Origin of the sequence: Pseudomonas agarici (assembly GCF_001543125.1) — a bacterium.
Classification (GTDB): Bacteria; Pseudomonadota; Gammaproteobacteria; order Pseudomonadales; family Pseudomonadaceae; genus Aquipseudomonas; species Aquipseudomonas agarici.
In genome coordinates this window covers 2,896,583-2,954,253 of sequence record NZ_CP014135.1, presented here as the reverse complement: position 1 = coordinate 2,954,253, position 57,671 = coordinate 2,896,583, and the positions used below count along the sequence as shown (strand labels likewise).

36 protein-coding genes and 1 pseudogene (2 of these 37 running past the window's edge) are annotated in these 57,671 nt (G+C 61.2%); 15 read left to right on the top strand and 22 right to left on the bottom strand.

The window, feature by feature from the left end; genetic code table 11:
* The 3 genes in view from AWM79_RS12915 to AWM79_RS12905 are tightly spaced (at most 57 nt apart) and all read left to right on the top strand, a layout consistent with a single transcriptional unit that may run on beyond the window.
* Window positions 1-2,325: the final stretch of a non-ribosomal peptide synthetase gene (locus tag AWM79_RS12915; RefSeq protein WP_060783019.1), read on the top strand. 5,583 nt of this gene lie to the left of the window's left edge; only the last 2,325 of its 7,908 coding nucleotides appear in the window; its start codon lies beyond the left edge, outside the window; its stop codon occupies window positions 2,323-2,325.
* Entirely contained in the window at window positions 2,322-16,064 is a 13,743-nt protein-coding gene (locus AWM79_RS12910) for a non-ribosomal peptide synthase/polyketide synthase (RefSeq protein ID WP_482211623.1), read from the top strand. The genes AWM79_RS12915 and AWM79_RS12910 overlap by 4 nt, the downstream gene beginning before the upstream one ends.
* Before the next feature lie 57 nt (window positions 16,065-16,121).
* Window positions 16,122-17,099, top strand: a complete 978-nt coding sequence (locus AWM79_RS12905) for an alpha/beta hydrolase (RefSeq protein WP_017132097.1) — start codon at window positions 16,122-16,124, stop codon at window positions 17,097-17,099.
* Window positions 17,100-17,186: 87 nt separating this feature from the next.
* Here AWM79_RS12905 and AWM79_RS12900 read toward each other — a convergent pair whose 3' ends face one another.
* The 4 genes from AWM79_RS12900 to pvdM form a co-directional block, all read right to left on the bottom strand.
* Complete coding sequence (locus AWM79_RS12900) at window positions 17,187-19,688, bottom strand: TonB-dependent siderophore receptor (protein WP_082712618.1); 2,502 nt, start codon at window positions 19,686-19,688, stop codon at window positions 17,187-17,189.
* Between the two features lie 104 nt (window positions 19,689-19,792).
* Window positions 19,793-21,442: a cyclic peptide export ABC transporter gene (locus AWM79_RS12895; protein WP_060783016.1), complete on the bottom strand. Its 1,650-nt coding sequence runs from the start codon at window positions 21,440-21,442 to the stop codon at window positions 19,793-19,795.
* Between the two features lie 107 nt (window positions 21,443-21,549).
* Window positions 21,550-22,455, bottom strand: a complete 906-nt coding sequence (pvdO, locus tag AWM79_RS12890) for a dihydropyoverdine dehydrogenase (protein ID WP_017132093.1) — start codon at window positions 22,453-22,455, stop codon at window positions 21,550-21,552.
* Window positions 22,456-22,575: 120 nt separating this feature from the next.
* Window positions 22,576-23,925: a pyoverdine-tailoring dipeptidase-like protein PvdM gene (pvdM, locus tag AWM79_RS12885; RefSeq protein WP_017132092.1), complete on the bottom strand. Its 1,350-nt coding sequence runs from the start codon at window positions 23,923-23,925 to the stop codon at window positions 22,576-22,578.
* 203 nt (window positions 23,926-24,128) lie between these two features.
* On the opposite strand from pvdM, the gene pvdP reads away from it, so the two are divergent.
* Window positions 24,129-25,748, top strand: a complete 1,620-nt coding sequence (gene pvdP, locus AWM79_RS12880; protein ID WP_060783015.1) for a pyoverdine maturation tyrosinase PvdP — start codon at window positions 24,129-24,131, stop codon at window positions 25,746-25,748.
* Window positions 25,749-25,790: 42 nt separating this feature from the next.
* On the opposite strand, the gene AWM79_RS12875 is transcribed toward pvdP, so the two are convergent.
* The 3 genes from AWM79_RS12875 to AWM79_RS12865 are packed head-to-tail and all read right to left on the bottom strand — an operon-like array spanning window position 25,791 to window position 30,333.
* Window positions 25,791-27,182, bottom strand: coding sequence for an efflux transporter outer membrane subunit (locus AWM79_RS12875; protein ID WP_017132090.1), 1,392 nt, complete (start codon window positions 27,180-27,182; stop codon window positions 25,791-25,793).
* A gap of 7 nt (window positions 27,183-27,189) precedes the next feature.
* Window positions 27,190-29,160 carry a MacB family efflux pump subunit gene (locus AWM79_RS12870; protein ID WP_060783014.1) on the bottom strand — a complete coding sequence of 657 codons (1,971 nt, stop codon included), beginning with the start codon at window positions 29,158-29,160 and terminating at the stop codon, window positions 27,190-27,192.
* Window positions 29,161-30,333, bottom strand: coding sequence for an efflux RND transporter periplasmic adaptor subunit (locus AWM79_RS12865; RefSeq protein ID WP_060783013.1), 1,173 nt, complete (start codon window positions 30,331-30,333; stop codon window positions 29,161-29,163).
* A 299-nt stretch (window positions 30,334-30,632) separates the two neighbouring features.
* Here AWM79_RS12865 and AWM79_RS12860 point away from each other — a divergent pair, with 299 nt between their 5' ends.
* From AWM79_RS12860 to AWM79_RS12850, 3 genes are all read left to right on the top strand, one after another.
* The gene (locus AWM79_RS12860; RefSeq protein ID WP_017132087.1) at window positions 30,633-31,121 is read left to right on the top strand and encodes a sigma-70 family RNA polymerase sigma factor; all 489 of its coding nucleotides are present in this window, start codon (window positions 30,633-30,635) and stop codon (window positions 31,119-31,121) included.
* Between the two features lie 113 nt (window positions 31,122-31,234).
* Entirely contained in the window at window positions 31,235-32,572 is a 1,338-nt protein-coding gene (locus AWM79_RS12855; protein WP_060783012.1) for a lysine N(6)-hydroxylase/L-ornithine N(5)-oxygenase family protein, read from the top strand.
* A gap of 308 nt (window positions 32,573-32,880) precedes the next feature.
* The gene (locus AWM79_RS12850) at window positions 32,881-33,507 is read left to right on the top strand and encodes a response regulator transcription factor (protein WP_017132085.1); all 627 of its coding nucleotides are present in this window, start codon (window positions 32,881-32,883) and stop codon (window positions 33,505-33,507) included.
* Window positions 33,508-33,531: 24 nt separating this feature from the next.
* On the opposite strand, the gene dkgB is transcribed toward AWM79_RS12850, so the two are convergent.
* The 4 genes from dkgB to pdxR (AWM79_RS12830) all read right to left on the bottom strand — a co-directional run bounded on the left by dkgB (window position 33,532) and on the right by pdxR (AWM79_RS12830) (window position 36,850).
* Window positions 33,532-34,335, bottom strand: a complete 804-nt coding sequence (dkgB, locus tag AWM79_RS12845; RefSeq protein WP_017132084.1) for a 2,5-didehydrogluconate reductase DkgB — start codon at window positions 34,333-34,335, stop codon at window positions 33,532-33,534.
* 92 nt (window positions 34,336-34,427) lie between these two features.
* A complete protein-coding gene (locus AWM79_RS12840; protein ID WP_017132083.1) occupies window positions 34,428-34,667 on the bottom strand; it encodes a helix-turn-helix domain-containing protein in 240 nt (79 codons plus the stop codon).
* A 9-nt stretch (window positions 34,668-34,676) separates the two neighbouring features.
* Complete coding sequence (locus tag AWM79_RS12835; RefSeq protein WP_017132082.1) at window positions 34,677-35,228, bottom strand: DUF2975 domain-containing protein; 552 nt, start codon at window positions 35,226-35,228, stop codon at window positions 34,677-34,679.
* Window positions 35,229-35,407: 179 nt separating this feature from the next.
* Entirely contained in the window at window positions 35,408-36,850 is a 1,443-nt protein-coding gene (gene pdxR / locus AWM79_RS12830; protein ID WP_017132081.1) for a MocR-like pyridoxine biosynthesis transcription factor PdxR, read from the bottom strand.
* A gap of 187 nt (window positions 36,851-37,037) precedes the next feature.
* Here pdxR (AWM79_RS12830) and AWM79_RS12825 point away from each other — a divergent pair, with 187 nt between their 5' ends.
* Window positions 37,038-37,478 (top strand): carboxymuconolactone decarboxylase family protein, encoded by a 441-nt coding sequence (locus AWM79_RS12825; protein WP_017132080.1) that lies wholly within the window; start codon window positions 37,038-37,040, stop codon window positions 37,476-37,478.
* A gap of 123 nt (window positions 37,479-37,601) precedes the next feature.
* On the opposite strand, the gene AWM79_RS12820 is transcribed toward AWM79_RS12825, so the two are convergent.
* Window positions 37,602-38,375: an AraC family transcriptional regulator gene (locus AWM79_RS12820; protein ID WP_017132079.1), complete on the bottom strand. Its 774-nt coding sequence runs from the start codon at window positions 38,373-38,375 to the stop codon at window positions 37,602-37,604.
* A 97-nt stretch (window positions 38,376-38,472) separates the two neighbouring features.
* On the opposite strand from AWM79_RS12820, the gene AWM79_RS12815 reads away from it, so the two are divergent.
* On the top strand, window positions 38,473-39,618 hold the full coding sequence (locus AWM79_RS12815; protein ID WP_017132078.1) for an MFS transporter: 1,146 nt from the start codon (window positions 38,473-38,475) through the stop codon (window positions 39,616-39,618).
* 52 nt (window positions 39,619-39,670) lie between these two features.
* Here the strand turns inward: AWM79_RS12815 and AWM79_RS25615 are convergent.
* Window positions 39,671-39,798: pseudogene (locus AWM79_RS25615) on the bottom strand (IS5-like element ISCARN85 family transposase); the annotation flags it as partial.
* Window positions 39,799-39,849: 51 nt separating this feature from the next.
* Window positions 39,850-41,256, bottom strand: a complete 1,407-nt coding sequence (gene pdxR / locus AWM79_RS12810; RefSeq protein WP_060783011.1) for a MocR-like pyridoxine biosynthesis transcription factor PdxR — start codon at window positions 41,254-41,256, stop codon at window positions 39,850-39,852.
* Between the two features lie 148 nt (window positions 41,257-41,404).
* Between pdxR (AWM79_RS12810) and AWM79_RS12805 the strand changes: the two genes are divergently transcribed.
* The 4 genes from AWM79_RS12805 to AWM79_RS12790 all read left to right on the top strand — a co-directional run bounded on the left by AWM79_RS12805 (window position 41,405) and on the right by AWM79_RS12790 (window position 46,821).
* Complete coding sequence (locus AWM79_RS12805) at window positions 41,405-42,508, top strand: hypothetical protein (protein WP_244159556.1); 1,104 nt, start codon at window positions 41,405-41,407, stop codon at window positions 42,506-42,508.
* 246 nt (window positions 42,509-42,754) lie between these two features.
* Window positions 42,755-43,255: an RNA polymerase sigma factor gene (locus tag AWM79_RS12800; RefSeq protein ID WP_017132074.1), complete on the top strand. Its 501-nt coding sequence runs from the start codon at window positions 42,755-42,757 to the stop codon at window positions 43,253-43,255.
* 40 nt (window positions 43,256-43,295) lie between these two features.
* A complete protein-coding gene (locus AWM79_RS12795) occupies window positions 43,296-44,276 on the top strand; it encodes a FecR family protein (RefSeq protein WP_017132073.1) in 981 nt (326 codons plus the stop codon).
* A gap of 130 nt (window positions 44,277-44,406) precedes the next feature.
* Entirely contained in the window at window positions 44,407-46,821 is a 2,415-nt protein-coding gene (locus AWM79_RS12790; RefSeq protein ID WP_060783984.1) for a TonB-dependent siderophore receptor, read from the top strand.
* Between the two features lie 124 nt (window positions 46,822-46,945).
* On the opposite strand, the gene AWM79_RS12785 is transcribed toward AWM79_RS12790, so the two are convergent.
* Window positions 46,946-48,097: an MFS transporter gene (locus AWM79_RS12785; protein WP_017132071.1), complete on the bottom strand. Its 1,152-nt coding sequence runs from the start codon at window positions 48,095-48,097 to the stop codon at window positions 46,946-46,948.
* A 109-nt stretch (window positions 48,098-48,206) separates the two neighbouring features.
* The gene (locus tag AWM79_RS12780) at window positions 48,207-48,647 is read right to left on the bottom strand and encodes a DoxX family protein (protein WP_017132070.1); all 441 of its coding nucleotides are present in this window, start codon (window positions 48,645-48,647) and stop codon (window positions 48,207-48,209) included.
* 158 nt (window positions 48,648-48,805) lie between these two features.
* Here AWM79_RS12780 and AWM79_RS12775 point away from each other — a divergent pair, with 158 nt between their 5' ends.
* Window positions 48,806-49,726: a LysR family transcriptional regulator gene (locus AWM79_RS12775; protein WP_060783010.1), complete on the top strand. Its 921-nt coding sequence runs from the start codon at window positions 48,806-48,808 to the stop codon at window positions 49,724-49,726.
* Window positions 49,727-49,732: 6 nt separating this feature from the next.
* Here the strand turns inward: AWM79_RS12775 and AWM79_RS12770 are convergent, their stop codons facing one another.
* Complete coding sequence (locus AWM79_RS12770; protein WP_060783009.1) at window positions 49,733-50,884, bottom strand: M14 family metallopeptidase; 1,152 nt, start codon at window positions 50,882-50,884, stop codon at window positions 49,733-49,735.
* 538 nt (window positions 50,885-51,422) lie between these two features.
* Window positions 51,423-51,791 (bottom strand): DUF6124 family protein, encoded by a 369-nt coding sequence (locus AWM79_RS12765; protein WP_017132067.1) that lies wholly within the window; start codon window positions 51,789-51,791, stop codon window positions 51,423-51,425.
* Window positions 51,792-51,920: 129 nt separating this feature from the next.
* On the opposite strand from AWM79_RS12765, the gene AWM79_RS12760 reads away from it, so the two are divergent.
* On the top strand, window positions 51,921-52,577 hold the full coding sequence (locus AWM79_RS12760; protein WP_026013188.1) for a LexA family protein: 657 nt from the start codon (window positions 51,921-51,923) through the stop codon (window positions 52,575-52,577).
* A gap of 122 nt (window positions 52,578-52,699) precedes the next feature.
* Here the strand turns inward: AWM79_RS12760 and AWM79_RS12755 are convergent, their stop codons facing one another.
* The 4 genes in view from AWM79_RS12755 to AWM79_RS12740 are tightly spaced (at most 50 nt apart) and all read right to left on the bottom strand, a layout consistent with a single transcriptional unit that may run on beyond the window.
* Window positions 52,700-54,649 (bottom strand): acetyl/propionyl/methylcrotonyl-CoA carboxylase subunit alpha, encoded by a 1,950-nt coding sequence (locus tag AWM79_RS12755; RefSeq protein WP_017132066.1) that lies wholly within the window; start codon window positions 54,647-54,649, stop codon window positions 52,700-52,702.
* Window positions 54,649-55,464: a gamma-carboxygeranoyl-CoA hydratase gene (locus AWM79_RS12750; RefSeq protein WP_017132065.1), complete on the bottom strand. Its 816-nt coding sequence runs from the start codon at window positions 55,462-55,464 to the stop codon at window positions 54,649-54,651. Before AWM79_RS12750 ends, AWM79_RS12755 begins: the two co-directional genes overlap by 1 nt.
* A 50-nt stretch (window positions 55,465-55,514) precedes the next feature.
* Window positions 55,515-57,122 carry a carboxyl transferase domain-containing protein gene (locus AWM79_RS12745; RefSeq protein ID WP_060783008.1) on the bottom strand — a complete coding sequence of 536 codons (1,608 nt, stop codon included), beginning with the start codon at window positions 57,120-57,122 and terminating at the stop codon, window positions 55,515-55,517.
* A gap of 11 nt (window positions 57,123-57,133) precedes the next feature.
* Window positions 57,134-57,671, bottom strand: the 3' end of a protein-coding gene (locus AWM79_RS12740) for an isovaleryl-CoA dehydrogenase (protein ID WP_060783007.1). 626 nt of this gene lie beyond the right edge of the window; only the last 538 of its 1,164 coding nucleotides appear in the window; its start codon lies off the right edge, out of view — the gene reads right to left on this strand; its stop codon occupies window positions 57,134-57,136.

The window sequence follows — 57,671 nt, the reverse complement described above, 5'->3', positions numbered from 1 at the left end:
ACCCCGCGGGCGCAATACAGTGTGGCGCAATGGCTGCAAACCGTGCAGGCGCAAAACCTGGCCTTGCGCGAGCAGGAACACACGCCGTTGTTCGAGATCCAACGCTGGGCTGGCCAAGGGGGCGAGGCGCTGTTTGACACTAACCTGGTGTTCGAGAACTACCCGGTGTCGCAGGCGCTGCAGCAGGACAGCCCAGGCGAACTGCAATTCGCCAACCTGAGCAACCACGAGCAAAGCAATTATCCGCTGACCCTGGTGGTGGGGCTCAGCGAATGCCTGTCGCTGCATTACAACTATGCCCGAGCGTCTTTTGACGAGCAGGCCGTTGCACAGCTCAACGCCCATCTGTGTCTGCTGCTCAGGCAAATGAGCGAGGATGCCGGCCTGATGCTGGATGACTGCCAGTTGCATGACCAGGCGCAACGGCAAGCGATCATTACCGAGCTCAATCCACGGGTAGCGGCGTATCCGAGCGAGCGATGCCTGCATGAAATCATCGCTGCCCGTGCGGCGAGCGCACCGCAAGCCATCGCCTTGAGCCTTGATGCCCAATCGCTGTCTTATGGCGATCTCAACCGCCGCGCCAACCAGTGGGCGCATCGGCTCAGGGAACAGGGCGTGGGTCCGGAGGTGCGGGTCGGGCTGGTGGCCGAACGTGGGTTCGCGATGATCGTCGGTCTGTTGGCGATCCTCAAGGCGGGCGGTGCCTATGTGCCGCTCGACCCACATGCCCCGCGTGAGCGCCTGGCCTATATCGTCGAGGACAGCGCCATGGCCTTGCTGCTTGGCGAGCAGCCACTGCTCGAGAGCTTGCCGACCCCAGTGGGACTGGTGAAGCTGAACCTCGATGACAGTGTGACGGGCTACGACGAGGGCGAGCCGCAGGTGCCGATGAGCAGCGATCATCTGGCCTACGTGATCTATACCTCCGGCTCGACGGGTAAGCCCAAGGGCACGCTGTTGCCCCACCATAACGTGTTGCGTCTGTTCGCCGCCACCGAGTGCTGGTTCGGCTTTGGCGCGCAGGATGTCTGGACGTTGTTCCACTCCTACGCCTTCGACTTCTCGGTCTGGGAGATCTTCGGCGCGCTGCTGTATGGTGGCCGGTTGGTGATCGTGCCGCACGAAACCAGCCGTTCTCCCGAAGAGTTCCATGCCTTGCTCTGTCGCGAACAGGTCACGGTACTGAACCAGACACCGTCGGCGTTCAAGCAACTGATGCAGGTGGCGTGCGCGGATTCGGTGCGCTCGACCAGCGCCTTGCGGTATGTGGTATTCGGCGGCGAAGCCCTGGACGTCAAGACGCTGCGTCCGTGGTTCGAGCGTTATGGCGATCATTCGCCACAATTGGTCAACATGTACGGCATCACCGAAACCACCGTGCATGTGACCTGGCGACCGCTGTCGCTGGCCGACCTCGACAGCACGGCCAGCAGCCCCATCGGGGCACCGATCGCGGACCTGTCGTGGTACCTCCTCGATGGCGACCTGAACCTGGTGCCCCAGGGCTGCACGGGGGAGTTGTACATTGGTCAGGCTGGCCTGGCACGCGGCTACCTGAATCGCGGTGGATTGAGCGCGCAGCGTTTTGTCCCCGATCCGTTTGCCACCGCGGGTGGACGCCTGTACCGGACCGGCGACCTGGTGACTTATTGCCCCGACGGTACCTTGGAATATGTGGGACGCATCGATCACCAGGTGAAGATTCGTGGGTTTCGCATCGAGCTGGGCGAGATCGAAGCGCGCCTGCAAGCGTTGTCAGCGGTGCGTGAGGTTGCGGTGCTGGCGGTCGGAAGCCATGACAACCAGCAACTGGCGGCCTATGTGGTGCCAGCCATGGCGCTGGATGACGAGAGCGGGCAGCACCACTTGCGGCAAAACCTGCGGGCGGCACTCAAGCAGGATCTGCCTGACTACATGGTGCCGGCGCATCTGCTGTTCATCGATCACCTGCCCTTGACCCTCAACGGTAAGCTCGACCGCCAGGCACTGCCGGCGCCGACGTCGGGGCAATGGCAACGCCGTTATGTTGCCCCCGAGAGCGAACAGCAGATCAGGATCGCCGAGATCTGGCAGCACGTCCTGAAGCTGGAAAGGGTCGGGCTCGATGACCACTTCTTCGAACTGGGTGGGCATTCCCTGCTGGCGGTCAACGTGGTTTCGCGCATCCAGTTGGAGTTGGGCATGAGCCTGACGCCGCAACTGCTTTTTCAATACCCGGTCCTGGTTGATTTCGTCGCCCAGTTGCAAGCCGGTGGCGAGCAAATCAATACGTCGAAGCTGAACCGGCTGGAAAGCCTGCTCGACGAAATGGAGGAGGTGTGATGGACAAGCAAGTAGCCGCACGAATCGCCAAGCGGTTTATCACGCTTACTTTGGACAAACGCACGCTGTATCTGCAAAAAATGCTGGAGGAGGGAGTTTCTCCCGCCCACCTGCCCATTCCCGAGGTCAAGTCGTCTTTCGAGGCGTTGCCGTTGTCCTTTGCCCAGCAGCGTCAATGGTTTCTCTGGAAACTCGATCCGCAGAGCAGTGCCTATCACATTCCCACGGCCTTGCGCCTGCGCGGCGCATTGGACGTTGCCAGTCTGGAGCGCAGCTTCAACGCCCTGATAGCCCGGCATGAAAGCTTGCGCACGCGTTTTGTCGAGGACCAGGGGCGCACGCTTCAGGTTATCGAGCCCGAACTCAAGCTGAGCCTTTCGGTGCGGCAGTGGTCCGGTGCGACCGCATGCGACGAGGCAATCGCGGCCTTCGTCGGCGAACAAAGCCAAGAAGTCTTCGATCTGACCCAGGCTCCGCTGTTGCGGGTGACGTTGTTGCGCCTGGCGGTCGACGACCATGTCTTGGTGTTGACCCAGCACCACATCGTCTCCGATGGCTGGTCGATGCAGGTCATGGTCCAGGAGTTGGTCGAGCTCTATGGTGCTTTCAGCCAGGGCCGCCAGGTCGAGCTGCCGGTGCTGTCGATCCAGTATGCCGATTACGCGATCTGGCAGCGGCACTGGATGGAAGCGGGGGAGCAGGCTCGCCAGTTGGAGTACTGGAAAGCCACGCTGGGGGCGGCGCAAACGGTCCTGGAGCTGCCGACCGACCACCCGCGTCCGGCGGTGCAGAGTTTGCGCGGCGCCACCCTGGCCCTGACCCTGGAGGCGCGGTTGGTCAATGGCATCCGCCAGTTGGCCCAGCAGGAAAACGTCACGCTGTTCATGGTGTTGCTGGCGTCTTTCCAGGTCCTTATGCATCGTTACAGCGGCCAGCGCGAGATTCTCATCGGGGTGCCTTCGGCGAACCGCAACCGGGTGGAAACCGAGCGCCTGATCGGTTTCTTCGTCAATACCCAGGTGTTCAAGGCCGAGGTCGACGGCACTGCGCCTTTTCGCCAATTGCTGGCCGCGTGCAAGCAGTCGGCGCTGGGAGCCCAGGCGCATCAGGATCTGCCTTTCGAGCAACTGGTCGAGGCCCTGCAACTTGAGCGCTCCTTGAGCCACAACCCCTTGTTCCAGGTGATGTACAACCATCAGAGCGCCGCTCGACAGGTGCCTCGCGCCGCCGCCGGACCCGCCTCGCTGCTGGACGTCGAGGTGCTGGCTTGGGAAAACCATACGGCCCAACTGGACCTGACCCTCGATACTTTCGAATCGGCTGATGGGCTGTCTGCCAGCCTGACCTATGCGACCGATCTGTTCAGCGCGGCAACCGTCGAGCGCATGGCCCGGCACTGGCAGAACCTGCTGCGTGCGGTGACCGCCGATCCCGCCGGGCGCATTGGCGAGCTGCCGATGCTGGATGACAGTGAACGCCTGCAGCGGCTCGAACAGTGGAATGCGACCCGCACCGCGTACCCGCTGGAGCGCACCGTCCATTCACTGATCGAACAACAGGCGAGCGCGACACCAGACGCGGTGGCCCTGGTCTTCGCCGGGGAGTCGTTGAGCTATCGACAACTGGATGGCCGGGCCAACCACCTGGCCCACCAGTTGATCGCCCAGGGCGTAGGCCCGGATGTACTGGTGGGTATCGCTGTCGAGCGCAGCCTGGAAATGGTTGTTGGCCTGCTGGCCATCCTCAAGGCGGGCGGTGCCTATGTGCCGTTGGACCCGGAGTATCCCGAAGACCGCCTGGCCTACATGATCGCAGACAGCTCCATCAGTCTGCTGCTGACCCAGCGCCGCCTGCTTGCCCGCTTGCCACTGCCTGACACGGTGGCGACGTTATGCCTGGATGAGCTGGAAGCGGACTGCGTTTGTGCGACGCCGCCGCCCGTCGCCTTGCATCCGGAAAACCTCGCCTACGTCATCTATACCTCGGGCTCCACCGGAAAACCCAAGGGCGCCGCTAACCGCCACAGCGCGCTGACCAACCGTCTGTGCTGGATGCAACAGGCGTATGGCCTGGGCAGCGACGATGCGGTGCTGCAAAAGACCCCGTTCAGCTTCGATGTCTCGGTCTGGGAGTTTTTCTGGCCACTGCTGACCGGCGCCCGCCTGGTGATCGCCGAACCTGGCGATCATCGCGATCCGGCGCGGCTGGTGGGGCTGATCAACCAGCAGCGTGTCACCACGCTGCACTTCGTGCCGTCGATGTTGCAGGTCTTCTTGCAGGATGAGAACGTCGCGCTCTGTACCGGACTCAAACGCATCGTCTGCAGTGGCGAAGCGTTACAGGTGGATACTCAACAGCAGGTATTCGCCAAATTGCCGGATACCGCTCTCTACAATCTGTATGGCCCCACCGAAGCGGCCATCGACGTGACCCACTGGACTTGCCGTGAAGAGGGCCGCGACAGCGTGCCCATCGGCGAGCCAATCGCCAACCTGCAAACCTATGTACTGAGTCATGAGCTGGCATTGGTACCCAATGGGGTGATGGGTGAACTCTACTTGGGGGGAGAGGGCCTGGCCCGTGGTTACCATCGCCGTGCCGGACTGACAGCCGAGCGTTTTGTCGTCAGCCCGCTGGGCGACGGCCAGCGCCTCTATCGTACCGGCGACCTGGTACGCCAGCGGGCGAATGGGATCATCGAGTACGTGGGGCGGATCGACCACCAGGTAAAAGTGCGTGGGTTGCGCATCGAGCTGGGTGAAATCGAAGCCCGGCTGCTGGAACAAGCCAGCGTGCGCGAGGCGGTGGTGCTGGCGATCGAAGGCAGCGGCGGCCTGCAACTGGTCGGCTATGTGGTACCTGCCGACGACTCGCTGGCCGGAGCCGATCCCCAGGCCCAAGGCGCGCTGCGCGATGCCCTCAAACTGGCGCTCAAGGGCAGCCTGCCGGACTATATGGTCCCGGCACACTGGCTGTTTCTGGCGCAATTGCCGCTGAGCCCGAATGGCAAGTTGGAGCGCAAGGCCCTGCCCAAACCGGATGTCAGCCAACTGCAGCAGACCTATGTGGCACCGCGCAATGAACTGCAGCGGCGTATCGCAACGGTCTGGCAGGAAGTGCTCAAGGTCGAGCGGGTGGGATTGAGCGATAACTTCTTCGAGTTGGGCGGTGACTCGATCATTTCCATCCAGGTGGTCAGTCGTGCCCGGCAGGCGGGGATCCGTTTCACGCCCAAGGATCTCTTCCAACACCAGACTGTGCAGGGCCTGGCCACGGTGGCCCAAGTGGGCGATGGCGGTCTTGTCATCGAGCAGGGACCGACCGTTGGCGCGACCCCCTTGCTGCCGTTCCAGCGACTGTTCTTCGCAACCGTGACGGTCGAGCGCCATCACTGGAACCAGTCGGTGCTGCTCAAACCGTCCCGTCCCCTTGATCCCGCGCAACTGGAACAGGTATTGCGTGCGCTGATCGTGCAGCATGACGTGCTACGCCTGCGCTTCAGCCAGGAGGTTGACCGCACGGTGTCGGCCTGGACAGCCACTTACCGCACCCTACGGGAGCAGGAGGCGATCTGGCAGCAATCTCCGGTGCTGCATCAGGCCGATGCAGCCGATGTGGCAGCACTCGAGCAGCTCGGCGAAGAGGCCCAGCGTAGCCTTGATCTGGGCAATGGCCCCTTGTTGCGTGCCGTCTTGGTGACGATGGCGGATGGCTCACAGCGTCTGTTGCTGGTGATCCACCATCTGGTGGTCGATGGGGTTTCCTGGCGGATTCTGTTCGAGGACCTGCAGACGGCCTATCAGCAACTGCAGGCCGGTGAGGCGCTGGCCCTGCCAGCCAAGAGCAGCGCCTTCAAACGCTGGGCCGAGCGGCTGCAGGCCTATGCGCGCGATAAAGCGCAACAGCAGGTATTGCCCTACTGGCTGGAGCAGTTCCAGGGTGTCGTGGCCGACTTGCCTTGTGATCGTCCTGGGGCCGCCTTGCAGAACCGCTACGCTGACAGTGTACAGAGCCGACTGGACACGACCTTCACCCAGCAATTGTTGCAGCAGGCACCGGCAGCCTATCGCACCCAGATCAACGACCTGTTGCTGACGGCCCTGGCTCGGGTGATCGGGCGATGGACGCGGCAGGCGTCGGTGCTGGTGCAGTTGGAAGGACACGGTCGGGAAGACCTGTTCAACGATATCGACCTGACGCGGACGTTGGGCTGGTTTACCAGCCTGTATCCGCTCAAGCTCACGGCCCAAGGGACTCCAGGCAGCGCGATCAAGGCGATCAAGGAGCAGGTGCGGGCGATTCCCGACAAAGGGCTGAGCTTTGGCGCCTTGCGTTACCTTGGGGATGAAGCGGCGCGCGAGGCACTGGCCGGCTTGCCGCTGCCGCGTATCACCTTCAACTACCTGGGGCAGTTCGATGGCAGCTTCAGCGAGGCGCAGGGGGCGCTGTTCGTGCCATCCGGCGAAAGCCGCGGCGCCGAGCAGAGCCCCGAGGCGCCGCTGGGCAACTGGCTGACCGTCAATAGCCAGGTGTATGCGGGCGAGTTGAGCGTCAGTTGGTCCTTCAGTCGCGAAATGTTCGATGTGCAGACTCTGCAGGTTCTGGCCGACGAGTACGTGCAGGAACTCAAGGAGCTGATCGCCCATTGCTGTGAGTCGCCAGCACAAGGTGTCACGCCTTCGGACTTCCCGTTGGCGCGCCTTGAACAGGCGCAGTTGGACAATCTCGACGTACCCGCCGGGCAGATCGAAAACATCTATCCGTTGTCGCCCATGCAGCATGGCCTGTTGTTTCACAGCCTGTATGAGCCGCACAGCAGCCACTACATCAACCAGATGCGCCTGGATGTCGAAGGTCTCGATGCATCGCGTTTCCAGCAGGCCTGGCAAGCGGCGATGGATGCCCACGATATCCTGCGTAGCCGTTTCGTCTGGCAGGGTGAGTTCGCCGAGCCGATGCAACTGGTGCACAAGCACCTGGCGGTTCCGTTTACCGTGCGGGACTGGCGCGCTCATGCGCAATTGGACCTGGACCTGGAGGCTCTGGCGCAGTCCGAGCAGCAGGACTTCGACCTCAGCCGGGCGCCATTGCTGCGTTTGCAACTGGTGCGCACCGGTGAGAATCGTCATCACCTGATCTACACCCACCACCACATCCTGATGGATGGCTGGAGTCACTCGCAGTTGATGGGCGAGGTGCTGCAGCGTTATCACGGCCAGACACCGATTGCCCACCCCGGTCACTACCGGGACTATATCGCCTGGTTGCAACGCCAGGACGTTGCTGTCAGCGAGTCGTTCTGGAAGGCACAATTGGCGCCGTTGCAGGAACCGACGCGGCTGGCCGGCGCTTTTGTGCCCGCAGGGGCTGGCGGGCAAGGCGATCTGCGGCAACTGGTGGATGTCGATACCACCCGCCAACTGAGCGAGTTCGCCCGCCAGCAAAAAATTACCGTGAACACGCTGTTGCAGGCCTCGTGGCTGTTGCTACTGCAACGTTACACGGGGCTCGGGACGGTGTGCTTCGGCGCTACCGTATCGGGCCGGCCAGCGGACCTCAAGGGGGTTGAGCAGCAGATCGGTCTGTTCATCAACACCTTGCCGGTCATCGCCAGCCCGTGTGCGCAGCAAAGTGTCGGGGAGTGGTTACAGGCGGTCCAGGCGGGCAACGTTGCCCTGCGTGAGCATGAGCACACGCCCTTGTTCGACGTCCAGCGCTGGGCCGGGCTGGGTAACGATGCGTTGTTCGACAGCCTGCTGGTCTTCGAGAACTACCCGGTTGCCGAGGCCTTGCAGCAGGAGGCCGCGGATGATCTGCTGTTTGGCCGCATCGACAACCATGAGCAGACCAACTATCCGCTGACACTGTCTGTGACGCTGAGCGAGACCCTGTCGTTGCATTACAACTATGCGCAGACGCATTTCAGCGATGCCGCCGTCGAACAGATCAGCCGGCATTTGCTTATTTTGCTGGTTGCCCTGTCCCGGAGCGCCCAGACGCCTATCGGCGAACTTGGCCTGCTGTCGGCGGACGAGCGCCGGTTGCAGCTTGAGGCATGGAACGCCAACGAGCTGGCTTATCCGCGTGAGTTGTGCATTCACCAGCAGATCGATGCCCAGGCGAGCAGCCAGCCGCAGGCCATCGCCCTGACGGTCGGCGCGCAGCACTGGAGCTACGAACAACTGAACCGGCAGGCCAACCAGTTGGCCCATCGCCTGATCGAGTCGGGCGTCGGCCCGGAGGTCCGGGTCGGCGTGGCGATGAGCCGTTCGGCGCAGATGGTGGTGGCCTTGCTGGCCGTGCTCAAGGCCGGCGGCACCTATGTGCCGCTGGACCCGGACTATCCGGCTGAGCGCGTGGCCTACATGCTTAAAGATAGCGGCGCCAAGGTGCTGTTGACCGAGCGCGAGCTGCTGGCGGGGCTGACGGTCCCGCAGGCTGAGATACTGGTGCTGGAGGCCACGGGCACGGCGTTCGCGGAGTACCCGGCGCAGACGCCAGACAGTGCCGTGACGGCGCAGAACCTGGCGTATGTGATCTACACCTCCGGGTCCACCGGCCAACCCAAGGGCGTGGCGATTACACATCGCAACGTGGCGGCGCTGATCCAGTGGTCGCGGCAGGTGTATAGCCAGGACGACCTGCAAGGTGTCCTGGCCTCGACCTCGATCTGTTTCGACCTGTCGGTCTGGGAGTTGTTCGTGACCCTGGCCAGGGGCGGTTCGATCATCCTTGCGCGTAATGCCCTGGAACTGCCGGATCTACCGGCTCGCGACCAGGTGCGGCTGATCAACACGGTACCCTCGGCCATAGCCGCGCTGCAGCGTGCGGGACAGATTCCGGCAAGCGTGCGGATCATCAACCTGGCCGGCGAACCGCTTAAGCAAGCGCTGGTGGATTCGTTGTACGGGCTGGCGTCGGTCGAGCATGTCTACGACCTGTACGGCCCCTCGGAAGACACCACCTACTCGACCTGGACCCGACGTGAAGCCGGTGGCCTGGCGAACATTGGCCGCCCCCTGGCCAATACGCAAAGCTACCTGCTCGACAGCCAGTTGCAACCGGTGCCGCCAGGTGTGGCGGCGGAGCTGTACCTGGCGGGCGCGGGGATTACCCGTGGCTACCTGTTCCGCCCAGGGCTGACGGCGGAGAAGTTCGTGCCCAATCCTTTCGGCGAGAGCGGCGAGCGCTTGTATCGCACGGGCGATCTGTGCCGTTACCGGCGCGACGGTGTGCTGGAGTACGTAGGGCGGCTCGACCATCAGGTGAAGGTTCGTGGTTTTCGTATTGAGTTGGGAGAGATCGAGGCGCGGTTGCTGGCGCAGGGGCAGTTGCAGGAAGTGGCGGTGCTGGCGGTAGAAGGTGGGGCGGGTTCGCAGTTGGTGGCTTATGCGGTGCCGCTGGGGGGGCGGGTGGATGGCGAGTCGGCGCAGGTGTTGCGCGAAACGCTCAAGGAGGCCCTGAGCGCGAGTCTGCCGGATTACATGGTGCCGGCGCACTGGCTGTTTCTTGAGGCCTTGCCGTTGACGCCCAATGGCAAGCTGGACCGCAAGGCCCTGCCTGCTCCCGATGTCACACAGGCGCAGAAAGCCTATGTGCAACCGCAAGGCGAGTTGGAGCAGCGACTGGCGGCGGTCTGGGAAGATGTCCTGCAGGTTGGACGGATTGGTCTGAGCGACAACTTCTTCGAGCTGGGCGGCGATTCGATCCTCTCTATCCAAGTGGTCAGCCGGGCGCGCCGTGCCGGTATCTTCTTCACGCCCAAGGATCTGTTCCAGCACCAGACGGTCAGGGATCTGGCCCGCATCGCGACACTCGATGGCGGTGCCCTGGCCATCGATCAGGGGCCGATGGAAGGCGTCATGCCGCTGTTGCCGATCCATCAGATGTTCTTCGAAGAGGATATTCCCCAGCGGCATCACTGGAACCAGTCGGTGATGCTGACCTCGGCCTTGGCGCTCGATCCGCTGCGGCTGGAGCAGGCGCTTCGGGCGCTGATCCTGCATCACGATACCTTACGTCTTGGTTTCGTTCAGCAAGTCGACGGCTGGGTGGCGACCTATCGCTCGGTGGCCGAACAGCAGTCGTTCTGGCAACGGTCCGCCGTCATGACGCAGGCCACGGCACAGGACGGCGAGCAGTTGCAACAGTTGGCCAATGCGCTGCAAGCCAGTCTCGATCTGCAAAAGGGGCCGTTGCTGCGAGCGTTGCTGGTGAACATGGCGGATGGCGGCCAACGCCTGCTGCTGGTGATTCACCATCTGGCGGTGGACGGCGTATCCTGGCGTATCCTGTTCGAAGACCTGCAAACGGCTTACCAGCAGCTCGTGGCCGAGCAAGCCGTTGCTCTGCCCCTCAAGAGCAGTTCGCTCAAGAGCTGGGCGCAACACCTGCAAGCCCGTGCCCGCAGTACGGCCCAGGAACCGGAACTGATCTATTGGCACACGCAGTTGCAGGGCGTTTCCAGCGATTTGCCGGCGCGTAACCCTCAAGGCCGATTGCAGCGCCGGCATGCCACGACCGTTCACTCTGCGCTGGACGCGTCCCTGACCCGGCAATTGCTTCAGCAGGCGCCGGCAGCCTATCGCACCCAGATCAACGACCTGTTGCTCACGGCGCTGGCCAGGGTGATCGGGCGCTGGACCGGGCAGACCGATAGCCTGATCCAGCTTGAGGGCCATGGTCGCGAGGATCTGTTCGGAACACTGGACCTGACCCGCAGCGTCGGTTGGTTCACCAGTATCTTCCCGGTCAGGTTGTCGAGCGATGCAGACCTGGCGCGCTCGATCAAGCAGGTCAAGGAGCAACTGCGCGCCATCCCGGACAAGGGGATCGGCTTCGGTGCCTTGCGGTATCTGGGGGATGAGCGTGCCCAGTCGCTACTCAAGGCGCTACCGGTGCCCCGTATCACGTTCAATTACCTGGGGCAGTTCGATGGCAGCTTCGACGGCGCCCAAGGCGCTCTGTTCAGTCCTTGCGGCGATCATCGGGGGGCCGAGCAGAGCGCCGAGGCGCCCTTGGCCAACTGGTTGACGCTTAACGGTCAGGTGTTTGCCGGTGAGTTCGGCATGAGCTGGACGTTCAGCCGGGAAATGTTCGACGAAGCGACTATCCAGCATCTGGCGCGGGCCTATGAAAACGAACTGGCGCTGCTGATCGAGCATTGCTGTGCGCCGGACCATCAGGGTTGCACGCCTTCGGACTTCCCGCTGTCACCCCTGACCCAGCAGCAACTGGATGAATTGGTCGTCGATTGCCAAGGCGTGGTGGATATCTACCCATTGTCGCCAATGCAGGAGGGCATGCTGTTCCATGCTGTGGCCGACAGCGAGTCTTCGTTCTATGTGAATCAGCTCAGCTTGCCGGTGCAAGGGTTGGATCCACAGCGTTTCTGCGAGGCCTGGCAGGCAGCCGTTGCCCGCCACGATATCCTGCGGACCAGCTTCCATTGGCAAGGCGGCGCGAGCAAACCGTACCAGATCGTTCACGCCTCGGTGCCTTTTGACCTGAGCGAACTCGACTGGCGTGGGATCGCGGTCGATGACAGCAAGTTGCAAGAGCAAGCCACGGTCGAACGCGACAAGGGCTTCGATCTCGCCTGCGCACCTTTGCAACGGTTGCTGCTGATTCGGCTGGATGACCATTGCTACCAGGTGATCTGGACCAGCCACCACATCCTCATGGACGGTTGGAGCAGTTCGCGGCTGTTCGGCGAGGTCTTGCAGCACTATGCCAAGGGTGAGGTGGCTCAGCCGCCAGCACGTTACCGCGACTTCATCCACTGGTTGCAACGCCAGGACCAGTCTGCCCTGCAAGCGTTCTGGCAGGCTCGCCTGCAACCGGTCGATACGCCGACCTCCCTGGCCCAGGCGGTGCATCCTCGGCATGTGGCGGACCTGGCGGGGCACCAGGCGCTGTATTCGAACTGGGACCCACGGCAAACCTCGCGTTTGCAAGCCTACTGCCGTGAATTGCGGATCACGCTCAACACGCTGATCCAGGGCGCCTGGCTGTTGGTCTTGCAGCGTTATACCGGTCAACGCACGGTGTCCTTCGGTGCAACGGTGGCCGGTCGGCCGGAAAGCCTGCCCGGCGCCGAGCACATGCTCGGGCTGTTCATCAACACCTTGCCGGTGATCCAGACCCTTGAGCCGGCGACTCCGTTGGCCGACTGGTTGCGCCAATTGCAGGGCTACAACGTGGATATCCGTGACTACGCGCACGTTCCGTTGGCGGACATCCAGCGTTGGTCCGGCCTTGGCGGCCAGGCGTTGTTCGATAGCATCATCGTATTCGAGAACTACCCGATCGATGAGCGTTTGCATGAGGACGCCACCCAGGAGCTGGCTTTCGGCAAGACCCAGAGCCATGACGTCACCAACTTCCCGATGGACCTGGCGGTCCATCTGACCGATCGGCTGTCGATCGAGTATCTGTTCCTGCGCAACTGTTTCGCCCCTTCGGCGGTGGAGCGGATTCGCCAGACCCTTGAGGACACCGTGGAGGCCATGCTGCGGCAACCCGGCGTGGCACTCGGCCAATTGCAGCGCCTGCCGACGGCGCAGAGGCAGGAACTGCTCGCCTGGAGCCATCAGTGCGCGCCAGACACCCGCCCGCAGTTGTTGCCGGCCCTGATCGCCCGCCACGCGCTCGAACGCCCGCTGGCTATCGCCGTGCAGTGCGGCGGGCAAACCCTGACGCATGCCCAACTGGACCGGCGCAGCAATCAGTTGGCCCACGCCCTGATCGCGCGTGGGGCAGGCCCGGAGGGGGTGATCGGCGTCGGGCTTGAGCGCAGTGTCGACACCATCGTGGCATTGTTGGCCGTGCTCAAGAGCGGGGCGGCCTATGTGCCGCTGGATATCGACTATCCGGCGGATCGGCTGGCCTACATGATTGAGGATTCGGGCATGCTGCTGCTGATCAGTCGGAGCGAGCTGCTCGAGCGGTTTGCCAATGTGGATCGATTGCCGTGCCTGGAACTCGACGGTTTCGACGGCGAACTCTGGAGCGAGCAGACCCCGCTGAGCGGCGCCACGGCGCAGAGTCTGGCTTACTTGGTCTACACCTCGGGGTCCACCGGGCGTCCCAAGGGCGTCGCGGTGCCCCAGGGACCGTTGAGTATGCATTGCCAGGCGATTGCCCGTTTGTATGAGATGGACAGTTCGACCCGTGAGCTGCATTTTATGTCGTTTGCTTTCGACGGTGCCCACGAACGCTGGCTCAGCACCTTGTTCAGCGGCGGGCGGCTGGTCCTTCGGGATGGCAACCTGTGGACGCCAGAAGAGACGTTCGCGGCGTTGATCCGCCATGAGGTCACTATCGCCTGCTTCCCGCCGGCCTATCTCAAGCAGCTTGCCGACTATGCCCAGGCCAGCGGCCTGCAGCCGCCTGCGGTGCGTATCTATTGCTTCGGCGGGGATGCGGTGCCGGAGCAGACCTTCGAGCAGGTCAAGCGCAGCTTGCGGCCACAGTACATCACCAACGGTTACGGGCCGACTGAAACGGTCGTCACGCCGATGCTGTGGAAGGCCGCCTCGACCGATGATTGCGAGGCGGCGTATGCACCGATCGGCAGGGTGGTCGGCGAGCGTTCGCTGTACTTGCTCGATGATGTGCTGGAGCCGCTGCCGATGGGTTTCGCCGGTGAGCTGTATATCGGTGGCCAGGGTGTTGCGCGTGGTTATCATCAGCGCCCCGCGCTGACCGCCGAACGTTTCGTGCCCAACCCATTCGACCCCTCGGGCGAACGGCTCTACCGTACCGGCGACCTGGTGCGGCTGCGTACCGATGGCGTACTGGACTATGTTGGCCGTATCGACCAGCAGGTCAAGGTGCGCGGATTCCGCATCGAACTCGGTGAGATCGAGGCTTGCCTGCGGCAGCAGGCCGGGGTCAACGATGCCCTGGTCGTTGCCCGCGACAGTGCCTCTGGCAAACAACTGATCGGCTATGTGGTGTGCGCCTCGGCGAGTGCCGTTTCCCCGTCCCTCAAGCAGGCGCTGCGAGAGGTACTGCCGGAATATATGGTGCCGGCGCAGATCATCGGCCTGAGTGAGTTCCCGGTGACTCCCAACGGCAAGATCGATCGCAAGGCCCTGCCCGAGCCGAGGTTCGACAGTGACGGTTATCTGGCCCCGCGAAGCGACGCGCAGCGCTGGTTGGCACAGATCTGGGCCGAAGTACTGCACGTCGAGCGGGTGGGTATTCAGGACAATTTCTTTGAGCTGGGAGGCGACTCGATTCTCAGTCTCCAGGTGGTGTCCAGAGTCCGTAACCATCCTGATTTGCAGATGGACCTGAAACTGCGCGACCTGATGCGTTGCCAGACCATCGAACGATTGTTCGACGGGCGGGACGAACCGGTGGCGGTTGCTCGCGATGACCGGTCCCATCTGATCAGCGAGGGACTGTTCAACCTGATTCCGATTCAGGAGTGGTTCTTCGCACAGGATATGGCCGAACCGCATCACTTCAACCAGGCATTGCTGCTCCGGCCCCGCCAGTCGCTGGACAGCGCGGCCCTGGAAGCGGCGTTGAATCGCCTGATATTGCAGCACGATGCTTTGCGGTTGCGCTTTCGTCGGGAAAATGGCCGTTGGTACCAGTACTACGCGCCAGCGCAACAGTGCATTCCGGCGCAAGGTTTGCTCTGGCGGTGCGAGGCGGCCGATGGCGAGGCCTTGAAAGAGCTGGCCAACCGCGTCCAGCGTAGTTTGCATCTAGAGGATGGTCCGCTGTTCCGAGCGGTGCAGATCGACATGGCCGACGGTCAAAGCCGTCTGTTACTGGTCATTCACCACCTGGTGATCGACACGGTTTCCTGGCGCATCCTGCTGCAGGATATGCAGAGTAGCTACGAGTCCCTGCTACAGGGCCTGGAGCCTGAGCTGGCGATGCGTACCAGCAGTTACCAGGCCTGGAGTGAGCGGCTCAGGAGCTATGGACAGTCGTTGGTGGACAGCGAACAGGCGTATTGGCTTGAGCAACTGGATCGTCCTGGTCATGACCTGCCGTGCGACAACCCGCGTGGCAAGAACCAGGTGCGTCATGTTGCTACGGCGCATCTGGAATTGTCCGCGCAGGCCACGACCGACCTGCTGAAGAAGGTCCCGCTGGTCTATCAGACGCAGATCAACGATGTGCTGCTGGCAGCCTTGAGCCGGGTGTTGTGCCGCTGGAGCGAGCAGTCTTCGGTGCTGGTCCAGTTCGAAGGGCACGGTCGCGAGGATCTCTTCGACGAGATCGAGCTGAGCCGCACCGTGGGCTGGTTCACCAGTATGTTTCCGGTGCGGTTGGCGCCGGGTGTCGAAGCCGGATTCGCTGATTCGATCCGCGCGGTCCAGGCACAATTGGCGGCGTTGCCCAACAAGGGCATGGGCTATGGCGCGCTACGTTACTTGAGTGATGCCAGCGTCGTGGAGCGCCTGAGTCGTCTGCCGCAGGCGCGCGTGACATTCAACTACCTGGGGCAGTTCGACCAGAGTTTTGACGACAACGCGCTGTTTGTCCCCGCCGATGAAAGCAGCGGTGACAGCTACAGCCTGCAAGCGGAGTTGGGTAACTGGCTGGAAATAGTCGGGCAGGTGTTCGATGGCAAGCTGGCATTGCGTTGTCTCTACAGCCGGCGTCGTTACCGGCCCGAAACGGTCGAGACGTTGATGGCCAATTTCCAGGCGGAACTTGAGGCCTTGATCGCTCATTGCCTGGAACAGGCTCCGGCGTTGTCGCTGGCCTGAGTGCGGCTTGCATCGATTGTGTGGTCAATTGTTTAGAGAATGAAGGAAATCATCTGCATGCTGCATCCCGACATTAGCGCTTTTATCGACCTGGCCGAAGGCGGTCCGGGGGGCCGGGCGGTGCCATTCCATGAGCAGACCCCGGAGCAGGCACGAGAGCTGTTCGAGCAGACCACACGGCAGTTGCAGTGGCCTGCGCCACAGACGCCGGAGTGTGTCGATCTGGAGCTGCCCTTGCGCGATGGACAGATCACCACGATGCGCCTGTATCGTCCACGCGGCGCTTTGCAGGAGACTGGCGCTGGGCAGCAGAGCAGTCCTGTACTGGTGTTCCTGCACGGCGGTGGCTATGTGGTGGGCAGCCTCGATTCCCATGATGGGGTCTGTCGTGAGTTGTGCGCAGGCACTCCCTGTACGGTGCTGTCGGTAGGTTATCGGCGCGCACCGGAGCATAAATTCCCGACGGCCCTGCAAGACTGTGCCGATGCGCTGGCCTGGCTGGCGCGCAATGGTGCGCGGCACGGTCTGGATGTGGATCGGGTGGTGTTTGCCGGGGACAGCGTCGGGGCCAGCCTGGCCACGGTGCTGGCGACCCAGGCGGCCAGGCAGCCGTCCGGGGCTGGCGCGATCACGCCCAGGCTGCAACTGCTGTGCTATCCCATGACGGATGCATCACGGCGCAGCACGTCGATGGAGCTGTTTGCCGAAGGCTACTTCCTGGAAAGCGATACTCTCGAGTGGTTCTACGAACACTATGCCCGCGATGAGCGGGATCGTCATGACTGGCGCTTTTCGCCTTTGCTCACCGAGGATTTGTCGGGGGTGGCGCCGGCTTTCATTGTCCTGGCGGGATTCGATCCGCTGCTCGACGAGGGGCGGGCTTATGGCCATAAGCTGCGGCAACAGGGCGTTCGGGTTGAAATGCGTGAGTATGGCGGACTGCCCCATGACCTGTTGCGCATGGGCAGTGTTGCCGATGTGTCGGGTATCTATGAGGAGTTGTGTGCCGTTCTGCAACAGGCGTTTGCCGGTTAGGCAGCCAGTTTCGAAAGAGGCGAGGGCGGCTAGGGCAGGTCGCGTGAAGAAAGATGGACCGGGTGATCGGTCCATCTTTTTTGGCGATCAGAAGGTTCCGCGCAGGCTCAGCATGAAGTTGCGTGGTTCACCGTACCAGTTGCCGTAGGAACTGGTGGACACGGTCTGATAGTAGGTCTTGTCGAACAGGTTGTTGCCATTGAGCGCCGCTGTCCAGTGGTCATCGATGCGATATTCAAGCAGGCTGTTCCAGACCGCATAGCCGGCCTGAGTGTAGCTGAACGGATCGACACTCGGGCTCAGAGAGCCGTCGCCAAGCCGCCGTTGTACCGTGCCGCTGACATAGTTGGCGCTCTGGAGCGTAGCGCCCACCCCCACTTTCCAGCGCTCCAGCTCCCCTGGCAATTGATAGGTGGTGAAGAACTTGAACAGGTGCTTGGGCGTCTGGGTGCTGATCGGCTTGCCGTTGCTCTGACCATCGGTCGCCTTGGACTGTTCGTTGAGGTTGAAGGTATAGCCGGCGCTCAGTTGCCAGCCAGGCAGCAGTTCACCGGAAATTTCGCTGTCGATACCCTTGCTGACAATCTCGCCCGCTGCCACGTAGCAGCAGTTGTTGCCGCTGCCCGGTATCGCGGCGTTACCCACCGACACCGCTTCGTTCTCACGTTTGACATAGTACAGGGCCGAAGAGACGTTCAGGCGGCCGTTGAACAGCTCGCCCTTGGTACCGAATTCGTAGGTATTGCCGGTGATGGCTTTCAATGGCGCGAACGAAGCGTCCATGTAGGCTGTTTGTGGCTTGTAAATTTGCGCGTAGCTGGTGTACAGCGACCATTGGTTAGTCAGGTCGTAGACCAGGCCGCCGTAGGGGGTGATGATGCCGCTTTCCTTGCCGCCTTTAGTGGTATCGGCGTTGAAGGACGGCGCGACCACTCGGTTGAAGCCGTTGTAATCGGTATAACGAGCACCGACGATAAGTTTCAGCGGGTCGGCAAGCTGCGCTTTCAAGGTCGAATAGAGACCGGTCTTGCGCACGACCCAGGATGGCGTGTCGTAGTACAACGGAGGCCTGGCCGGTTCCGGGAACGAACCGACGTTATCGTTGATCGGGTCCACGGCAATGGCGCTGCTGAAATCACTGTGGTCCGAATAGGTGCGGCGACTCTGGGTATAGTCAGCGCCGAACAGCAGTTCATGCTGACGGCCAAAGGCGTTGAATTTGCCCTGGAAGTTCAGGTCGAGCAGGTCCTGGTTGTTGGTGTAGTTCCTGATGAAGCGCTGATACGTACCGCCCTTGGCCATTGTCGGATCGATCGGACCCTCGACCTGGCCCTGGTTCTGCACGGTGTCAAACTTAGTCTTGGTATAGCTGGTGTCGAACTTCCAGTTGTCGTTGATCTGGTGCTGCAACTTGAAGAAACTTTCGGTCTTCTTGTAGTTGTTGGTGGACCAGTCCGCCGCCAGGGAAGTCCTGCGGGACAGGCCCAGCGGTTCGCCGGAAATGTAGCGTGGCAGGCCTTCGTCCCAGTAACCGTCCATATCGCGCCATTCGTAGATACCGCCGGCGGTAACCAGGGTGTCGGGCGTCACGTCAGCCTCCAGGACGCCATAAAATACGTGTTTCTCGCTGTCGGCCCGCTCGTAGAAGTACTTCTTGTCTTCATAGGAGGCGGCGACCCGGCCCCGCAGTTTGCCATCGAAGCCCAGCGGGCCGGTGGCATCGACCATGGTGCGATAGTTGTCCCAGCTACCGGCGGAGGTTTCGATCTTCAACTGGTTGTAGTCCAGTGCGCGCTTGCGCACCAGGTTGATGCTGCCCGCCGGCTCACCGATACCGCCGTACAAGCCGTCGGAACCACGCAATACTTCAACGTGGTCGTAGGGCGTCATGTCTGGCAGGGTTTCATAGCTTTCTTCGCGCATTGCCGGTGCGCCGCCATCGGTCTGGATATTGCTCAGGCTGAAACCGCGAGAGAGGATCCTGGTGTTGGCGTCATTGCCGCCTACCAGGGTGATCCCGCTGGTCTGGTTCAGGGTCTGGGCCAGATCGGTCAAGTGCTGGTCCTTCATGCGCTGGGCGGTGATGACGGAGACCGTTTGTGGGGTTTCACGCAGCGCCTGCTGGGTCTTGCCGCCGATCGAGGCGGTGCCGAGGGTATAGGAGTCACTGTTCTCGGTGATGTTGCCCGGCGCCTGCGCAGTCACCTGCGTTTCGCTCAGCTCCAGCCCGGTACTGGTGGGGTGTCCCGGAGCGGCAAGGGTGATGGTGTTACCTTCGATACGATAGGTGATGCCGGTGCCTTCGATCAGTTTATCCAGGGCCTGGGTGCTTTCGATGGAACCTTTGACCGCTTTGCTTTTGAGGTTTCGGATGGCATCCGGACTGTAGAGAATCTGTAGGTTGGTCTGGCTGCCCAACTGCTGCAGCGCGTTGCCCAGTGGCTGGGCCGGAACGTCGACGTCGATGACTTGTGCACTGGCCGCAGTCGCATAGGCGAGCATGATTGCCGTGCTCAGGCCGAGCCTGGAGAAGCATCTGGATTTCGAGTCTCGTGTGTGCGGTGTTGCCGGCGAGTGTTTGCTGCTCATTGTCCCCGTCCTCAAAAGTGTGGTTTTGTAATTAAGAATTATTCTTATTATTGTTGAGACGAACCACCCGTGAAAAACCGGAAAGAATTTTCAGGGCAGGTACTTCACGTCATTGCGCGGTCGGTCAGGACGCGGCCGCACTCCATGCGCACCAACTGATCGGCGACATCGAAGTAACGGTCGTCGTGGGAAATCACGATGATGGTTTTGCCCCGGCGTTTGAGGTCCGGTAGAAGCTCGGTATAAAAAATGCGCCGGAAAGTCGGGTCCTGGTCCGCGGCCCATTCGTCGAAGACCAGAACAGGCCGTTCCTCGATCCAGGCATTGACCAGCGCCAGGCGCTTGCGCTGTCCGGTGGACAGGTCGGTGGTGGTGAAGTTGCCGTCGCGCACGCTGACCTTGTGCGCGATTTCCAGGCGCCGCAGGTACTGGTTGGCATCCTCGGGAATAGGCTGATCGCCCTGGACGATATCGTCGAACAGGTAGTAGTCGGCAAAGATGGTGGTGAATAACTGGCGGTAGTCGTCCCGATTGCGAGCATCGACAACCGCGCCGTTGAGTAGGATCTCACCCACCTGAGGGGTGTATAGGCCCAGCAGCAGTTTGATCAGGGTCGTCTTGCCGCAGCCGTTTTCACCCACGATAAAGGTAATTTCACCTTGTTCGATCCGCAGGTTGACAGGCCCGAGCTGGAAGGCTTCGCTGCCTGTAACGGCGGGGAAGGCATAGCTGACGTTGTTCAGTTCCAGGCTGCTGACCGCCGGCGTCTTACGGCCCTGCTCGCTGAGCAGCAGGTGGGGTTCGGGCGAGGAAAATTGTTCCGAGAGTTCGGCGATACGGCGAAAGGCGATCTGTGCGCGGCTGACAATGGGCAACGTGCCCACCAGATGTTCAAGCGGGCCTTTCATGTAAAGCAGCACCAGCACGAAGCCGCTGATGACCGCCTGGTCGTTGTTGGGCCAGACCGCCTGCAAGGCGAGGGCCAGGCCGATCACCACGAAGAACAGCATTGAGCCGAACGTCTTGGCAATCACGAAGATGTTCACTGAACGGATCTGAGTGTTACAAATGTGGTCGGCGGTGGCCTGGATGCCGGAAGTGAACATGCGGTGGCGACGGGGGCGGTGAATACGCAGTTCCTTGGCGCCCTCGGCAATGGCGTTGTAGTGTTTCTGCAATTCGTCCTCGGCATCCCGTGCGGCGAGAAACCCCTTGATCCCATGAGCGCGGGCGATGTACTGGATGGTGGTACCGATCGCGATGGCCACCAGCATCATCAGGAACATCGGCCAGGACAGCATGGCCAGGTAGCCCAGGCAGCCCAGGGTGACTGTCAGAGAGATCGCCAGCGGAGCGAAGGCGAAGGCGAAGTCACTGATGGTATCGACGTCATGGGTCAGTACCGGAATCAGTCGATGGCTGCGATAGCGTTCAATCTGTTCGATTGGCGCGCACAGGACCTTTTCCCCCAACTCCTTACGCAGCTTGGCAATGATGTGCTGGCCGACGTAATTGGTGCCGATGTCCGAACAGATCGAGCTGAGCAGGGCCAATAGGCAGAGGCCGGCAAACACCGCGACCACGGTACTGGTCAGGCCGTTGACCGAGTGCAGGGCGGCGTTGATGGTGGCCAGCAGGACGGTGACGCTCAGACCTCCGATCATGCCCAGCAGCGTTGAAAGAGCGACGATGAGCCGGAAGGGTTTAAGCAGTGTGAACAGTTCGTTGATCACTCCGCGCTTTGGCTGAGTCATGGAGGGCGGTTCCTTGCAGCTGGAGGTGGCAGGTATCCTTTTAGAACGACTGGTCGGGGGCTTAATTTAAACGGCCGCCGCTTGTCGGCGACCGTGATGCGAGAGGGTCAGAGATCGCGCATGACACGGAAACCGATCCAGTCGCCGCGCTCATTCGGATAGAGATCGTTACGGTTGCCGGAACGGGAGAAAATCGGTGCTTCGGTCCAGTCGTTGCCGCGGATCTGCTGGAAGCGGCACTCCTTCTCCAGCCATGGGCTGCCATCGGTAGGGGCACCGACGTAATCGTCATGCGCGCAGTCGGCGACCCACTCGTAGACGTTGCCGTGCATGTCGTACACACCAAAGGCGTTGGGCGGGAAACTGCCTGCTGGCGAGGTGTAGCTGAAGCCGTCCTCCGGACCGTAGGTATTGGCGTGTTTGGCGATGCTGTATTGCTTGCCTTCGTCAAACGGGAAGGGGAAGGGGCCGGTGCTACCGGCGCGGGCCGCATATTCGCGAACCGATTCGCTGACCATGCGATAGTGCTGGCCGGTCTTTTTCGACAGCCAGGCGATATAGGCATTGGCTTCGGCAAAGTCCATGCAAACGGCGGGCTGCCTGGGCGAGAGTGGGTAGCGTGGTTTGCCGGCCAGGCACTCGCGTCCTGGGCGGGTATCGCCATCGGGCATCTTGTAGCCGGTTTCACGAATATAGGTTTGCCACTCGCCTGCCAGGACCTGGAAGCGACTGATGGCAAAAGGTTTGGTAAAGGTCACCTGGTGCATCGGGCCTTCGTCCGGTTGACGGCCAAGTTCATCGTCCGGTGTTCCCATGATGAAGCTGCCAGTGGGCAGCACGACCATTTCCGGGCAGTCCTTGCAGTCCTTGAACACCTTGCCCGGTGCTGGCAGCGACGCGGCCTGGGCGTTGGCGCCCAGCAGCAGGCCGACGGCGGCGCTGCATGCCAGGACAGCCAGGCCCTTGAAGGAGCGGCACAAGAATCGGCGGGAGTTTGGCGGGACACTGTTCATAGCGGGTCTCGAGCAAGTGGGCAGGGAGGTGTCAAGCATCAGCGTGTGGCGCTCAACAAGGTCATGCAGCGGTCGATCTGCCGGTCGGGCAGGACGAATCACCGGGCCGTACAACAGCTATTAACGGGTGGCGACGGGGTGTGCGGCGTTCTGCACCTGATCCCAGACGCGCAGGAAATTGCCGCCCCAGAGTTTGGCGATCTGGTCTTGCGAATAGCCGCGCTGGAGCAGTTCGGCGGTGACGTTGCGGATCTCGCTGACATCTTTCCAGCCTTCGACGCCGCCACCTTCGTTGAAATCGGAACTGATACCCACGTGGTCGATGCCGATCTTGCGCACCGTGTAGTCGATGGCATCACCCAGGTCCTTGAGGGTGGCCTTGGGTTCTTCGTCGAGGATGGCGTAGAGCGCATTGGCATATTGGCCGAACTTCTGTTCCGGCCATGCGGCGATGATCGGGTCGCCGGGCATCAAGGCCATGGCCAGGTTCGGCAGCGGCGGCAGATCGAAGCGGGCGCGCAACGCATTGAGCTTGTCCTGGGTCGGCTGACTCAGGGGCTTGAGGTAGCCGCCAAAAGCCACCACCTGGACCACGCCACCACTGTTCTTGATCAGTTGCAGTTCCTTATCGCTGAGGTTACGCGCAATATCGACCATCGCCCGTGGCGCTGAATGGGAGGCGACCAGGGGCGCGCGACTCAGTTGCGCCACCTGTTCCAGCGCCTTGGTCGACATCTGCGAGACATCGATGATCACCCCCAGGTCGTTAAGGCGCCGCACTGCCTGCTTGCCAAGCTCCGACAAGCCGTCGAGGGCGTCCGGCGAGTCATTGAAAAATGGCAATGGCCGCGACGAGTCGGCCCAGTCGTTGTTGCCGATATAGCTGAAACCGAACATCCGCATGCCGCGTGCGGCCCAGGTGTCGAGCTGGTTCAGGTCATGCCCGAGGGGGTAGGCGTTGAGCATGCTGATGAAGATCGCGAACTTGCCTTCGCCGTGCAGGCGACGGTAGTCGTCCGGGGTATAAGCGATAGCGACCTGGTTGGGAAAGTCGCGTACCAGGCCGGTGATGATCTTGTAGCGGACTTCCTGCTGGTGGCGGGCCTCGTCGACGAAGCCGGCAGTGGGGCGGTGCGGGGCGTTGGGGCCGTTCCAGATTTCGGGCCAGCCGAATACCGTCAGCGCCGCGCCCGACAGTCGCCCGCGAGCGGCCTTGACCAGGTCGAACTGGCCGCTGCCGTCTTTGTCGGCTTCGTGGCCTTCGGTGCCGAAATCCAGGGGGACGGTAATGTGGCTGTCGAAGGACAGCAGGCGCTCGTGCAGCTCCTCGGCTTGCTTCATCACCTTCAGCGGATAGCCAGGGTTGTGCCTGAATCCATAATGCCAGACCACGAGAGCCGCGCCGATGGAAATGGCCAGGGCCAGGGGAAGCCCGATGCAGAGGGCTTTTGTCGAGCGCGGTTGAGTCATTGCCATCTCAGTGAAGTTCGCCATGGAGGTGCGGCGCAAAGGCGCCTTTGCTATCTGGGGAGAACGAAGACGGCCTGGGGAAATTTAGCGTCGGGGTGTTGGCCGTCAGTCTCGCGCAAACCCGTGATACCGTTAAATTTGCCCCTGCGCAAAACGTTCTAGCTGGGATAAAGCCTGCTTCCATGGCTGACACAGGTAGGGCAATGACGATTTCTCGACGGGGCTTCATCGCGGGTTTGGCGCTCACCGGCGCAGGCGTGGCTGCGGCTTATTACGCGCATCGTCAATGGCGCCGGGTGGATGAGCCGATCACTCCGGGCGAGGCTTCGGTGGCTCTGCCTGACCTCGCCGGCCGTCAGCGCGCGGATAGCCTGCGTGGGGTCTGGGACCTGCGCCTGGAAGGGCGCGACGCCAGTCTCGAAGGGTTGCCCGGCGCGTCGCTTGGGTTATTGCTCGATATCGCCCCACGCGGGCGAGGTTTGTGTGGCTACCTGGATACCACGCAAGGCCTGCGCGGTGCGGATGTTCCTCGTTACCAAGTGCTGGGTGATCTTCTGTCCGACGGGCCGACTGAAGTGCGTTGGCGCCTGCTCGATGGGCGTGCTCCGAGGGCTGCTCCTCTTTATGAGTTCGTCGGGGTGTTCGACGAAGTTTGGGCGGAGTTTGCTAATGCCGGTGTGGTTTCGCTGAGTGGGCGGGTTTTGCGCCTTGATCGACCGTTGGCGGCGCCAGAGGCGGATTGTCGCTTTGTCGCGGTCAAACGGCGCTTTCCCGAAGCGCGCGAGCGTATCGGGCTCAACCCGACATTGCTGGCCTGGCTGGTATCGGCCGAGCATCGGCTGTTCCACCAGTTGTGGCATGCCTCCCGCGATAAGTGGCACACCTTGTCCAAGGACAAGCAGAACGCCTTGCGGGGCATCGGCTGGCAACCCGGTCCCCGTGATCGGGAGCGCGATGCCCGTGGCCCGCGCAAGGATCGTAATGGCTCGGGCGTCGATTTCTTTTTCATGCATCGGCACATGCTGGCGACAGCCCGTTCGATGCAGGACCTGCCATCCTGGCAGCGCTTCCCGTTGCCGCAGCCCGAGTTGCTGCGTGATCGCCAGGGTTTCGTCCGCTATTTCGATAATCATGACGGTTATTCGATTCCGCCGACCTGGCTGGCTGACGGTGATGCGGAGTACACGCAATGGGTCAGCGATATCAAAAATACCGAGACTTTTCACAGCAACTTTCTGGTGTGGGAGTCGCAATACCGCGACCCACGTTACCTGTCGCGATTGACGCTGGGGCAGTTCGGCTCGGAAATCGAACTGGGTCTGCATGACTGGTTGCATATGCGCTGGGCATCGGTTCCACGGGATCCGTCCAATGGTGCGCCGGTGCCAATGGCCCGCGATAGCGCCGACTTTGCCGCCCGTTGGTACGAGCCGGAAAACGACTTTCTTGGCGATCCGTTCTCATCTCATGTCAATCCGGTATTCTGGCATTTTCATGGCTGGATCGACGACCGGATCGAGGACTGGTTTGGCGCCCATGAGCGCTTTCACCCCGGCGAAGTTAAGCGCTTACAGGTCAATGGCATTCCCTGGTTCGCTCCCGGGCGTTGGGTCGAGGTGGATGACCCGTGGCTGGGGCCGAGCACTCATGGTTGCAGCACGACCCCCGGCCTGATGACCGGCAAGAGCGTGGAGATGGACCCGGAAACCATGAAATTGGCGTTACGTATCACCTTCGGTGACGAGAAGAAGATGGCCGACCTGTTTCGCCGGGTGCCTCGGCGACCCTGGTATGCCCGACACCAGGTGGCCGGGAACGCCTGACCGTGCGGCAGCGCAGGGGCCAATTCCCTCGCTCGCCTGTCTTTACATGACCTGCCAGCCACCGCCCAGCGCTTTGTACAAGGCCACGCTGGCCTGCAATCGGGACAGTCGCAACTGCACGTTCTGATCCTGAGCCTGGTACAACGTGCGCTGGGTGTCCAGGACCGTCAGCAAGCCTTCCGCGCCTGCCTTGTAGCGGCTTTGGGCAACCTCGAAGGCCCGTTGCGCCTGGCTGAGCTCCTCGTCCTGCCATTGCCGTTGCCGGTCCAGGCCATCGATGGCATTCAAGGCTTGCTCCACATCGGCGAAGGCCGCGATGATGCTCCCGCGATAGATCTCCAGCAATTCCTCCTGGCGTGCCGTGGCCTGGTCCCGCTCGGCGCCCAGGCGGCCATTGTTGAAGACTGGGGCGATCAGGCCCGCGCTCAACATATAGAACGGGCTGCGCAGGAGGTCGGGGGCAGTGGCGGTGCCCGAGCCGACTGTTGCGCCGAGGGTCAGGGAGGGGAGCATCGCGGCCCGGGCCACCTGCACATCGGCCTGGGCGGCTGCCAGGCGCGCCTCGGCACCGGCGATGTCCGGGCGGCGGCTGAGCAGCTCACTGGGCAGGCCGCTGCCGATAGCGGGCCATTTCAGTTGTTCCAGATCCTGGCCGGCAATGCGCACATTTTGTACCGGCTGGCCCAGCAGGACGGCCAGGCCGATCAGGGCCTCACGGGCTTGCTGGTGAATCAGCGGAACCTGCCGCTCTTGGGCCGCCACCAGGCTGGCTTGTTGTGCGACTTCCAGCGCGGTTGCCGAGCCCGACCGATAGTGGGTCTGTACCAGTTGTAGGACGTTGCGCGCATTCTCCAGGTTGAGTCCGGCGATACGACCCTGTTCGCGCAAGGCGAGAATACGCAGGTAATTATCAGCGACGCTGCTCAGAAGTGTCAGCTCGACAGTGGCCTGGTCGAATTCGGAGGCTTTCAGCGTCTGCCACGCACTGGCACGGGTTGCCGCTTTACGGCCCCAGAAATCTATTTCGTAGCTGGCGCTGAGGTTGGCGTCGAAGTAGTTGATTGCCGATTTGTCGCCACTGGCATCCAGTTGGCTGTAGCCGTTGCCGTGGAGCAGCTTCTGGCGGTTGGCGTTCACGTTCGCCGTCAGTTCCGGTAACTGTGAGGCGTTGGCAACGACTGACGCCGCGCGGGCCTGGCGCACTCGGGCAATGGCGGCAGCCAGATCGTAGCTGCCCAGCCGGGCCTGGGCGACCAGCCGGTCCAGTTCAGGGCTGGCGAAGTGTTGCCACCATTGCCGATCGATGTGCCGCGCGCTGGGGGAGGTCGCTGTCCACTGGGAGGGTGGTTTGACGCCACTGTCGATGGGTGCGGGCGGTGTGGCGCAAGCGCCGAGCAACAAACAGAGGGGCAATACGCTCAAATGCGACTTCATGGAGAGATCATTCACTGGTGAGTGCCGTGACCGGGTCGAGTCGGGCAGCTTTGCGGGCCGGCATGAAACCGAAGATGACGCCGGTGATCAGGGCGCAGGCAAATGCGCCGGACACGGCCGCCAGCGAGAAGGCCACGGCGACTTCGCTCAATACCAGCACCGTGCCGACGAGCAGGGCCAGGGCAATGCCGGTCAGGCCGCCGACCACCGAGAGCATGATCGCTTCGGTGAGGAACTGACGCATGATGTCGCGCTGACGAGCGCCGGTAGCCATGCGTATGCCGATTTCGCGGGTGCGCTCACGCACGGTCATCAACATGATATTCATCACGCCGATGCCGCCGACCAGTAGCGAGATGGCGGCGATGGCGCCAAGCATCAGCGAGAGGGTGTTTTGAGTCTTGGCCTCTGCCTGGATCATGGCGGCATTGTTGGTCAGTTCGTAGTCGCGCTTGCCGTTATGCAGCTTGAACAGCAGTTCGTCGATGGCCCGTTCGGCTTCCTTGACCTTGCGGGCATCCTTGGCGGCGATCACCACATATTCAGGGTCGCGGGTGCCGAAGAGGCGGATGCTGGCGGCCGAGTAGGGGATCATAATCCGTACATCGCTGTCTTTTTCGCCGGAACTGGCACCCTTGCCGGTGAGTACGCCGATGACCTGGAACGGTACGTTCTCGATCAGGATGTACTGCCCCAGCGGATTGCTGGCGGTGAACAGTTTTTCCAGGACTTTCTCGCCAATCACCGCTACCGGTGCCGCGTTGGCTTCGTCGGCTTCGGTGAAATAGCTGCCGCTGGCCATCGGCCAGTTGAATATGGCGGGAAAGGCGGTGTTGCTGCCGCCGACGTAGACCTTGTAGTCGATGCTGGCGAAACGCACGCTGGCATCGTCGCCGTTGACCGGCATGATCATCTTGACCTGGGGCAGGGTTGCCAGCGCCGCCACGTCGTCCAGGCTGATGATGCCGTGCGGCGCTCGCGGGGTGGCGGAGGTGCCGTTGAGATAAATGATGTTGGAGCCAAAGGCGCCCATCTGGGCCATGACCTGGCGCTTGCTGCCTTCGCCCACGGCGAGCATGACCACGACTGAGGCCACGCCAATGATGATGCCGAGCAATGTCAGCGCGGTGCGAAAACGATTGATCCACATAACACGCCAGGCGGCCTGGATGGCATCGACCAGTTCGGCTTTCCAGGCACCGGTGTGCTCGCTGCCGGCGGTAAGGCGCCGGCGTATGTCGACGGCCTGCAAGGCACCTGGGGCTGTTGGGATCTGGGTATCGGCAAGTGCTTGGGCGCTGTCACTGACAATCAGGCCGTCGCGGATCTCGATGATGCGCTTGGCCCGCGCCGCGACTTCACGATCATGAGTGATCAGAATCACCACGTGGCCCTGGCTGGCCAGCTCATCGAGCAAGGTCATCACCTCGGCGCCGCTATGGCTGTCGAGGGCACCCGTGGGTTCGTCGGCGAGGATGATGTGGCCGCCGTTCATCAACGCTCGCGCAATGGATACCCGCTGCTGTTGACCGCCGGACAGTTGGTGGGGGCGATTGTCTGTACGTTCCGCCAGTCCCAGGCGAGCCAGCAGGGCGGCGGCTCGGCTGTGTCGCTCGGTGGCCGGGGTACCGGCATAGATCGCCGGCATCTCGACGTTCTCCTGGGCCGATCCGGATGGAATCAGGTGGTAACCCTGGAATACAAAGCCGAATGCCTCGCGGCGGAGCCAGGCCAGCTCGTCGCTGTCCAGTCCGGCCACGTCTTCGCCAGCGAAGCGGTAGCGACCCGAGGTGGGGCGATCCAGGCAACCGAGAATGTTCATCAGTGTCGACTTGCCGGAGCCGGAAGCCCCCACGATCGCCACGAACTCCCCTGCATGGATCGACAGGCTGATACCGCGCAGTACCTCCACCAGCGGCTTGTCGGCGCCGCCATAGGCTTTGCGAATGTCTTGCAGGTCAATCAGTGGCGTTTGCATTCAACCTCCATGGCCGACGGCGGGGCCAATCAGCAGGTGATCGCCTTCGTCGAGTCCATCGAGGATCTGCACGCGCAAACGGTCGCTGATACCGGTGCGGACCTGACGTTGTTCAATCGCGCCATTGCGGGCCACGACCTGCACGGTCTGCTCGCCGCCCGGTGCGTCGCGATGCAGGGCGGCCACCGGCGCGGTCAATACGTTCTGCTGGTGGTTTGCGACAAAGAATACCTGGGTGGTCATCTCGGCCATCAGGGCCTGGTCGTTGTTGTCCACGTCGAGCAGGACGGTGTAGAGCACCACCCGGCCACTCCCGCTTTTGCCCGTGCTGGCGGGGCCGCCGCCGGCCTGGTTGGACTGGTCCAGGGGTTTGGGCGGCACCGGCAGAATCTGTCGGACCGTGCTGGTCCAGCGCCTGCTGCCACCGCTGAGGGTGGTGAAGTAGGCGTTCATACCGGGTTTGACATGGCCGATATCGGCTTCGGAGACCTCGGCCCATACCGTCATGGGTGATAGTTTGGCGATCCGCAGGATCAGCGGTGTCTGTTGCTGGGCGTTGAGGGTCTGGCCTTCACGGGCGTCCACAGCGACGACCGTACCCGCCATCGGGGCAAAAATACGCGTGTAACCCAGCTCGGCTTCATCGCTGCGCAGGCTCGCTTGGGCCTGGAGGATCTGAGCCTGGAACATGTCGATCCGAGCCTGGGTGGTGCGCAGTTGTGCTTCGGCGCTCTGCACGTCTTCATCACGGGTTGCGCCTCCCGCGGCGAGATGCTTCTGGCGTTGATATTGCTGGCGGGCCAGGTCATGTTGGGCACGTTGCTCCTGGAGCTGAGCCTTGAGATTTTCGATGGAGTAGCGCCCGGCATCCAGCCTGGCTTTCTGCGTTGAGGGATCTATTTCCACCAGCAACTGGCCTTCCCGGACCTGATCGCCGACGTCCACATGAATTTTCTGAATCTGCCCGGAGGCCTGGGCACCGACGTCAACGTAACGGCGCGGCTGCAAGGTGCCCAGGGCGGTGACGCTGCTTTCTATGTCGCCGCGAGTGACCTGGACCGTGGAGAGTTTATCGCGCCCTGCAGGCATGAACTGCCAGGTTGCGATCGCGACCACGGGAATCAGGCAAAGGGTGGCGAGCAGCGCGCATCGGGCGTTTCGGCGATGTTTCATGCAGGGTTCCGGCCAGTGGAAGTCGGCCCGTTACCCCTTGCCGGATAGCGGTTTCCAGCGGGGCAGGCTGTCGGGCGAGCGACAGGTACGGGTAGCTGTTCAATAGACGAGGGTATGAAAGAGGAATTTAAGCCTTTCCTGGGCCCTGTTTATCAGGGTATTTCCCGTTTGTTCTGCGCCGCCACTTTAAATCTATATGAGAATTACTATAATTACGTGTTTTCAAGCTGCCATTATCGACCCCTTTGTCGTTGATAGGCCTCAAGGACAAATGCTGGCGGGTATCGCGGCTGGGAATCATGGTGGAAAACTACTATCGCGAGCTGGTGTGTTTCCTGAACGCCAGGCTGGGCAACCGCCAGGCTGCCGAAGATGTGGTGCATGACGCTTATCTGCGGGTCCTGGAGCGCTCCAGCCAGACTCCGATCCAGCAGCCGCGGGCGTTTCTGTATCGCACTGCGCTGAACCTGGCGATCGACGATCATCGGCGTAACGTCATGCGCCGGGTCGAGTCTCTGGATGCCCTCGACCAGGAGGAGCGTTTTTTCATGCCTTCGCCCCAGGCCTCGATGGATCATGGCCAGCGCCTGGACATGTTGCAGCGGGCCATGGCCGAATTGCCGGCACTGTGTCGCCAGAGCTTCACGCTGCGCAAGCTCGAAGGCCTCTCGCATCAGGAAATTGCCGAGCGCCTGGGCATTTCCCGCAGCCTGGTGGAGAAACACATCGTCAATGCCATGAAGCATTGCCGGGTACGCCTGCGTCAGTGGGACAGCAGCGGTCGCTAAATTTTTTTTCATGGTCCTCGTTCCTACTCAACAGACGACCTGTGCAGGCGCCGCAGGTCACTTGGGTTTTCCCTTTCCCCCATGCACCGGGGCTTATCCAGAGGACACTGGAAATGACACAGGCAATCGCATCGGCCATCGTTCACGATCTGATCGGCGTTGGTTTTGGCCCCTCCAACCTGGCCCTGGCTATTGCCCTGCAGGAACACGGGCAGGTCCACGGTGAGCTGGAGGTGTTGTTCCTGGACAAGCAGGCCGACTATCGCTGGCATGGCAACACCCTGGTAACCCAGAGCGAATTGCAGATTTCCTTCCTCAAGGACCTGGTGACCCTGCGCAATCCCACCAGCCCCTATTCGTTCGTCAACTATCTGAAGGCCCACGGTCGCCTGGTGGACTTCATCAACCTGGGCACCTTCTACCCCTGCCGCATGGAGTTCAACGACTACCTGCGCTGGGTCGCCGGGCATTTCCAGGCGCAGAGCCGCTATGGTGAAGAGGTGCTGGCCATCGAGCCGATCTTGCATCAGCAGCAGGTCGACGCGTTGCGGGTGATTTCCCGCAACAGTCAGGGCGAGCAGTTTGTCCGTAGCGCCCGTTCGGTGGTGGTCAGCGCCGGTGGCACACCACGCATTCCCCAGGCGTTCAAGGCGCTGAAGGATGATGATCGGGTGTTCCACCACTCGCAGTACCTGGAGCGCATGGCCAAACAGGCTTGCGTGAGCGGCGCGCCGATGCGCATCGCGATCATCGGTGGCGGGCAGAGCGCGGCGGAAGCCTTTATCGACCTCAACGACAGCTACCCCTCGGTGCAGGTGGATTGGATCCTGCGCGGTTCGGCGCTGAAACCGGCCGACGACAGCCCATTCGTCAACGAAGTGTTCTCACCGGAGTTCACTGACCTGATCTACCAGCAGAACACCGCTGAGCGCGAGCGCCTGATCAACGAGTACCAGAGCACCAACTATTCGGTCGTGGACATCGACTTGATCGAGCGCATCTACGGGATCTTCTATCGCCAGAAAGTCGCGGGCATGCAACGTCACACTTTTCGTAGCCTGACCACCGTCGAGTGTGCCAGTGCCGGTGAGGCGGGGGTCGAGCTGGCGCTGCGCAACACGGCCAGTGGCGAGTTGGGCGCTCATCGGTATGATGGGGTGATCCTGGCCACCGGCTATGAACGCCAGAGCCACCGCCAGTTGCTGGCGCCGTTGGCGGAGTACTTGGGCGACTACGAGGTCAACCGCGACTACCGCCTGGTCACCGACGAGCGCTGCAAGGCCGGTATTTACATGCAGGGATTCTGTCAGGCCAGCCATGGCCTGAGCGACACCTTGCTGTCGGTATTGCCGATCCGCGCCGAGGAAATCGCCACGTCGCTGTACCGGCACGGTCGCCAGCGCGACCAGAGGCGTTCGGTGCGGGATCGGTTGCTGGCGACGGCGAATTGAGCCCAACTGCCGTGCCGGCGCCGGAGCACTACCGACTGACCCGAGCGGCGTGGCCGTTTCCTGCTGTGGCGCCATAATCTTCCGTTCCGCCGGGATGGTTTTGGGATTATTCCTACATATCTCGCTAGGGGGCGCCCGCTAAAGTGCCTGCCCCATCCGGCGATGGCTGAGGGATAGACGCCGTTTGTCGAGGCAAGTATCCCGGAACTTTCCTACACTGTATTTCGTTGGATTCCCTTCCCTTACTGATCGATGCAAGCACGTTCCCGTCTTTAGCCGTGGCCGGCGTACTTCTCAAGGATTTGCGGATGCGTAACGCACTGATTGTGGATGATCACCCGTTTGTTCGTCTGGCGATCAAGATACTGCTGGAGAAACTCGGTTTTGAGGTGCTGGCCGAGGCCGACAATGGCGTCGACGCGGTGCAGCGAGCCCGCGAGCTCGAACCGCAGCTAATCGTGATGGACCTGAATATTCCCCGGCTCGATGGCCTGGAAGTGATTACTCGGATTGTCACCCTGGGACTGTCGAGCAAGATTGTGGTGCTGACCGAGCAAGCGCCGCAATTCTATGCCGAACGCTGCATGCGCGCCGGTGCGCTGGGCTTCGTTTCCAAGACCGCTGAGCTCGACGAGCTACAACTGGCGGTGCAGGCGGTGATGCTCAACAAAAGTTTCTTCCCGCGCCTGGAAGACCGCGGGCGCACAAAGGCCAGTGTCAACGAATCCGAGTCGCGGCAGATCGAGAATCTCAGCAACCGCGAACTGAGCATCCTGCGCTATATCGCCCGTGGCATGAAGAACAAGGAGATCAGCGAGTTGATGCTGCTGAGCGACAAGACGGTCAGCACCTACAAGACCCGTCTGATCGACAAACTGAACCTCAAGTCAGTGGTTGCGCTGGCGGAATTTGCCAAGCGCAACCATCTGATCTGAGCAGCCGGACCTGAGCGGTGCGGTTCAGTCCCAGTCTGGGGTGATGCCCTTGGGGCTGGTCAGGCGGTGGCCACGCTCCAGGCCGTCGATGGCTGTCATGTCGGCAGCGCTTAGGCGCAAGTCGCAGGCTTTGAGGTTGCTGGCCAGGTTTTCGCGTCGGGTCGAGGACGGAATCACCGCATAACCCTTCTGCATCGCCCAGGCCAACGTTACTTGGGCCGGGGTGGCTTGGTGTTGCACGGCGATCTGCTGGATCAGCGGGTCTTTCAACACCTCGCCATAGGCCAGGGTCATGTAGGAGGTGATCTGCATGCCCTGGCTGTGGGCAAACTCCACCACCTTGCGGTTTTGCAGATAGGGGTGCAGTTCGATCTGGTTGGTGGCGATGTGTTCGGCACCGACGGCGGCGATGGCCTGTTTCATCAGGTCGATGGTGAAGTTGGACACACCGATCTGGCGAGTCAGGCCCAGTTGCTTGGCTTCCCGCAGCGCACCCATGAATTCCTCGACCGGCACCTGGTTTTCGGGCGATGGCCAGTGGATCAGAGTCAAGTCCAGGTAATCGGTTCGCAGCTTGCGCAGGCTTTCCTTGAGGCTGGGTATCAGCGCTTGCCTGGAAAAATTGTCGACCCAGATCTTGCTGGTGATGAACAATTCGTCGCGGGCTACGCCGCTGGCGGCGACGGTCTGGCCGACCTCGGCTTCATTCTCGTAGATCTGTGCGGTATCGATGACCCGATAGCCCAGTTCGAGGGCGGTGCTGACCGAATCGATGACAACCTGGCCCTGCAGGCGGAACGTACCAAGGCCGAAGGCGGGAACAGACATAGGTGACTCCTGGAATAGGAACGGTCCGCGAGTATCCCCATTCCTATCTTTGAGAAAAATAGACGATGGGGAAAAGGACTCTTTACCCATAATCACGAATGCTCGCCTGGTCCCCGCACCCGTGCGCCAGGGGCGCTGTAGCTGAGCAAGTCGCCCGGTTGGCAGTCCAGGTAAGCGCAGATTGCTTCCAGCGTCGACAATCTAAAGCCTTTGACCTTGCCCTGTTTGAGCAGGGACAGGTTCTGTTCAGTAATGTCGATGGCTGCCGCGAGGTCTTTGGATTTGACCTTGCGCAAGGCGAGCATGACATCGAGCTTGATTTCAATCGGCATCGACGCGTCCTAGACGAACTGCTGGTTTTCACGGGCCAGCGAGCAGGCATTGTAGAGAATTTTCGCGATCAGCATGATCGATGCGGCAAGAAATAGGGCTACCACCTGCGACGGGCTGAAGCCCAGGGTCAGCAGACGCTGGCCTGGCGGCATCAGGAACGTCATCCATACGCTCAGGGCCGGCTCTAGCAGGAGCGTGGCCAATACCCAGAAGCCGACATTCTTTCCAACCTGCCCCAGTCGTTCGGCCGATTCCGCCGAAAAGTAGTCGCCACGACTGTAAACCTGGAACAGCGCGCGCAAGGCAAACAGGCCCCTGGCGAGGATCAGCAAGGGAATGCTGGACAACAGGATACAACCCGCTACTTGCCATCCCGGCATCTGTTCGACACTCACCTCGAAATGGCCGGCCGTCGAGGCCAGGTTGAAGCCGATTCCATAGGTGCTAACAAGGCTGGGGTAGAACCAGCAGGCGATGTTGACCAGCAACATCGCGATGATCAGCAGCAAGGTTGCAGAGGCAAGAAACCGGCTGTGATTTGCCAGGCGATCGGGTGTCATGTCATGTCCTTTCGAGGGTTGAGGGAAGCCGTCGCGTGCCAGGGGCGATCAGCTCTGACATAACTGTATTAGGATGATTAATTATTGTAAAACGATAATTTTATTGGTTTTGTAACGTGATCGTCGATCGCTCCCACGCAGGAGGCGGAAGCGATCGGCAGGGTCCGGGCCACCAGCGATCAGTCTTGCGGGTGTAGCTGGCGAAGCACCTCGCGCACCCGGTCCAGCGATGGCTGGATATCCAGGGTCTCGATGGAGCCGTAACCCATCAGCAGGCCGGTGCGCGGGGTGGCGGTGTGGTAGAAGGGCGCAAGCGAGTACAACCTGACCTCGACTTTCTTGGCCAGCTCAATCAGCAGTGGGATATTCAGTGCGCCCTTGTCGAGGATCGCCAGGTGGAAGCCGGCGGTGGAGTGGATGCGTTGGAACCAGGGTGAAAGGTCGCCGTCCAGCCGCTCGATCAGGTGTTCGCGACGGCTGGAGTAGGCCTTGTGGCAGCGTCGGATGTGCTTGAGCAGATAGCCGTCGACCATGAATTTAGCCAAGGCCCACTGGATCAGCGTCGCGGTGTGCCAGTCGGTCAACTGTTTGGCCGAGATCAGCGCCTTGAGCAGGCCAGGCGGCGCCACCAGGTAACCCAGGCGCAATTCCGGCAGCAGGGTCTTGGAAAACGTTCCGACATAGGCGACCAGACCCTGTTGGTCGAGGCTTTGCAGGCAGTCGGTCGGTCGCCCCTCATAGCGGAATTCGCAGTCGTAGTCGTCCTCGATGATGATCGCTCCGAGGACGCGCGCGCGCTCCAACAAGGCCTGGCGGCGTTCCAGGCTCATGGGCATGCCGAGCGGGAACTGATGCGCCGGGGTCACGTAGATCAGCCGCGTGCCGTCGGGAATCAGCTCGACCCGGATGCCTTGATCATCCACCGGGACGCCGACCACAGTGGCGCCCTGAGCGGCGAATAACAGGCGCGCCGGTGGGTAGCCGGGGTCCTCGACGGCGACGGTGCAGCCGGGCTCGACCAGCACCCGGGCAATCAGATCGAGGGCCTGCTGGGCGCCGTTGGTCACCAGCAGGTCGTCGCTGTTGCACCGCACGCCACGGGAAAAGCCGATATGTCGGGCAATCGCTTCGCGCAGCATCGGGATACCTTCCGGCTGGCTGTACAAACCGTGCACCTGGGCAGTCTGGCGCAGGGCGAACAGCACGCTACGGCGCCATTCGTCATGGGGAAACTGATTCTTTCTGGTGGCCCCGCCCAGGTAGTCATAGCGCAGGGTGCCGATGGGGTGGTGCATCGGAAGCGGAATCGACGCCTCACGCCATTGCTTGATCACCGCCGCCCCGGCCAGTGCTTCGCGGTGCGTCCTGGGGCGGATCTGGGGAATATGCGAATTGACGAAGGTTCCGGCGCCGACTCGTCCGACCAGCAGGTTGTCGTAGGTCAACTGGGCATAGGCATCGGCCACGGTCTTGCGCGAGACCCCCAATTGCTCGGCGAGCAGGCGGGTGGGCGGTAACTGGGTGCCGGCAACCAACTGGCCCTGGGTGATGGCGGTGCGTAGTTGTTCGGTGATTTGTCGGGCCAGGTCGCGACGACCCTCGAGATTGATATGTAATTCCATGGGAGGGCTCGTTGAAAGGGGAAAAGCAGTTCGCAATGGGGGCGCAGTTTAGCCTGCCGTGCCCAGAGGGGCATCCGTTGCGCGGACCAGGGCGATTGGCTCCCGGTTTTTTTAATAAATTGGCTATTTGGTCTGATGCTCAATGGTCTTAACGTAGTACCGTCTTTAACGGATTAAGAGTTATGTTATGCAACCTCGTCTTGATTTCTACGCCGCTTCCCCAGATGCCTTGAAAGCCATGTTGGCCCTGGAAAACGCAGTCAGCAAATTGCCCCTGGAAAAGTCCCTGATAGACTTGGTGAAGATGCGTGCTTCGCAGATCAACGGCTGCGCCTTTTGCCTCGACATGCACGGCACCCACGCACGTAAAGCCGGGGAAACCGAACGGCGCCTCTACACGCTCTCGTCCTGGCGTGAAACGCCGTTCTTTACCCCCCGCGAACGCGCAGCCTTGGCCTGGACCGAATCCCTGACCCTGATCAGCGAGACCCACGCATCGGACGAGGACTATGCACTACTTTGTGCCGAGTTCAGCCCCATGGAAATGGTCGACCTGAGCGTGGCCATCGGCACCATCAATAGCTGGAATCGCCTGGCCATCGGCTTTCGCAAAATGCCGGTCGAGTGATGCTGGTTGCGATGGGCTGAGCGGCGCGAACCTATGCCAGGGAAATTGTTGCCCTGGCATTTGTCCGGCTTTTTTCCCTTGCTTGAGCGCTGGTTGGCGCTTGCCTAAAATACTCAGCGGCGACTACCTTGAGGCGTACAGATAGGCTCTCGGAGTAGTCCCCGTCATTTGCCGAAAAAAGCCGATGAAGCTGCTATCGTTGGCAAACTCCAGTTCATAGGCAACGTAGGCAATATTGCGTCCGGTGGCGAGCAGTTCGATCGCCCGCATCAACCGCCACTGCTGGCGCCACTGCTGATAGCCCATACCGGTTTCGCGCACGAAGATGCGACCGATGGTCTTGCTGCTGGCACCGACTCGGGTGACCAATACCTGAAGTTCGGGCGGTAATTGCTCCAGCGACACCAGCAGGGGGGCCAGACGCTTGTCCTGAGGCAGGGGCAGCAGCATCGGCTGGCGCGGCGCCTCACGGATCTCCTCGAGGCACAGGCCCAGCAGGTGAGAGGGCTTGCCCCGGCTCCAGTCGGTATCGAAGGCCATCAGGGTCATGGGCTCCAATACCGCCCGAAGCAGCGGGCCAACTTCGATGATCGTGATCTGGTCCGGCAGCCCGCTAAGCAGTTCGGGGGCCAGGTACAGTGAGCGATAGTCCACGGTCTGCTGCATCACTGCTCGATGTTCCACGCGAGGCGGTATCCAAGCCGCCCGGGACGGCGGCAGGAGGCAGAGTTGGTTGGCCAGCGTGATGCGCGAACAGCCCTGGCGGGTAAACAGCAGTTGCCCGCGACGATGACAATGCCGACCCGAATCATGGTCCCCCAGACGTGCTGCAATACCGATGACCGGGGCGGCCAGAGTATCGGGGTTGAATGTCGCCTGGGCGTCGAGCCATGCCATGGATTGTCCGATTTCAGTAGTTTATTGTCCTAATTTGAATAATACGCCAACTGTACTTTCTTAGAATCGCGCTCAGCCTTTCAAGGAGTGCATGTTCATGAAATTTAATGGCCAGTTGGCCCTGGCGATCGCCTTGCTGATGTTTCCGCAGATTGCCCAGAGTATTTTCAGCCCGGCCCTGGCGGACATCGAGCGAGTCCTGGAAGTGGGGGTGGCGTCGGCTTCGCGCATGTTCTCAGTGTATTTCCTGGCCTTTGCCTTCGGGGTGGTGGTGTGGGGCCTGGCCTGTGACTGGATCGGCCGGCGGCCATCGCTGCTCGCCGGACTCGTCGTGTATCTGCTAGCGATATGCCTGGCCTTGAGCACCACCAGTTTCAGTGTTTTCCTGATCTCTCAGGCATTCGCGGCCTTCGGCGTGGCGGCCTGTTCAGTGGTGACCCAGACGGTGCTGCGTGATAGCTTTCGAGGGACGGAATTGGCTCAGGTGTTTTCGTTGGTGGGCATGGCTCTGGCGGCGAGCCCGGCTATTGGCCTGTTTACCGGCGCTAGCCTCGTGGCCGGCTTTGGCTATCACGGGGTGCTATACGGCCTGCTGGGCCTGGCATTGCTGCTGTTCGGCGTGTCGGCCCGGCAACTGTCGGAAACCCGTCCGACACTGGTTGTCACGCCGCCGCTGTTCGCCACCTCGGTGGACCTGTTCCGGGACCTCGGTGTCTGGCGCTCGGCGCTGCTGGTCGCGGCGTTCAACATCGCCCTCTTCAGCTACTACAGTCTGGCGCCTTTTATGTTCCAGCGATTAGGGCTTGGCGGCGAGCTGTTCGGCTACAGCGGCGTGATCCTGGCTTTGGGATCGGGTTGCGGCGCTTGGCTGAACAAGCGCCTACTGCACCGTGGCTGGGCTGGCGAACGGTTGGTCGGGCTGGCGTCGCGGCTGATGCTAGGAGCGGGCGTTGCGGTGTGGGGGCTGCAAGACAGCGGGCTGTTCGTTCTGCCGATGATGGCGATCGTGCTGGGGTTCGGACTGGCAATCCCTAACATCCTCGGCGGTGCCCTGGCGGCTTATTCCGACCGCCAAGGTACCGCCGGGGCGTTATTCGGCCTGATGTATTATCTGATGATTGGCGCCGGGTTGATGGGGAGCGCCTGGAGCCAGGACTTGGGTGCCAGCCTGTTGTTCTGCGGGGCAACGGCGTGGGTACTGACCTTTCGGTGGCGGTTTCCACGGGGCGGTGCCAGCCACTGAGTTCGGTGCTCATGAAGACGGCAGCAAAGTGCTGAAGGACTGCACCAGTGGCCTAACACAATTTCAGCCCGTCGATGATCAGCGCGAAGTTAACGAAGCCGATAAACATTATATTCAGCTTTTCAAAGCGGGAAAAAATATGCGCAATCCTTTCAACTGTCTAAATAGGCACGCCACTTCATAGTGTTGCAAAGGTGACTGCAAAGGAGTGACCGTCTGATGGGGAACTGGTCAGACTCCTATCATTTGACCAAGCAGCGTGGCCAGGAATAAGGCCTGCTCGCGGTCTTTTATGTTAGTGAAACCTAGCAGCAAGCCAGGTTCGGTGGGTGCCTCCAGGTACCAGTCGGAGAGGGCATGAACATTCAAACCAGCGCTTTTTGCCTTAGCGGCCATGGCGCGATCATCCGTACCTTCAGGCAGACGCGTCACCAGGTGCATCCCCCCGACCTGATGGTCGATCGACAGGCGAGCCCCCAGGGCGCTGGTCAACGCAGCCACCAGTAAGCCTCGTCGAGCTGCATAGAGGTTGCGCATTTTTCTCAAATGACGTGCGAAGTGGCCTTCATTGATGAAGTGGGCCGTAGTGACCTGCCATAGTTGAGGGCAATGGCTATGCATCATGTCGGTGATCTGAGCGAATCGGCAAACAAGATTTTTTGGGACTACCAGGTAGGCCAGCCGCAAGCCAGGTAACAGCACTTTGCTGAAAGTGCCGCAATACAGGACTCGATCATAGGTATCCAGACTTTTCAAGGCCGGGAGGGGGCGTCCTAGATAGCGATATTCGCTGTCATAGTCGTCTTCGATAATCCAGCTTTGTTGCTGGTGAGCCCAAGCCAGTAAATTCTGGCGGCGGGGCATCGACATCGCAACACACAACGGACTTTGGTGGGTCGGCGTTACCACAGCAAAGCGTGCATTGCAGGCTCGTTGTATACCGGACTCTACGATCATTCCTTGATCATCGACAGGAACGGGAACGAGGTTGGCTCCAGCCTCACGCAGAAAATGATGGGCAGCCAGGTAACCGGGGTCTTCGACCCAGCAGTGATCTGCACTATGCAGCAGGCTTCTACAGATCAAATCAAGGCAAGCTCGATAGCCGGCGACGATAAAAACCTGCTCTGGTGAACAGCCGATGCCACGTGAAACACCCAGATAACCGGCGACTGCGTTGCGCAAAGAAACATGTCCTTTGGCATCGGGATAAATCAAACCATCAGTGGCAGAGTGGCGCAGTACTCGATAGGCCAGACGGTTCCATAGCTTGCTCGGAAAGGCATCCAGCGCCGGCAGCCCCATTTGCAGTGGCTGTGGAGGTTCGCCCGTATGTATCAGGGGCTGTTGGGGGGATTGCGATTTTGTCGGGAGCGATTTAAGTGGGGCTGATCTGATTTGGGGAGAGACGACTGTCCCGGCGGCCCCGCGTGTCACCAGATAACCCTCGCCTATCAATAATTGATAAGCTGCCTCAATTGTTCCATGAGCCAAATTGAGTTCCGAGGCCAGCGCCCGTATTGAGGGTACGCGGTCGCCAGGCTTGAGGCGACCTTCTGTAATTGAGTCACGAAAGCGCAAATAGATCTGTCGAAACAACGGCGGATTTTTACCCTCATTCGGAGTGTTTTTATTCATCTGAATGTCCTAGTCATTTTGATCATTTTTGACTCTATGGAGTGGGCTACTGGCAGAGTAATGTTTCTCTACGTTATTTCCATCGCCATGGTTGATTACCCAGACCGGTGGAACGGCGGTTTTTCCCCCTAACTAACGCACAAACGACTTGCAGGGCATTTATGTTCTCCGGTCGTTGGAGAGTAAGATGCTCTATAACCCAAGGCTGGATAGCTCAATGGTCAACAGTGGCTCCGTGCGACCCCTTGATGCCAAGGTGGTGATATGGATGCCGGCAGTGAGTGCCGCGCTTTACCCGTGGATTCTCGATGCGTTCCATTGGGTGGTAGCCCCCGCCGAAGGGAAAAGTGACCCGTTGTCGGCAAACGCTCTCCTCGCCGCTGCTTTGCTGTTGATCGCCGCATTTGCCGTGCCCTTGATCTGTTTGATGACGGCTGGACGCGCAACTCATGCTGCCCCAGGGGAAAGCACCCGTGCTCGACGATTGGCCTTGCTGGCGGTTGCCGCTCCTACGTTGTATGTGTTCTTTGGCGTGCTTACCTACATGGCTGGCAGCAAGATCGCGGATACCTGGATATGGTCGCCGGCATGGTTGCTGTTGGGGTATTGGGCATCGCGAGAAAGCGCTCCCGGCACACTTTCACTGGCACAGCCATCCTCGCGTCTGCGTGTGGCCCACGGTATCGCCGGCGCAATAACCGCGCTCTATGTTCTATTTCATATCTTCAATCATTTGTTCGGACTTATAAGCCCCCAAGCGCATGCGGCGGTGATGGACATAGGTCGCACAGTGTATAGAACCGCGGCTATCGAACCGTTGTTGGTGGCGATCATGTTGTTCCAGATTGTCAGCGGTTTGCGACTGGCATGGACATGGACAGAAACAAAGGCTGATCGTTATCGGGTTTTTCAGGTTGCGTCAGGTGTGTTCATGTCAATGTTTATTCTCGGCCACATGAATTCAGTGTTCATTTATGCACGGACCTTTCTCGATATTCCCACCGACTGGGCATTCGCCGCCGGTCTGCCTGCCGGTCTGATACATGACGCCTGGAATATTCGTCTGCTGCCGCATTACGCGCTGGGCGTGTTCTTTGTCCTGACTCACCTGTTTTCGGGGTTACGCGTGGTGCTTCTCGCGCATAGGGTCGATGAGTCTCGTGCCAATCGGATTTGGTGGTTGGGCGCTGGAATAAGCTTGCTGATTTCGGCGGCGATTATGAGCGGCATGACTGGATTGCGGTTGATCTGAGTCTCGGACTTTTTTGCGATGCGGACCAGAGCCCCCCATAACTGTCGAAGTCAGTCCAGTACGTTTTGACTTCGCCTGAAAAAAGGGCGATCTCATGGCCACAAGTGCCATGGACCTTTCAACGAGTCCCGCTTCCGGCAAGGTCATCATGTATTCGATTGCTACGGTGTTGATATTCGATGGAATGAATTGCGGCTACTAATAGGAAGCATTACTATTCACGCCCCGCCTTCATAGCCCATCGCCATGAACCTCCAGCCACCCCGAACACCCGGTTTTTTCGAGCATTACGAAGAGTTGATCGGCACTTGGACTCGCCGACTGAGAAACCGTCAACAAGCCGAAGACCTGGCCCATGATACCTTTGTGCGGGTGTTGGAAAGCACTGCTGGCGGCGTCGCGCAACCACGCGCCTATCTGCATCAGACCGCGCGCAATATCGCGGTGGATGCCTATCGTCGCGAAGACCGGCGCGGTGCCCTCGAACTGGAAGCGATTCATCACAGTGCGCCGCCCAGCGGTGACCCGGAGCATTTCATGCATGCCATCCAGCTTGCCGACTCCATCGAGCAGGCACTGGGCGAACTGCCCGTCAACTGTCGCAAGGCGTTTATCTGGCAAAAGATCGAGGGCTTGACTCAGGCAGAAATCGCCAAACGTCTCGGGTTGTCCAAGAATATGGTGGAGAAGTATATGATCCGCACCTTGCGGCATCTGCGTGATCGCCTGGATGAACCGGATCAATGAAGGACAAGGCGATGCAAGTTCCACCCGGACAGGACTTTCCATGATGGATACCGGTGATTGCCCACGCGATCCCGCCACGGTTCGCGATGAAGCCGCGACTTGGTTCGTGCGGATGCAGGAGGCGCCGTTGAGCGCTGAACAACAGGCGCAGTTCCAGGCCTGGTGCCAGGAACATCCGCTGCACCAGAATGAATTCGATTTGCTCCAGGGACTGTGGAGCACCACCGACCTGGTGCCCCGGGCGCGCCTGCAGGCCCTCGGCGATGCGCCTCCAGCGCGGAGCGGGCGTCGGTTGGTACGCTATGCGGTCGCTGCCGGGGTGGTGGCGGTCGCTCTGGGACTGGGTCTGTTCAGCGGCTTGAACCATCCTGCGCCCTACAGCGCCACATTCGCTACGGTGCTCGGCGAGCGCCGGCAGGTCGCCTTGCCTGATGGCTCAGTCATCGAGCTTAACAGTCGCAGCCGAGTGCGCGTGAGTTACGAGCAGGACCGGCGCAATGTCGAGCTGGAGGAAGGCGAGGCGATGTTCGGCGTCAAGCACGACAGCCACCGACCGTTTGTGGTGTTGGCCGGGGCCGGCAAGGTGACGGTCACCGGGACGCGCTTCGACGTGCGCCGCGATCCGACGCAAGTCCATGTGGTCGTGGAGGCCGGGACGGTCAGGGTCCAGGGGCGTGATGCCCGCGACGCTGATTTTGTCACCCTCACCGCCGGCCTCGGTACGCGGGTCAATGCCCAGGGTCAGGTCGAAGTCGCGCAGACGGTCAATCCCGAGGAACTGCTGGCCTGGCGCAGCGGCAAGCTGATGTTCAGCAATGCCAGCCTGGCCGATGTGGTGGGGCAGGTTTCGCGTTACCGGGACAAGCCGTTGAGCGTCGCCACCCCGGCGGTCGGCAACCTGCGTCTGACCAGCGTGTTCAAGGTCAACGATACAGACGCCTTGCTCAAGGCCCTGCCGAGCATCCTGCCGGTGGCGGTCAGGAGCCGTGCCGACGGCAGCCAGGAAATATTTGCAAAATAGATTCAGGTTTTTTTCGAGTTCTTCGTCTTCTTGTTCAACTGCAACTGGTTTTCATTAACAGCCGCATATATTTGCGAACAACAGGACAAGGTCAGACGTGAACAACACACCCAACGCTCTATACCGGGCGATCCGCGATACACTGCCCAGCTCCCAGGCCTTTGCCCTGGCGCTCGCGGTCAGTGCCGTTGCCCCCCTGAGCCAGGCAGCCCAGGCCGATTCGACCATTCATATTCAGGCCCAGTCCTTGGCATCGGCCTTGAGCCAGTTGGGTCAGCAGACCTCTTTGCAAGTGTTTTTCAATCCGCAACTGGTGGCCGGCAAGCAGGCCCCGGCGGTAGACGGCAACCTGTCGCCGGAAGAAGCTTTGAACGTGCTACTGCGTGGCAGCGGCCTGGATTATGCCCTCCGGGACGGTTCGGTCACCTTGCACGAGGCCGCTCCGACCGCCGCGGGCTCGTTGCAGTTGGCGCCGATGGATGTCAAGGTAGTGGGTGATTGGCTCGGCGACGCCGACCAGGCCATCGTGCAGAACCACCCAGGCGCGCGGACGGTGATTCGTCGTGAAACGATGATTGAGCAGGGGGCGATGAACGTCAGGGATGCGCTGCGTACCGTTCCCGGCGTGCAGGTGCAGGAAAGCAATGGTACGGGTGGCAGCGATATTTCCCTCAACGTCGGTGTGCGTGGCCTGACATCTCGTCTGTCGCCACGCTCCACCGTGCTGATCGACGGCGTGCCGGCGGCATTCGCGCCTTACGGCCAGCCGCAGTTGTCGATGGCCCCGGTGTCGGTGGGCAACCTGGACAGCATCGATGTAGTGCGGGGTGCCGGTTCCGTGCGTTATGGACCGCAGAACGTCGGCGGCGTGATCAACTTCGTGACTCGGGCGATCCCGCAGAAGTTTTCCGGTGAAATCGGCACGACCCTGGAAACCTCGCGTTATGGCGGTGTGAAGCACCTCGACACGGCATTCCTTGGCGGCACCGCCGATAACGGCTTTGGCGCGGCGCTGTTGTACTCCGGCGTAAAAGGCGAGGGTTTTCGCGAAAGCAACAACAGCAACGACATCAATGATGTGCTGCTTAAAACCCACTGGGCGCCGACCGATCAGGACGATTTCTCGCTTAACCTGCATTACTACGATGCCAATGCGGACATGCCGGGCGGCTTGACCCAGAAACAGTACGACGCCAATCCTTACCAGTCGGTGCGTGACTACGATAATTTCAGTGGCCGTCGCAAGGACATCTCCTTCAAGTACAAGCGGCAGGTTGATGACCAGACCCAGGTCGAAGTGCTGACCTACTACACCGACAGCTTTCGCGGCAGCCACATCGCCGCCCGCGACCAGAAGACCCTTGGCTCCTTCCCGCGCAGTTACTATACGTTGGGTGTCGAGCCGCGGGCGTCGCGGGTGTTCGAACTGGGCAACACCAGTCAGGAAGTCAGCGTCGGTTATCGCTACCTGCGTGAGGCGATGCACGAGTCCTCCAGCCGGCTGGCCTTGGTCAACAACGTTCCGACCATTACCCCGACCTCCGACGGCCATATCTTCCAGGACCGTACCGGTGGCACCGAGGCGCACGCCTTCTACATCGACAACAAGATCGATGTGGGCAAGTGGACAATTACCCCAGGTATCCGCTTCGAGCGCATTAATACCGACTGGCATGAGCGTGCGGTACTGGGCACCAGCGGCGTGCCGGTCCAAGAGAAAAACCGCAGCGTCAACAGCAACGAACCGCTGCCAGCCATTAGCGTGATGTACCACCTCTCCGATGCCTGGAAGCTGTTCGCCAACTACGAGACTTCCTTCGGCAGCCTGCAGTATTTCCAGGTGGCGCAGGGCGGTAACGGCAACAGCACCGCCAATGGCCTGCAACCGGAAAAGGCCAAGACCTACGAGTTGGGTACCCGGTATGACAACGGCATCTGGGGCGGTGAGATGACCCTGTTCTACATCGACTTCGCCGACGAACTGCAATATGTCAGCAACGATGTGGGTTGGACCAACCTCGGTGCGACCAAGCACCAGGGTATCGAGACCTCTGTGCACTATGATCTGTCGACGCTGAACCCACTGCTCGACGGCCTGACCGCCAACGCCGGCTTCACCTACACCAAGGCTACCTCCCAGGGCGATATTCCTGGCTTCAAGAATCGTGACCTGCCGTTGTATTCCCGTCAGGTGCTCAATGTCGGCCTACGTTATGCGGTCAACCGCTGGACCTACAACGTCGACGGCTTCGCTCGCTCGGTCCAGCATGCGCCGGGTACCGGGACCAACGCCGATGGTAGTTTCAATGGCAACTACATCACCGAGCCGACCGCCGATGGTCAGTACGGCAACATTCCCGGCTATATGACCTGGGATGCGCGTGGTGCCTATGACTTCGGGGCACAGTTGTCGAACTTGAAGCTGGGCGCGGGGGTGCGCAACATGTTCGACAAGCGCTACTTCACTCGCTCAAGCGATAACAATGCGGGGATCTACGTGGGGGAACCGCGGACATTCTTCGTGCAGGCCAGTGTGGGGTTCTGATAGAACGTCTGTAGGAGTTGGCTTGGCGGAACGCCGCACCGCAGCGATTGTATCGAGGCGGTGCGCGATCATTTCGCAGTGCCTGGATCGCCGACAAGCCGACGCCTGCAAACACGGCATTAACTCAGACCCGCAAAATTTTTCCGCCGATCGCCGTGCCTAGCAGCATCAGCGCGATCAGCAGGAACGCCACGCTCAAGCTGCTGGCATGAGCGATAAAACCAATCGCCGCCGGCCCCAGCAAAATCCCCGCATAACCCAGGGTAGTAATCGCCGGTATGGCGATGTTTTGTGGCATGACCTGCTGTTTGCCCGTGGCGGTGTACAGTACTGGCACGATATTCGAACAGCCCGCACCCACCAGGGCGTAGCCGAGCAATGCCACTTCCCAGGCCGGTGCCAAGGTAGACAGCAGCAGGCCAGTCGCGGCGGTGATAGCGCCGATGACAATCACCTGCCTCCCGCCCAGGCGCCGGACGATGGCATCACCGGTCAGGCGGCCGAGGGTCATGGTCAGGGCAAAGGCGGCATAGCCGAGGCCTGCATAGGCATCCGGCACTTGGTGTTCGGCACTGAGAAACACCGCGCTCCAGTCGAGCATCGCACCTTCGGCGAGAAACACCACAAAACACAGCAGACCGATAAACAGCACCACGCCATGCGGCACGGCAAAGGCCGGACCGGAGCTTTCGCCGCCATGGGGCAGCAGGTGTGGGGCGGCCTTGAGCAGGGCCAGGATCAGGAGCACGACCACCACGCCTGTCGCCACCAATGGCGACAGGCCGAGACCGAGCAGAGCGCTGACCCCCGCGGCGCCGGCAATGCCGCCAAGACTGAACAAGCCATGGAAGCCCGACATCATGGTCTGGCCGCTGGCTCGCTCGACGATCACCGCTTGCAGATTGACCGTGGAGTCCACCGAGCCGAGTCCGGCGCCGAACAGGAACAGACTGATTATCAGCAACGAAGGGGTACTGACAGTGGCCAGCAGCGGCAAGGCGATACAGATCAGCGAGGTGCCGACGATCAGCACCCGCCGACAGCCGAAACGCGAAGCCAGGGCACCGGCTACCGGCATGGCGATGATCGAACCGACGCCCAGGCACAACAGCAGCAGACCGAGGGTGCCTGCATCGATCCCGGTGCGGGTCTTGGCAAAAGGCACCAGCGGTGCCCAGGCGGCGACGCCGAAGCCGGCGATAAAGAAGGCAATACGTGTCGACATCTGTTCCATGCGCCCCGGTTTGGTCGGGGCATGGGAAGGGAAGGCAGTCATGAAAAATCCTTGGCAATCGGGCAGACAACTGCGTGCAACGCTCCATCCTTGCACATCATGTCTTACACGGCGAGGCCAAGGTCTCGCGAAGGAGCGCCTTGCTGTGGAATCAGCCGCGGCGACGGGCGTCCAGGCTGAGGCGACCGGCACCGAAGGCCAGCACTTGCAACAGGCCACCGGCCATTGCGATGTTCTTGAAGAAGTGGGTGAACTGGTTCTGGTCCGCCAGGTGATTGTGGAAGGCCAGGGCGGCCGCTACAGTGAAGACAGCCATCACCAGGGCCACCAGACGGGTCCGGTAGCCGAGAATCAGCAGCAGGCTGCCGCCGATTTCGACGACGATTGCCACGATCAGCGCCAGTTGCGGAAACGGCAGGCCGGCCGAACCGATATAGCCGAGTATGGCGCTGGGGTTGGTCACCTTGGAAAAACCGGAAATCAGGAAAATAGCGCTGATCAGAATCCGTCCGGCGAGAGCAACAGCGGCAGATGCCGAAGTACTGTCGGATGTCGAGTTGAGGGCGCTATGGTTGGTTGTGCTTTGGGACATGGTCAATACCTTCAAAAAAGCGGCGCGACCCCGATGGCGCGTCGAACTGGTGAACAGTCTGCCATTAGCGTAACGTCCGTAATAGTCGAATAATTTCGAGTGTCAGGTTCGATTTTTTAGAACGTTTAACCTATCCATGCGATCGCCGAGACCCTGTCATGAACCTCAATCCGGGAACTCCCACTCTCGATCAACTGCGAGTGCTGCTGACCGTCGTCGAAACCGGCAGTTTCGCTGGGGCTGCGCGCAAACTCAGCCGCGCCACCTCGGTGATCAGCTACACCATCGCCAATCTGGAGCACCAACTGGGGGTGCAGTTGTTCGACCGCATCACCACCCGCAAGCCACAACTGACCGATGCCGGTCGCACGGTGCTGGCTGAGGCCCGGACCATTTATAACGGTGTAGATGGCCTGCGGGCAAAGGTCAAGGGCCTGTTGCAGGGGTTGGAGGGCGAAATCCACCTGGTGGTCGATGTGATGTTGCCAGCGGCGCGCCTGGTGGATGTGCTCAAAGGGTTTCGCCGCGAATTTCCCACGGTACTTCTGCACCTGCACATGGAGGCGTTGGGAGCGGTGGCGCAACTGGTGCTGGAGAGACGCGCCATCGTCGGTGTCAGTGGCGTTTCCAGTCACGGCCTGGCCGGGCTGGAGCGGGTCGGAGTGGGGAATGTCGAGCTGGTTTCGGTGGCGTCGCCCGAGCACCCGCTGGCGCAGGCACTGAACCTGCCAGGCGCCGTGCGCGAACATGTGCAATTGGTGTTGTCGGACCGTTCGACCCTGACGCGCAACCAGGAATTCAGTGTGTTGGGGACCCGCACCTGGCGCCTGGCAGACCTGGGATCGAAGCTGATGCTACTGCGCGAGGGTGTGGGCTGGGGCAACATGCCCGCGCCGATGGTTGCCGAGGACCTGGCCAGCGGGCGCCTGGTGCGTCTGGACCTGCCGGATATGCGCGACGAGCCCTACGGCCTCGATGCGATCTACCGCACCGACACGCCACCGGGGCCAGCGGCTTCCTGGCTGATTGCGCGGCTGCGGGCGCAGATTGACTCGCCGCTCGGTGACCCGGTCCGGTAGGCGCTTTCAGCGCAGGCGAGTGACGATATCCGCGATACTGCTCAAGACATCCCGGGCCAGTTTCGCGCAGCGCTCGCCGGACCAGCCGGTGCGAGCGTCTGGTGCGTCGTTGTTGTCCTTGAAGGGCATTTCCAGGGTCAGTGACAGGCAATCGTACTGTTGGCCGACGCTGTTGCACGCCAGGGTCATATTGGCTGCACCGGGCAGGTTTCGGACGTAGCCGTGGGTGGTCTGGAAGTCTCGGGTCAGGGCTTTCAGGTGACCGCGAAAATGCTGCTCCAGATCGGCGATACGGGTGCTATAGCCTGGATTGCCTTCGCAACCGACGGTGAACACATAGGGGATTTCCTCATCGCCATGGATATCGAGGAACAGGTCGACCCCGTAGCGAGCCATCTGCTGCTGGACAAAGAACACTTCAGGGCTAATTTCCTGGCTGGCATTCTGCCAGGCGCGGTTCAGGTCCTGCCCCATGGCATTGGTCCGCAGATGACCATGGAACGCGCCGTCAGGGTTCATGTTGGGCACCAGGTACAGATCGGCGGCGGCCAGCAGCGCTTTCAGGCGCGGATCGTGCCGCTCCTGCAGGCGCTTGATCACACCCTCCATGAACCACTCGGCCATATGCTCGCCCGGATGTTGCTGGGCGATGATCCAAACCTTGCGTCGACCCTGCGCGCCATTGCCCGTTCTCAGTAGCTGGATATCCCGACCCTCGACGCTTTTGCCGGTGGCCAGCAGTTCGGTGCCGGCATGGCTCAGGGCCTGTTTGATCAGCCAGTCATGACGCTTGCGGCTGTAGGGTTCGAAATAGGCGAACCAAGCCTGGGGTTGCTCGGCCCGGAATTGGATATGCAGGCTTTCGCCGTCGAAGCGCGTATCGGTGCGAAACCAGTCGCGATGATCGTGGGAGGCGGCGGCGCGATAACCGGTCCAGGCCTTGCTGTACGAGGACTGGCTGGCATTGCTCAGTTCAAAAGTATAGGTCCGTCCCGGTTGCAGGCCTTCGACCTTGAAATGGAACCATTGGAAGTGATGACTGCGGGTGTCTGGCTCGATGGCCAGCAGCAGGTGCCACGGGTTGCTGGCATCCAGTACCTGAATATTGCCGCTGTCGAAGTCGCTGCTGATTTTGAGTGAGGGCAGAACCACGGTCATAGTCTGTGTACCTGAATATGCTGTTTTTGTGGTTGCTACTGTACACGGCTGGCGGTGGTTGGCCGAGCCGGGGAAAGCCCGGAGCGGCGAAGAAGGCGTCGCCCCGAGGGTGTGCCAGCCTGTGTTTGTGCTATTGATTCTCAAATACTTCCACGGTTTTTCCGCTCAGTTGTCTCGACCTGCGGACTTTCGCTCATGGATATTCCTTTGCTATCATGCGCGCCATCGCGACTGCCCCATCAAGATGGCAGCGCCAAAGTCTTCATTAGCCTGAAGCGAAGCCCGTAAACGGGTGAAAAAAAGACCCGGCAAAAAGCCGGGTCAAAAACCGTGATTAGCCTGATGAGGAGATAATCCAGGAGTCCGACCTAAGGTCTCCGGGTTATCGACTGATCTTCCGACCAGCTGCTTGCAATAATAATCATTATCATTTGCAAGTCAAATGTTTTCCTGTCCCTTTTGGAAATTATTTTTCCAATCCTCTTCAGACTCCAGTTTTTTCGTGAGCTGCCTGGTACTGGCGGTACGTTAGTGCCCTTCACATTCCTGGACATTCCGCGCTGAGGGCGCGATCGACCATGGCCTTGGCCATGTCGACCATGTACACCACGGAAAAGGCCAGGTCGCGGGATGAACCCTGCAGGGCATCGGCTGCTTCATACGCCGTGGCGGCGGCACACCGTAGCAGGTCCGAGGCGTGGACCATCGCTTCCTCGACGCTGAGGTTCTCGCGCACGGCGAACAGCCTGTCGGTGTCGGGCCAGCAGGCAGTCTCGTCGGAGAGGGCGCCTGAAACGGCGGGTTTCAAATAATAATCGAGTGCGCGTTGGGCCGCATGCCTCCCCTTGAGTGAATTACAGGGGGGCATGGTGTGGATATCGGTCATGTGCTTGGGTGTGGAAGTCATGGAAAACCTGCCTTTGAGGAAGAAGTCGCATCAGCATCACAAGATTAGTACTAACTGTATTTTTATGTTTGTAATATATAATACAGCTTGTGTATTGAACGGCGGAATACAGCCCGTATTGTTCCGCTCATGGATAAATGGATTGCCTTGGTGAGAGCCAAGCTGCGCGAGCTAGACCTCACGCAAGAGAAACTCGGAGAACGCGTTGGGGTATCCCAAGGCGGTGTCGGTCATTGGCTGAACAAACGGCGCCAGCCGGATCTCGACAGCATGAACAAGGTTCTTCGGGCGCTGGGGCTCGGGCATCTGGAGGTCGTGCTGGTGATCCGTGACTGTTCGGTGGCGGTGCAGGAGCCTTCGCAGCGGGATGGACAGGCCTATGACATCACCTCGGCGTTTCGCTACCCGGTCAGCGATTGGCATTCGGTGATGCCGGCGCGGGAGACGAAAGCCCAGAGCTACGGTAAGACGCACTATGAAGTGACCGATCATTACGCCTCGGGAGCCGCGTTCTGGCTGAAGGTGGCGGGAGATGCGATGACCGCGCCGATGGGCACCAGCGTCCCCGAGGGCATGCTGATTCTGGTGGACCCCGATCTCGATGCCGAGCCCGGCAAGCTGGTGATTGCGCGTCTACGGGGCAGTGAGGAGGCGTTTTTTCGCCAATGGGTGGAGGAGGGGGGCCAGCGCTACCTGAAGCCGCTGAACCCAACCTATCCGAAGATTCTGTTTACCGACGACTACAGCATTATCGGTGTGGTCGTACAGGCCACCACCAAGTTCTGAAGGCTGACCCGCGACAGGGACGGCCTTCAGGATCCAAACGCTTTGCGGGCAAGCCTTGCTCCCAGTCGGACTTTGAGCAAGGCTACGGATTTCATGAGCCCCAACCTGCCGGCGACATCGGGTTAATCCAGTTCCACCAAGGCACTGCCTTCGCTGACCATCTCGCCTTCCTGGCAATACAGCGCCTTGACCACACCCGCCTGGGGCGCACGAATGCTGTGTTCCATCTTCATGGCTTCGAGCACCACCAGTTGGGTTCCGGCCTCGACACTCTGGCCGACTTGTACCAGTACCCGGACGATGCTGCCGTTCATGGGCGCCGTCAGTCCGTCCTGATGGCCATGGCTGGCCTCCACGGCGGCAATCGGGTCATGGCTGCCGATCGCCAACAGTTCGCCTTGCCATTGCAGGTAGAGGCTGTCGCCTTGGCGGATCGCCCGGTAGCGGCGGCGAATACCCTGGCGGTCGATGGACAGTGACTCGCCGTGCAACGCGACCCCTGCGTCCCGGCCCGGATCCAGTGTCAGGGCCCGGTCTTCGCCCTGGCAGCTCAGGTGCAGCGTGGTTTCGGCTGGCAGCCCGCTGCGAAAGCCGTTGCCACTGGCCCAGGGTGAGCCCGGATCATCCGTGCGTGTCGCCGTAGCCTGACTGTGGGACCATGCCAGGGCCGCCACCTGCCAGAACTCATCGCAGAGTTCGTCGGCAGCCGGCAGCAGTTGTTCCTGATAGCGGGGGATAAAGCCGGTATCCAGTTCCGCGGCGGCGAAAGCCGCATGGCCGATGATCCGCCGCAGGAAAGCGAGGTTGGTCTTCAGGCCGCCGACGGCGAATTCGTCGAGCATCGCCAGCAAGCGCAGGCGCGCCTGTTCGCGGGTTTCGCCCCAGGCGATCAGCTTGCCGAGCATCGGGTCATAGAAGGACGACACCCTGTCGCCTTCGGCCACGCCGCTGTCGATTCGGCGTCCCGGCCCGGCGCCGGATTCGCGGTAGACCTCGAGGCGTCCGGTGGCGGGGAGAAAATCATTGCTCGGATCCTCGGCATACAGGCGCACCTCAATGGCATGCCCGTGCAGCGGCACCTGTTCCTGGCTCATTGGCAGGGCTTCGCCGTTGGCGACGCGGATCTGCCAGGCCACCAGGTCGAGACCGGTGATGGCTTCCGTAACCGGGTGCTCGACCTGCAGGCGGGTGTTCATCTCCATGAAAAAGAATTCGCCGCGTGAATCCAGCAGGAACTCCACGGTACCGGCTCCGACATAGCCGATAGCCTTGGCCGCGCGTACCGCCGCTTCGCCCATGGCTTCGCGCAGTGGCGGGCTCAGGCCTGGTGCCGGGGCCTCCTCGACGACTTTCTGGTGACGGCGCTGAATCGAGCAGTCGCGCTCGTTGAGGTACAGGCAGTGGCCATGTTGATCGGCGAACACCTGGATTTCCACATGACGAGGCTTGAGCAGGTATTTTTCCACCAGCATCCGCGAATCGCCGAACGACGACTGCGCCTCGCGCTGCGCCGAGGCCAGGGCTTCGGCCAGTTGGCTGACGTCCTCGACCACCTTCATGCCCTTGCCGCCACCACCCGCGGTGGCCTTGAGCAGGACCGGATAGCCGATCAGCTCGGCCGCCTCGCGGAAGGTATCCAGGTCCTGGTCCTCGCCGTGATAACCGGGCACCAATGGCACGCCAGCGCTGGCCATCAGCGCCTTGGCCGCGGACTTGCTGCCCATGGCCTCGATGGCGGCGGCGGGCGGGCCGAGGAAGATCAGCCCGGCATCTTCGATAGCCCTGGCGAACTTGGGGTTTTCCGAGAGAAAACCATAGCCGGGGTGAATCGCCTGCGCACCGCTGGCTCGGGCGGCGGCGATCAATTTGTCGATCTGCAGATAACTCTCGGCGGCCTTGTTGCCGCCCAGGTCGACGCGGATATCGGCTTCGCGGCAGTGACGGGCATCACGGTCGACGCTGCTGTGTACGGCGACGGTGGTCAGACCCATGGCCTTGGCGGTACGCATGACCCGGCAGGCGATTTCGCCGCGGTTGGCGACCAGAAGGGCGGTGATAGCGGGGGCGCTCATCAACGGGGCTCCTTGGCAGTCAGTTCGGCTTGCCAGCCCGGTGGGCGTTTTTGCAGGAAGGCGCGCAGGCCCTCCTGGCCTTCGGGGCTGACCCGGATACGGGCAATGGCGTTTTCGCAGTAGCGCCGCAGGGATGGGCTGAGCACGCCACTGCCAACTTCGCGCAACAGTTCCTTGGTTCCACGCATCGCCTGGGGACTGTTGAGCAGCAGATTGTCGACCCATGCCTCGACCTGGCGATCCAGTTCGGTCGCCGGGTAGCTTTCGGCCAACAGTCCCAGTTCACGGGCACGCAGGCCGCTGAAGCGTTCGGCGGTCAGGGCGTAGCGGCGGGCGGCGCGCTCGCCGATGGCCTGGACCACGAACGGACTGATCACCGCCGGGGCCAGGCCGATGCGCACCTCCGACAGGCAGAATTGGGCATCGTCGGCGCCGATGGCCATATCGCAACAACTGATCAGCCCCAGTGCGCCGCCGTAGGCTGCACCTTGCACCACGGCCAGGGTCGGGACTTTCAGGCGGGCCAGGTTGTACATCAGTTCGGCCAGTTCGCGGGCGTCGTCGAGGTTGGTCCGGTAGTCCAGTTCGGCCGATTGCTGCATCCAGCCCAGATCGGCGCCGGCGCTGAAGTGTCGACCGCGGGCACGCAGTACCAGAAAGCGCAGGGACGGGTTGGCCTGGACCTTGTCCAGGGCGAGGATCAATTCGCGGATCATTTCGGCGTTGAAGGCGTTGTGCTTGTCTTCACGGCTGAGCCAGAGGGTGGCGAAGCCGCGTGGGTCGGTCTGTAGTTCCAGGGTGTTGAAATCGGTCATAGTGTCGAGTCCTGTGCAGCTTTTTGTAGGCATTGGCCGGCTCATCGCGGTCACATCCGAAACACGCCGAAACGGCTCGGTTCGCTCGGCGCATTGAGCGAGGCCGAGAGCGCCAGGCCAAGGACCTCGCGGGTCTGTGCCGGATCGATCACCCCGTCGTCCCACAGCCGTGCGCTGGAATAGTACGGATGGCCCTGATGCTCGTACTGGTCGAGGATCGGTTGCTTGATCTGGGCCTCCTGCTCGGCTGAAAACCCTTGGCCGGCGCGCTCGCTCTGTTCGCGCTTGACCTGCACCAGTACGCCCGCCGCCTGTTCGGCGCCCATTACGCCAATCCTCGCGTTGGGCCACATCCACAGGAAGCGCGGATCGTAGGCGCGGCCACACATGCCGTAGTTGCCGGCACCGAAGCTGCCACCGATGATCACGGTGAATTTCGGCACCCTGGCACAGGCTACGGCGGCCACCAGCTTGGCGCCGTGCTTGGCGATGCCGCCGGCCTCGTATTTCTGACCGACCATGAAGCCGGTGATGTTCTGCAGGAACAGCAGCGGGATGCCGCGTTGGCAGGCCAGCTCGATAAAGTGCGCGCCTTTCTGCGCGGCTTCGGCGAAGAGAATGCCATTGTTCGCCAGGATCGCCAGGGGATAACCGTGCAAGTGGGCAAAACCGCAGACCAGGGTGGTGCCGAACAGCGCTTTGAACTCATCGAAGACCGAGCCGTCCACCAGCCGGGCGATCACTTCTCGCACGTCGAAGGGCTGCTTGGCATCGGCCGGAATCACTCCATACAATTGCTCGGCAGCGTGGAGCGGAGCAATCGGTGTGCGTTGTTGTAACTGGCCGAGCTTGCGCCAGTTGAGGTTGGCGACACTGCGTCGAGCCAGGGCCAGGGCGTGTTCATCGCTGTCTGCGTAATGGTCGGCGACCCCGGAAATCCGGCAGTGCACATCGGCGCCGCCGAGGTCTTCGGCGCTCACCACTTCGCCGGTGGCGGCTTTTACCAGAGGCGGGCCAGCGAGGAAGATGGTTGCCTGCCGGCGGACCATAATCGCTTCATCGGCCATCGCCGGCACGTAGGCACCGCCAGCGGTGCAGGAGCCCATGACCACGGCGATCTGCGGGATGCCCATGGCGCTCATGTTGGCCTGATTGAAGAAAATCCTCCCGAAGTGCTCGCGGTCCGGGAACACCTCGTCCTGGCGCGGCAGGTTGGCGCCGCCGGAGTCCACCAGGTAGATGCACGGCAGGCGGTTTTGCTGGGCGATGGCCTGTGCACGCAAGTGTTTTTTCACGGTCAACGGGTAGTAGGAGCCGCCTTTGACCGTCGCGTCGTTGGCGACGATCATGCATTCGACCCCTTCGACGCGACCGATGCCGGCAATCAGTCCGGCAGCCGGAACGTCTTCGCCGTAGACCTCATACGCCGCCAACTGGCTGATTTCCAGGAACGGCGAGCCCGGATCGAGCAGGCGGTTGATTCGTTCGCGCGGCAACAGCTTGCCCCGCGAGGTGTGCCGCTCCTGGGCCTTTGGCCCGCCGCCTTGCTGGACTTGGACCAGCAGCGAGCGCAGGGCCATGACCTGTTCGAGCATCGCTGCGCGGTTGTCGGCAAACTCCGCCGAGCGCAGATTGAGTTGCGTGTGCAGAATTGCCATGTGCGCGCCCCTCAGCGGGTTTCGTTGAACAATTCGCGGCCAATCAACATGCGGCGGATCTCGCTGGTGCCGGCGCCGATTTCATACAGCTTGGCGTCGCGCAACAGGCGTCCGGCGGGAAATTCGTTGACGTAGCCGTTACCGCCGAGGATCTGGATCGCCTCTAGGGCCATCTGGGTCGCCCGTTCGGCGCTGTAGAGAATCACCCCGGCGGCGTCCTTGCGCGTGGTCTCGCCGCGCTCGCAGGCGCGGGCCACGGCGTACAGATAGGCACGGCTGGCGTTGAGCTGGGTGTACATGTCGGCGATCTTGCCCTGGATCAGTTGGAACTCGCCGATACTCTGGCCGAACTGCTTGCGGTCGTGGATATAGGGCACCACCAGGTCCAGGCAGGCCTGCATAATTCCGGTCGGGCCACCGGAGAGCACCACGCGCTCGTAGTCGAGGCCGCTCATCAACACCTTGACGCCGCCGTTGAGGGTGCCAAGGATATTTTCTTCCGGCACCTGGACATCATCGAAGAACAGCTCGCCGGTGTTGGAGCCACGC

What these genes read in the sequence shown, in the direction of transcription:
- AWM79_RS12905 (WP_017132097.1), top strand. Translation starts at nt 16,122, where the DNA reads ATGCTGCATCCCGACATTAGCGCTTTTATCGACCTGGCCGAAGGCGGT.
- AWM79_RS12870 (WP_060783014.1), bottom strand. Translation starts at nt 29,160, where the DNA reads ATGCAAACGCCACTGATTGACCTGCAAGACATTCGCAAAGCCTATGGC.
- pvdP (WP_060783015.1), top strand. Translation starts at nt 24,129, where the DNA reads ATGACGATTTCTCGACGGGGCTTCATCGCGGGTTTGGCGCTCACCGGC.
- AWM79_RS12865 (WP_060783013.1), bottom strand. Translation starts at nt 30,333, where the DNA reads ATGAAACATCGCCGAAACGCCCGATGCGCGCTGCTCGCCACCCTTTGC.
- AWM79_RS12780 (WP_017132070.1), bottom strand. Translation starts at nt 48,647, where the DNA reads ATGTCCCAAAGCACAACCAACCATAGCGCCCTCAACTCGACATCCGAC.
- AWM79_RS12895 (WP_060783016.1), bottom strand. Translation starts at nt 21,442, where the DNA reads ATGACTCAGCCAAAGCGCGGAGTGATCAACGAACTGTTCACACTGCTT.
- pdxR (WP_017132081.1), bottom strand. Translation starts at nt 36,850, where the DNA reads ATGGAATTACATATCAATCTCGAGGGTCGTCGCGACCTGGCCCGACAA.
- AWM79_RS12875 (WP_017132090.1), bottom strand. Translation starts at nt 27,182, where the DNA reads ATGAAGTCGCATTTGAGCGTATTGCCCCTCTGTTTGTTGCTCGGCGCT.
- AWM79_RS12755 (WP_017132066.1), bottom strand. Translation starts at nt 54,649, where the DNA reads ATGAGCGCCCCCGCTATCACCGCCCTTCTGGTCGCCAACCGCGGCGAA.
- AWM79_RS12770 (WP_060783009.1), bottom strand. Translation starts at nt 50,884, where the DNA reads ATGACCGTGGTTCTGCCCTCACTCAAAATCAGCAGCGACTTCGACAGC.
- AWM79_RS12760 (WP_026013188.1), top strand. Translation starts at nt 51,921, where the DNA reads ATGGATAAATGGATTGCCTTGGTGAGAGCCAAGCTGCGCGAGCTAGAC.
- AWM79_RS12820 (WP_017132079.1), bottom strand. Translation starts at nt 38,375, where the DNA reads ATGGCATGGCTCGACGCCCAGGCGACATTCAACCCCGATACTCTGGCC.
- AWM79_RS12850 (WP_017132085.1), top strand. Translation starts at nt 32,881, where the DNA reads ATGCGTAACGCACTGATTGTGGATGATCACCCGTTTGTTCGTCTGGCG.
- AWM79_RS12775 (WP_060783010.1), top strand. Translation starts at nt 48,806, where the DNA reads ATGAACCTCAATCCGGGAACTCCCACTCTCGATCAACTGCGAGTGCTG.
- AWM79_RS12900 (WP_082712618.1), bottom strand. Translation starts at nt 19,688, where the DNA reads ATGAGCAGCAAACACTCGCCGGCAACACCGCACACACGAGACTCGAAA.
- AWM79_RS12765 (WP_017132067.1), bottom strand. Translation starts at nt 51,791, where the DNA reads ATGACTTCCACACCCAAGCACATGACCGATATCCACACCATGCCCCCC.
- pdxR (WP_060783011.1), bottom strand. Translation starts at nt 41,256, where the DNA reads ATGAATAAAAACACTCCGAATGAGGGTAAAAATCCGCCGTTGTTTCGA.
- AWM79_RS12855 (WP_060783012.1), top strand. Translation starts at nt 31,235, where the DNA reads ATGACACAGGCAATCGCATCGGCCATCGTTCACGATCTGATCGGCGTT.
- AWM79_RS12860 (WP_017132087.1), top strand. Translation starts at nt 30,633, where the DNA reads ATGGTGGAAAACTACTATCGCGAGCTGGTGTGTTTCCTGAACGCCAGG.
- dkgB (WP_017132084.1), bottom strand. Translation starts at nt 34,335, where the DNA reads ATGTCTGTTCCCGCCTTCGGCCTTGGTACGTTCCGCCTGCAGGGCCAG.
- AWM79_RS12795 (WP_017132073.1), top strand. Translation starts at nt 43,296, where the DNA reads ATGATGGATACCGGTGATTGCCCACGCGATCCCGCCACGGTTCGCGAT.
- pvdO (WP_017132093.1), bottom strand. Translation starts at nt 22,455, where the DNA reads ATGAACAGTGTCCCGCCAAACTCCCGCCGATTCTTGTGCCGCTCCTTC.
- AWM79_RS12800 (WP_017132074.1), top strand. Translation starts at nt 42,755, where the DNA reads ATGAACCTCCAGCCACCCCGAACACCCGGTTTTTTCGAGCATTACGAA.
- AWM79_RS12840 (WP_017132083.1), bottom strand. Translation starts at nt 34,667, where the DNA reads ATGCCGATTGAAATCAAGCTCGATGTCATGCTCGCCTTGCGCAAGGTC.
- AWM79_RS12825 (WP_017132080.1), top strand. Translation starts at nt 37,038, where the DNA reads ATGCAACCTCGTCTTGATTTCTACGCCGCTTCCCCAGATGCCTTGAAA.
- AWM79_RS12785 (WP_017132071.1), bottom strand. Translation starts at nt 48,097, where the DNA reads ATGACTGCCTTCCCTTCCCATGCCCCGACCAAACCGGGGCGCATGGAA.
- AWM79_RS12750 (WP_017132065.1), bottom strand. Translation starts at nt 55,464, where the DNA reads ATGACCGATTTCAACACCCTGGAACTACAGACCGACCCACGCGGCTTC.
- AWM79_RS12745 (WP_060783008.1), bottom strand. Translation starts at nt 57,122, where the DNA reads ATGGCAATTCTGCACACGCAACTCAATCTGCGCTCGGCGGAGTTTGCC.
- AWM79_RS12835 (WP_017132082.1), bottom strand. Translation starts at nt 35,228, where the DNA reads ATGACACCCGATCGCCTGGCAAATCACAGCCGGTTTCTTGCCTCTGCA.
- pvdM (WP_017132092.1), bottom strand. Translation starts at nt 23,925, where the DNA reads ATGACTCAACCGCGCTCGACAAAAGCCCTCTGCATCGGGCTTCCCCTG.
- AWM79_RS12815 (WP_017132078.1), top strand. Translation starts at nt 38,473, where the DNA reads ATGAAATTTAATGGCCAGTTGGCCCTGGCGATCGCCTTGCTGATGTTT.